50 protein-coding genes, 1 tRNA gene and 2 pseudogenes (2 of these 53 cut by a window edge) are annotated in these 57,671 nt (G+C 43.1%); 25 read left to right on the top strand and 28 right to left on the bottom strand.

All coding sequences use genetic code 11. From position 1 onward, the window contains the following. From BLP85_RS12210 to BLP85_RS12185, 6 genes are all read left to right on the top strand, one after another. Positions 1-195, top strand: partial view of a TonB-dependent receptor plug domain-containing protein gene (locus BLP85_RS12210; protein ID WP_092820350.1) — the final stretch only. It extends 1,671 nt beyond the left edge of the window; 195 of the gene's 1,866 nt are visible here — the last part of the coding sequence; the start codon falls outside the window, past its left edge; its stop codon occupies positions 193-195. Positions 196-380: 185 nt separating this feature from the next. Further along, positions 381-959, top strand: a complete 579-nt coding sequence (locus BLP85_RS12205; protein WP_092820349.1) for a cob(I)yrinic acid a,c-diamide adenosyltransferase — start codon at positions 381-383, stop codon at positions 957-959. A 224-nt stretch (positions 960-1,183) separates the two neighbouring features. Beyond that, the gene (locus BLP85_RS12200) at positions 1,184-1,894 is read left to right on the top strand and encodes a glycerophosphodiester phosphodiesterase (RefSeq protein WP_092820348.1); all 711 of its coding nucleotides are present in this window, start codon (positions 1,184-1,186) and stop codon (positions 1,892-1,894) included. A 281-nt stretch (positions 1,895-2,175) separates the two neighbouring features. Beyond that, entirely contained in the window at positions 2,176-3,342 is a 1,167-nt protein-coding gene (locus BLP85_RS12195; protein WP_092820347.1) for an acyl-CoA desaturase, read from the top strand. Between the two features lie 100 nt (positions 3,343-3,442). Then, complete coding sequence (locus tag BLP85_RS12190; protein ID WP_092820346.1) at positions 3,443-4,888, top strand: protein adenylyltransferase SelO; 1,446 nt, start codon at positions 3,443-3,445, stop codon at positions 4,886-4,888. A 76-nt stretch (positions 4,889-4,964) separates the two neighbouring features. Next, positions 4,965-5,336 carry an MmcQ/YjbR family DNA-binding protein gene (locus BLP85_RS12185; RefSeq protein ID WP_092820345.1) on the top strand — a complete coding sequence of 124 codons (372 nt, stop codon included), beginning with the start codon at positions 4,965-4,967 and terminating at the stop codon, positions 5,334-5,336. A gap of 54 nt (positions 5,337-5,390) precedes the next feature. On the opposite strand, the gene BLP85_RS12180 is transcribed toward BLP85_RS12185, so the two are convergent. Both BLP85_RS12180 and baeS read right to left on the bottom strand, forming a co-directional pair. Continuing rightward, positions 5,391-6,077, bottom strand: coding sequence for a response regulator (locus tag BLP85_RS12180; protein ID WP_092820344.1), 687 nt, complete (start codon positions 6,075-6,077; stop codon positions 5,391-5,393). A gap of 13 nt (positions 6,078-6,090) precedes the next feature. After that, positions 6,091-7,752: a sensor histidine kinase efflux regulator BaeS gene (baeS, locus tag BLP85_RS12175; protein WP_092820343.1), complete on the bottom strand. Its 1,662-nt coding sequence runs from the start codon at positions 7,750-7,752 to the stop codon at positions 6,091-6,093. A gap of 135 nt (positions 7,753-7,887) precedes the next feature. On the opposite strand from baeS, the gene BLP85_RS12170 reads away from it, so the two are divergent. From BLP85_RS12170 to BLP85_RS12160, 3 genes are all read left to right on the top strand, one after another. Next, entirely contained in the window at positions 7,888-8,538 is a 651-nt protein-coding gene (locus BLP85_RS12170; RefSeq protein ID WP_092820342.1) for a hypothetical protein, read from the top strand. Positions 8,539-8,835: 297 nt separating this feature from the next. Further along, positions 8,836-10,638 carry an acyl-CoA dehydrogenase C-terminal domain-containing protein gene (locus BLP85_RS12165; protein WP_092820341.1) on the top strand — a complete coding sequence of 601 codons (1,803 nt, stop codon included), beginning with the start codon at positions 8,836-8,838 and terminating at the stop codon, positions 10,636-10,638. A gap of 169 nt (positions 10,639-10,807) precedes the next feature. After that, complete coding sequence (locus tag BLP85_RS12160; RefSeq protein ID WP_092820340.1) at positions 10,808-12,589, top strand: acyl-CoA dehydrogenase C-terminal domain-containing protein; 1,782 nt, start codon at positions 10,808-10,810, stop codon at positions 12,587-12,589. 66 nt (positions 12,590-12,655) lie between these two features. On the opposite strand, the gene BLP85_RS12155 is transcribed toward BLP85_RS12160, so the two are convergent. Next, complete coding sequence (locus BLP85_RS12155) at positions 12,656-12,865, bottom strand: hypothetical protein (protein ID WP_092820339.1); 210 nt, start codon at positions 12,863-12,865, stop codon at positions 12,656-12,658. Positions 12,866-13,033: 168 nt separating this feature from the next. Between BLP85_RS12155 and BLP85_RS12150 the strand changes: the two genes are divergently transcribed. After that, the gene (locus BLP85_RS12150) at positions 13,034-13,531 is read left to right on the top strand and encodes a phosphate-starvation-inducible protein PsiE (protein ID WP_092820338.1); all 498 of its coding nucleotides are present in this window, start codon (positions 13,034-13,036) and stop codon (positions 13,529-13,531) included. Positions 13,532-13,594: 63 nt separating this feature from the next. On the opposite strand, the gene BLP85_RS12145 is transcribed toward BLP85_RS12150, so the two are convergent. Then, on the bottom strand, positions 13,595-14,047 hold the full coding sequence (locus BLP85_RS12145; RefSeq protein WP_092820337.1) for an RcnB family protein: 453 nt from the start codon (positions 14,045-14,047) through the stop codon (positions 13,595-13,597). Between the two features lie 184 nt (positions 14,048-14,231). On the opposite strand from BLP85_RS12145, the gene BLP85_RS12140 reads away from it, so the two are divergent. Beyond that, positions 14,232-14,684, top strand: a complete 453-nt coding sequence (locus BLP85_RS12140; protein ID WP_092820356.1) for a hypothetical protein — start codon at positions 14,232-14,234, stop codon at positions 14,682-14,684. 91 nt (positions 14,685-14,775) lie between these two features. On the opposite strand, the gene BLP85_RS12135 is transcribed toward BLP85_RS12140, so the two are convergent. The 3 genes and pseudogenes from BLP85_RS12135 to BLP85_RS12125 all read right to left on the bottom strand — a co-directional run. After that, positions 14,776-16,239 carry a phospholipase D family protein gene (locus BLP85_RS12135; protein WP_092820336.1) on the bottom strand — a complete coding sequence of 488 codons (1,464 nt, stop codon included), beginning with the start codon at positions 16,237-16,239 and terminating at the stop codon, positions 14,776-14,778. A 107-nt stretch (positions 16,240-16,346) separates the two neighbouring features. Further along, positions 16,347-18,455, bottom strand: coding sequence for a zinc piracy TonB-dependent receptor ZnuD (gene znuD / locus BLP85_RS12130; RefSeq protein ID WP_092820335.1), 2,109 nt, complete (start codon positions 18,453-18,455; stop codon positions 16,347-16,349). Positions 18,456-18,584: 129 nt separating this feature from the next. Then, a pseudogene (locus BLP85_RS12125) lies at positions 18,585-19,244 on the bottom strand (IS982 family transposase); the annotation flags it as partial. Between the two features lie 434 nt (positions 19,245-19,678). Between BLP85_RS12125 and BLP85_RS12120 the strand changes: the two are divergent. The 5 genes and pseudogenes from BLP85_RS12120 to BLP85_RS15085 all read left to right on the top strand — a co-directional run bounded on the left by BLP85_RS12120 (position 19,679) and on the right by BLP85_RS15085 (position 24,617). Continuing rightward, a complete protein-coding gene (locus tag BLP85_RS12120; RefSeq protein ID WP_092820334.1) occupies positions 19,679-21,025 on the top strand; it encodes an O-antigen ligase family protein in 1,347 nt (448 codons plus the stop codon). A 75-nt stretch (positions 21,026-21,100) separates the two neighbouring features. After that, the gene (aspS, locus tag BLP85_RS12115) at positions 21,101-22,891 is read left to right on the top strand and encodes an aspartate--tRNA ligase (RefSeq protein ID WP_092820333.1); all 1,791 of its coding nucleotides are present in this window, start codon (positions 21,101-21,103) and stop codon (positions 22,889-22,891) included. Between the two features lie 116 nt (positions 22,892-23,007). Continuing rightward, entirely contained in the window at positions 23,008-23,229 is a 222-nt protein-coding gene (locus tag BLP85_RS12110) for a hypothetical protein (RefSeq protein WP_092820332.1), read from the top strand. A 194-nt stretch (positions 23,230-23,423) separates the two neighbouring features. Next, complete coding sequence (locus tag BLP85_RS12105; RefSeq protein ID WP_092820331.1) at positions 23,424-24,287, top strand: lysophospholipid acyltransferase family protein; 864 nt, start codon at positions 23,424-23,426, stop codon at positions 24,285-24,287. Between the two features lie 104 nt (positions 24,288-24,391). Then, a pseudogene (locus tag BLP85_RS15085) lies at positions 24,392-24,617 on the top strand (hypothetical protein). Between the two features lie 96 nt (positions 24,618-24,713). Here BLP85_RS15085 and BLP85_RS12095 read toward each other — a convergent pair. After that, entirely contained in the window at positions 24,714-25,484 is a 771-nt protein-coding gene (locus BLP85_RS12095) for a glycosyltransferase family 25 protein (protein WP_092820330.1), read from the bottom strand. A 13-nt stretch (positions 25,485-25,497) separates the two neighbouring features. Then, positions 25,498-26,265: a glycosyltransferase family 25 protein gene (locus BLP85_RS12090; protein ID WP_092820329.1), complete on the bottom strand. Its 768-nt coding sequence runs from the start codon at positions 26,263-26,265 to the stop codon at positions 25,498-25,500. Between the two features lie 79 nt (positions 26,266-26,344). Here BLP85_RS12090 and BLP85_RS12085 point away from each other — a divergent pair, with 79 nt between their 5' ends. Further along, on the top strand, positions 26,345-27,229 hold the full coding sequence (locus tag BLP85_RS12085; RefSeq protein WP_409449188.1) for a glucosamine inositolphosphorylceramide transferase family protein: 885 nt from the start codon (positions 26,345-26,347) through the stop codon (positions 27,227-27,229). Here the strand turns inward: BLP85_RS12085 and BLP85_RS12080 are convergent, their stop codons facing one another. The 9 genes from BLP85_RS12080 to BLP85_RS12040 form a co-directional block, all read right to left on the bottom strand. Then, positions 27,230-28,264, bottom strand: a complete 1,035-nt coding sequence (locus BLP85_RS12080; protein WP_092820327.1) for a glycosyltransferase — start codon at positions 28,262-28,264, stop codon at positions 27,230-27,232. Next, a complete protein-coding gene (locus BLP85_RS12075) occupies positions 28,261-29,040 on the bottom strand; it encodes a glycosyltransferase family 2 protein (RefSeq protein ID WP_092820326.1) in 780 nt (259 codons plus the stop codon). Before BLP85_RS12075 ends, BLP85_RS12080 begins: the two co-directional genes overlap by 4 nt. Further along, entirely contained in the window at positions 29,034-29,789 is a 756-nt protein-coding gene (locus BLP85_RS12070; RefSeq protein WP_213031973.1) for a polysaccharide deacetylase family protein, read from the bottom strand. The genes BLP85_RS12075 and BLP85_RS12070 overlap by 7 nt, the downstream gene beginning before the upstream one ends. Continuing rightward, entirely contained in the window at positions 29,786-30,814 is a 1,029-nt protein-coding gene (locus tag BLP85_RS12065; RefSeq protein WP_092820324.1) for a glycosyltransferase family protein, read from the bottom strand. Before BLP85_RS12065 ends, BLP85_RS12070 begins: the two co-directional genes overlap by 4 nt. Before the next feature lie 12 nt (positions 30,815-30,826). Further along, entirely contained in the window at positions 30,827-31,705 is an 879-nt protein-coding gene (locus BLP85_RS12060) for a mitochondrial fission ELM1 family protein (RefSeq protein WP_092820323.1), read from the bottom strand. 40 nt (positions 31,706-31,745) lie between these two features. Next, positions 31,746-32,525 (bottom strand): GT-D fold domain-containing glycosyltransferase, encoded by a 780-nt coding sequence (locus BLP85_RS12055; RefSeq protein ID WP_171259715.1) that lies wholly within the window; start codon positions 32,523-32,525, stop codon positions 31,746-31,748. A 95-nt stretch (positions 32,526-32,620) separates the two neighbouring features. Beyond that, the gene (locus BLP85_RS12050; RefSeq protein WP_086199767.1) at positions 32,621-33,547 is read right to left on the bottom strand and encodes a branched-chain amino acid transaminase; all 927 of its coding nucleotides are present in this window, start codon (positions 33,545-33,547) and stop codon (positions 32,621-32,623) included. A gap of 18 nt (positions 33,548-33,565) precedes the next feature. Next, complete coding sequence (glnE, locus tag BLP85_RS12045; RefSeq protein ID WP_092820321.1) at positions 33,566-36,325, bottom strand: bifunctional [glutamate--ammonia ligase]-adenylyl-L-tyrosine phosphorylase/[glutamate--ammonia-ligase] adenylyltransferase; 2,760 nt, start codon at positions 36,323-36,325, stop codon at positions 33,566-33,568. A gap of 74 nt (positions 36,326-36,399) precedes the next feature. Then, complete coding sequence (locus tag BLP85_RS12040; protein ID WP_092820320.1) at positions 36,400-37,674, bottom strand: sensor histidine kinase; 1,275 nt, start codon at positions 37,672-37,674, stop codon at positions 36,400-36,402. A gap of 1,183 nt (positions 37,675-38,857) precedes the next feature. Between BLP85_RS12040 and BLP85_RS12035 the strand changes: the two genes are divergently transcribed. Continuing rightward, positions 38,858-41,089: an NADP-dependent isocitrate dehydrogenase gene (locus tag BLP85_RS12035; RefSeq protein ID WP_092820319.1), complete on the top strand. Its 2,232-nt coding sequence runs from the start codon at positions 38,858-38,860 to the stop codon at positions 41,087-41,089. A gap of 125 nt (positions 41,090-41,214) precedes the next feature. Here BLP85_RS12035 and BLP85_RS12030 read toward each other — a convergent pair whose 3' ends face one another. Further along, complete coding sequence (locus BLP85_RS12030; protein ID WP_228143300.1) at positions 41,215-41,940, bottom strand: hypothetical protein; 726 nt, start codon at positions 41,938-41,940, stop codon at positions 41,215-41,217. Positions 41,941-41,991: 51 nt separating this feature from the next. Then, positions 41,992-42,078, bottom strand: a tRNA-Leu gene (locus BLP85_RS12025). A 194-nt stretch (positions 42,079-42,272) separates the two neighbouring features. Here BLP85_RS12025 and queA point away from each other — a divergent pair. The 7 genes from queA to secF all read left to right on the top strand — a co-directional run bounded on the left by queA (position 42,273) and on the right by secF (position 49,721). Continuing rightward, entirely contained in the window at positions 42,273-43,310 is a 1,038-nt protein-coding gene (gene queA, locus BLP85_RS12020) for a tRNA preQ1(34) S-adenosylmethionine ribosyltransferase-isomerase QueA (RefSeq protein WP_092820318.1), read from the top strand. A 26-nt stretch (positions 43,311-43,336) separates the two neighbouring features. Then, positions 43,337-44,365: a hypothetical protein gene (locus BLP85_RS12015; RefSeq protein ID WP_092820317.1), complete on the top strand. Its 1,029-nt coding sequence runs from the start codon at positions 43,337-43,339 to the stop codon at positions 44,363-44,365. 27 nt (positions 44,366-44,392) lie between these two features. Beyond that, entirely contained in the window at positions 44,393-44,959 is a 567-nt protein-coding gene (locus BLP85_RS12010; protein ID WP_092820316.1) for a LemA family protein, read from the top strand. A gap of 264 nt (positions 44,960-45,223) precedes the next feature. After that, positions 45,224-46,354, top strand: coding sequence for a tRNA guanosine(34) transglycosylase Tgt (gene tgt / locus BLP85_RS12005; protein WP_092820315.1), 1,131 nt, complete (start codon positions 45,224-45,226; stop codon positions 46,352-46,354). 105 nt (positions 46,355-46,459) lie between these two features. Further along, complete coding sequence (gene yajC / locus BLP85_RS12000; RefSeq protein ID WP_086195837.1) at positions 46,460-46,789, top strand: preprotein translocase subunit YajC; 330 nt, start codon at positions 46,460-46,462, stop codon at positions 46,787-46,789. 51 nt (positions 46,790-46,840) lie between these two features. Then, a complete protein-coding gene (gene secD / locus BLP85_RS11995; RefSeq protein WP_092820314.1) occupies positions 46,841-48,742 on the top strand; it encodes a protein translocase subunit SecD in 1,902 nt (633 codons plus the stop codon). A 10-nt stretch (positions 48,743-48,752) separates the two neighbouring features. Next, positions 48,753-49,721, top strand: a complete 969-nt coding sequence (gene secF / locus BLP85_RS11990) for a protein translocase subunit SecF (RefSeq protein WP_092820313.1) — start codon at positions 48,753-48,755, stop codon at positions 49,719-49,721. A gap of 113 nt (positions 49,722-49,834) precedes the next feature. Here the strand turns inward: secF and BLP85_RS11985 are convergent, their stop codons facing one another. The 8 genes in view from BLP85_RS11985 to BLP85_RS11950 are tightly spaced (at most 20 nt apart) and all read right to left on the bottom strand, a layout consistent with a single transcriptional unit that may run on beyond the window. Further along, positions 49,835-50,269, bottom strand: coding sequence for an excinuclease (locus BLP85_RS11985; protein WP_092820312.1), 435 nt, complete (start codon positions 50,267-50,269; stop codon positions 49,835-49,837). 20 nt (positions 50,270-50,289) lie between these two features. Beyond that, positions 50,290-51,510: a beta-ketoacyl-ACP synthase gene (locus BLP85_RS11980; protein WP_092820311.1), complete on the bottom strand. Its 1,221-nt coding sequence runs from the start codon at positions 51,508-51,510 to the stop codon at positions 50,290-50,292. Further along, positions 51,510-52,235, bottom strand: a complete 726-nt coding sequence (locus BLP85_RS11975; protein ID WP_092820310.1) for a 3-ketoacyl-ACP reductase FabG2 — start codon at positions 52,233-52,235, stop codon at positions 51,510-51,512. The genes BLP85_RS11980 and BLP85_RS11975 overlap by 1 nt, the downstream gene beginning before the upstream one ends. Then, positions 52,232-52,669, bottom strand: coding sequence for an ApeP family dehydratase (locus BLP85_RS11970; RefSeq protein WP_092820309.1), 438 nt, complete (start codon positions 52,667-52,669; stop codon positions 52,232-52,234). The genes BLP85_RS11975 and BLP85_RS11970 overlap by 4 nt, the downstream gene beginning before the upstream one ends. Continuing rightward, entirely contained in the window at positions 52,666-53,865 is a 1,200-nt protein-coding gene (locus tag BLP85_RS11965) for a beta-ketoacyl-[acyl-carrier-protein] synthase family protein (RefSeq protein ID WP_092820308.1), read from the bottom strand. The genes BLP85_RS11970 and BLP85_RS11965 overlap by 4 nt, the downstream gene beginning before the upstream one ends. A gap of 11 nt (positions 53,866-53,876) precedes the next feature. Further along, entirely contained in the window at positions 53,877-54,440 is a 564-nt protein-coding gene (locus BLP85_RS11960) for a DUF3261 domain-containing protein (protein ID WP_092820307.1), read from the bottom strand. Further along, on the bottom strand, positions 54,430-55,728 hold the full coding sequence (locus tag BLP85_RS11955) for an NAD(P)/FAD-dependent oxidoreductase (RefSeq protein WP_092820306.1): 1,299 nt from the start codon (positions 55,726-55,728) through the stop codon (positions 54,430-54,432). Before BLP85_RS11955 ends, BLP85_RS11960 begins: the two co-directional genes overlap by 11 nt. Positions 55,729-55,739: 11 nt before the next feature. Further along, positions 55,740-57,671: the 3' portion of an MMPL family transporter gene (locus BLP85_RS11950; RefSeq protein ID WP_092820305.1), read on the bottom strand. 402 nt of this gene lie beyond the right edge of the window; only the last 1,932 of its 2,334 coding nucleotides appear in the window; the start codon falls outside the window, past its right edge — the gene reads right to left on this strand; it ends in the stop codon at positions 55,740-55,742.

Raw genomic sequence — 57,671 nt, 5'->3', positions numbered from 1 at the left:
TCAGGTGTTTCAGGTTATGCAACTATTGATGTGAATGCATATTGGAATATCAGCCCAAATGTAAAATTATTTACCAATATCCAAAATATTGGTGATGTTGAATATAAGACAGCCTCAGCATCTCAATGGGGTCAAGATATTTACTACATCAACGGTGGCCGTTTAGCTTCTGCCGGTGTAACCTTCAAATACTAGGCTCTCAACAACAAAAAACTTTAAAACAGCGCAGTTTATGGATAATGTTATGACCGACATTATCCTTTTTTATTAGTCTTCTTTTCATAAATTCCCTTTATTTCTTCCTATGGGAGAAAAATAAAGAGGGTTTGAACAATTATGAAAGAAGTCTATTGTATTGGTTAAAAATTCAAGGAATACATATGGGCCACCGTTTAAGTAAAATTTATACCCGTACCGGCGACTCAGGCACAACTGGACTCGGTGATGGTTCACGCGTTGCCAAAGACGACTTGCGTATTACTGCACTAGGCGATGTGGATGAGCTGAATGCCTGTATTGGCATGCTTCGCTCACAAATTGCGGTCAGTACCATTGCAGACAAGACCAGCTGGGATAAATCCTTAAGCCTGATTCAGCACTGGTTATTCGATTTAGGCGGAGAAGTCTGCATTCCAAACTTCAACCTGGTTCAAGCCGTTTCCATCGAGTTTTTGGAAAATGACATTGACCGTATGAACGAAGCTTTGCCGATGCTGAAAGACTTCATATTACCTGCCGGAACTTTAGCTTGCAGTTATGCCCATCAGGCCCGTGCCGTGTGCCGTCGTGCCGAACGCAGTGTGATGTCTGTACATAGCCGTGACCAGAACATTCAGGCCAACTCGCTACAATTGCTCAATCGCCTGTCCGACTGGCTATTTGTGGCCTCGCGTACCTTGCAACGTGCTGAAGGCGGATCTGAAGTGCTGTGGCAAAAGAATATTAATGAGACGATTTAATCCCTCTAAACCACTTATACACTTGTTCATAAATAAAACCAAGCCGTGATAGTGCTATCGCGTTAGGCGACAAGGATGTCGCCGTTGGCTACAGGTAAATGGACTTACCTTGTAGCCAACAAAAATCCTCTACGCAAATTAATTTAACTTTTCAATACACTATAAACACATGATCATCTTATACTTTTAAAATTAGATAAAAATCCCATCAAACAGAGTTCATTATGATCATCATCGGACATCGTGGCGCACGTGGTGAAGCCCCTGAAAACACACTCGGTGGCTTTCAATATATTCATGATCTGGGGATTCGGGCGGTAGAGTTCGATGTCCGTCAGCTGAAAGACGGTGAACTCATCATCATGCACGATGACAATTTTTTAAGAACGACTGGCGCAGATCAGGCACTCTATGACCTAAACAGCCACCAGCTTGCAGCTTATAACCAGGCCCATATCTGGATGGATTGGGAAAAGCAGCTCACTCCGACACTCCGCCAGACCCTGAGCATGATTCATGACTTTGAGCATATTGAAGTTGAAGTCAAAGCGGTTGCAACCATGACGGAAGCTGAGAAACTGGTTGTAGAGTTACAAAAACAATTACACGGTTATGAACAAACGGCGGTCATCACCAGTTTCGATTTAAAAATCCATCAGGCTTTAAAACAGCAGTATTCCATCTTTAAACGTGGCTTACTGGTTGAAGATGACATCAAATACCAAGCCCTTGAACAGGCTTTAGAACTCGGTTGCTGCCAAATTGGCTGGATGAACCAGCTGGCAACCGATGAGATGATTCAAGCCACCCAACACGCCCATTTAAAAGTCAGTGTCTGGACCGTCAATGACGTTGAGCGTGCGAAGCATCTGCAAAGTTTGGGAATAGACGGATTGATTACCGACTTTCCCAAAATGATGCTGGAACAACTTTAACAAAAAAATTTTATCTCTCTTTTTGTGACTCAATCAGCTATTTGTTTACTCAAAAATGACTCACATCGCTGCTATTCACGGAAGCTGCTTTGACCTTCGGTAAAATCAATCAACCCTTCTCTGTATTCTGTTACTGTTTAGTACAATACACCTGTAGAATAATGCTAGTGAAGATTTGTTCGCTCATGCTAATATTGAAGAAGTCTTAATCCCTATAATTTGTATTGAATTAAGAATTCATTTATACCTTACCTTATACGGTTCTAGGAGTGCTGTTGGAGATGAATGCTCCCTTACCCAAAGCCCCAATTAACTGGATTGCAGTGTTCGCATTGGTATTCTTACCGATTGTGGCTGTAATCGCTATCCCTTTATATGCTTATCATCATGATTTTAGCTTAGGCGCATGGATCAGCTTATTTGTACTGCTCGGCATGAGCAGTTTAGGGATTACTGCGGGTTATCATCGCTTATGGGCACACCGTGCTTATGAAGCAACCTTGCCATTAAAGATTATTTTAATGATTATGGGTACTTTTGCCGTTCAAAATAGTATTTTGTTCTGGGCTTCAGGTCACCGTACCCATCACCGTCATGTAGATGATGTCGAAAAAGACCCATATTCAATTAATAATGGCTTTTGGTATGCACATATTGGATGGATGCTACGCAACTATCCGGCAGCAGAAGCAAACTATAAAAACGCACCTGACCTGTTAAATGACAAGGTGGTGATGTTTCAGGACAAATATTACATTCCGCTGGTGATTGCCGTACACGCAGTCATTCTGACCACTGTAGGCTGGGCTGTGGGTGACATGTGGGGCGTCGTGTTATTGGGCGGTTTACTTCGTCTGATCTTGAGTCATCACGTGACTTTCTTCATTAACTCACTGTGTCACATGTGGGGCAAACGTCCTTATACTGACGAAAACACTGCTCGTGACAATTTTGTATTAGCCATTGCTACCTGGGGTGAGGGTTATCACAACTACCACCACATCTTCCAGTACGATTACCGTAACGGGGTGAAATGGTGGCAGTACGACCCTACAAAATGGTTAATCTGGTCATGTTCAAAAGTAGGCTTAGCTAAAAACTTGCGTCGTATTCCAAGCTTTAATATTAAAAAAGCAGAATTGGCGATGCGTTTTAAATACGCAGAACAGGATTTGGCAGTGTATGGCCACAATGTCAATGAAGATATGGCTACGGCTAAACTTCGTATCGCTCAGGAATATGAAGCGTTTACCCAAACCTTGAATGATTGGGCCAAGTTGAAAGAGCAAGAAATTCAGGCGAAAAAAGCGTCTGTAGCTGAAAAGATTCACCAAATCGACAGCAAGCTTAAAGTCGATTTCCAGCTGGTTGAACAACGCCTTGTTCATCATCGTGATACCTTGAAAATCTTGATGCGCAATATTAAAAAGAATCCAGTGTCTGAATAAGACCAGATTCAATATAAAGCCCCATTCTTGGGGCTTTATTCATTTTGGCCGTTTAAATTTGCTATAGTGATGTCATCTCTTCCCATTTTTAGATTGTCCCATGCAATTTAATCCTCGCTACCCTTCGCTCAATCCCAAGCTTTATCATCATCAAATGCCAGCTCCCTTAAAGGGAGCAAAAGCCGGTCATTTCAATGCAGCACTGGCTGATGAATTACAGTGGTCAGAACAAGACCAGGCTCAATGGGTGGAAATCTGTAGTGGACAAAAAACCTTTGCCAAATTTGAACCCTTGGCTATGGTCTATGCTGGACATCAGTTCGGACAATGGGCCGGACAACTGGGTGATGGTCGTGGTTTGCTGATTGGACAAATTCTGGATAAACATGGCCAAACCATCGACCTGCATTTAAAAGGCGCAGGTTCAACCCCCTACTCTCGTATGGGCGATGGTCGTGCGGTATTGCGTTCCGTCATTCGTGAATATCTGGCAGGTCATGCACTGAATGCTTTGGGCATTGCATCCAGTAATGCCGTCGGCTTTACCTCTTCCACCCAAGGCATACAGCGGGAAAAACTGGAACCAGGCGCGATGATGCTGCGTACGTCAGACTGTCATATCCGCTTGGGTCATTTTGAATGGATCAACCAATATCAGCCCGACCTTTTAGAAGATTTTGTACAGAAATGTATAGAATGGCACTACCCTGAATGTCTGGAGGCTGAACAGCCAGTTTTGGCTTTTGCAACTCAAGTCATCCAGCGTACTGCGGTGATGATTGCCAAATGGCAACTGGTGGGTTTTGCACATGGGGTGATGAATACCGATAACCTGAATATCACCGGTTCAACGCTCGACTTTGGCCCCTTTGGCTTTATGGAGCGCTTCCGTCCGAACTGGATTAACAACCACTCGGATTACCAAGGTCGTTACACCTATCAGCAGCAACCGAGTATTGGGCACTGGAATTTATGGATGTGGCTGAACAACCTGATTCGGCTTAAAAAAGATCCTGCTGAAAAAGAACAGTTCAAAGAAGATTTGGCGAAATGTTTAGAGCATTTTGAGCCGACCTTCCTCGAACATTATACGGTTGGTTTGTGCCAGAAAATGGGCTTGCCAAGTTTCCATAAAGACAGTTTTGATTGCGGTATGGCATTCTTGCGAATTTTACAAACAGAGCAACTGGACTACACCCAAAGCTTTATTCGTTTACAGAATAAGCAATATGAAACTATTAAAGATGATTGCCTCGATCGTCGCCAGTTTGAAAGTTTCCTGGCTCAATATGAAAGCATTCGGGCGAATCAGGATACCGATGCACTGGATGCCGAAATGGTGAAAGCCAATCCGCACTATATTCTGCGCAACCACATGGCGCAGAAAGCCATTGAACTGGCAGAACGGGATGATTATTCCGAAGTCGAGCGCCTGTTTAAGTTGTTGAGTCAACCTTATCTTAAACAACCCGATTTAGAGCAGCCTGAAGATTTAGGCCCCTTGCCGAGTGATGTGCCTGAAGTGATGGTGAGCTGTTCTTCTTAAAGTTATTCACAAAGCATTTAAAAACTGTGGATAATTTCAGCATTATCCACAGTTTTCTTTTGGATTATTCAAACTTATGACTTTGCACAATCTTGCTTCCCAAACTGCTTTAAAGCTACCTGAAGTGACGATTACCCAACCTTTTGGCGATGGCTGTGATGTGTTTAAAGTCATGGATAAAGTCTTTATGCTGAGCTTTCATTTAAAAGGCCAAGCAGCTATTAACTTAAAAGTTATCCCGGATGATGGTGCCATGCTACGGGATATTTATCCCTATATACGTGCAGGCTGGCACATGAATAAGCAGCACTGGATAACTGTTTATGAGGATGAAAATCTGGATGAATCCTTGGTACAGGATTTAATAAGAAATTCTTATGAACTGGTGGTGAGTAAACTCAATAAAGTGCAACGACAACGGATTACCCTATTAAAGTCAGCAATATAAAAAAGCGAGCCATTTTCATGACTCGCCTTGTTTAAATTGAATTAAAAAATCAATTCAATCTTCAGGATATTCAAAACGATAGCCCACCCCATACACCGCCTGAATCCATTCATGACGGTTGCCTGTTTCGGCAGCATCAGAAATTTTACGGCGCAGGTTTTTAATATGGCTATCAATCACTCGGTCCGCCACATCAAAACTGTCCGGGTTAATATGATCGAGTAATTGCGCACGTGAATACACCTGGCCTACATGTTCCAGGAACAACTCCAATAAACGGAATTCAGTCGGGGTCAGGTTCAAGGTTTTTTGCTGATACCAAATACGTTGCTGGGCTTTGTCCATACGGAAAAGGCTGTTCTGTTCAGGCTCAACTTGACGGTCCAGACGACGTAACACGGCTTGTACCCGCGCGACCAGTTCTTTCGGGCTAAAAGGTTTACAAATATAATCATCTGCGCCCATGTTCAAGCCCAGTACACGGTCAATTTCTTCAGTGCGGGCAGTCACCATAATAATCGGCAAATCGGACTGTTCACGCACTTTACGGCAAATGGTCAGGCCATCCATACGTGGCACCATCAGGTCCAGAATCATCAAACTGGGTTTACGTTGCAGAAAGCTGTCATAGGCTTCTTGCCCATCATGAAACATACTGACTTCAAAACCCGCAGCTTCCAGATAGTCCCGCACCAGTTGTGCAAGTTCCACTTCATCTTCTACCAGCATGATATGTTTCATGAATGTTATTCCTTTATTTGTTTAACTGTTTTGGAAAAGTCAGTTTGCAACGCAAACCACCTAATGGAGAATGATCAAAACTCAACTGTCCACCCATTGCCTGCGCAATTTTACCAGATAATGCCAGACCCAAGCCTGTTCCCCCGGTACTCCGGGTACGGGAATCATCCACACGATAGAAACGTTCGCCTAAACGTGCCAACTGTTCGTCACTCAAGCCAAGCGGACTGTCATCCACAATCACACTCCAATGGGTGGCTGATTGCTCGGTATGCACACGAACCTCGCCGCCTGCTTCAGTATAACGAATACTGTTACCCAGCAAGTTGACCATAATTTGTTTAAAACGATCTATATCTAATTGTAAATTCGCACCTTCACCCTGCACCGAAACGGATAGATCAGCCTGGGCAAATTTAGGCTTGAAGTTTTCAACTTCCTGCAGCACCACATTCCACGGATTGACGTCTGCCATGTAGCATTTCAACTGCTGTGCTTCAGCCTGAGCCAGGTCGGCCAGATCCTGAGTGAGTTTTTTCAGGCTGGTGACCTGGCGCAGCATCGATTCAAAATGTTCCGGTGTCGGTTTGCGAATACCGTCCTGCATCGCCTCAATTTGTGCTTGCAGTACCGCCAATGGTGTTTTTAATTCATGTGAAGTATCTGCCACCCACTGACGGCGTGAGGTTTCATGCTGATCCAGAATGACCGCCAGATGGTTCAACTCTGTCGATAAATCACCCAGCTCATCATTGCGGTTGACTGTGACCTGATGCTGGAAATTGCCTTTGGTCAGTTCGCGGGTTCCTTGCAGCAAACGCTGAATGGGCGTTTTAAAATAAGTGGCCAACAATAAAGCCGCGACCAAGCTGGTCAGGAACGTTAAACCGTACACCAATAATAAATAACGTTTCTGGTTACTAAAGAAGTTGATGCTAGAAGCATCATCCTGATCCAGCACCGGCTTCAAGCCTAAATAACCGACTACCTTGTTATTCACCATAATCGGACGGTATGACACTGGAATATCGGATGGCTCACCCACGACAAACTGTTTTTTGGCATCATACAGCGACAAGCGGGAACTTAAGCCCAAACGGTCTGGCAAAGAGATAAACTGCTTTTTCTTAGTTTGAGTGGGTGTTGCATCGGCAGGCTTATCTTCAGCTTTCCGGTCAGAGCGGAAGATATTCTGATTGGCACTGAGTGGAAATTTAAGCCCTTCAAAAGGCTGATACTCGGAAGGTAAATTCAACTCGATTAGGCGCAACTCTTCTGCGTCTAAAATCGGTTTGCTCGGCCCGGTTTTATTTAAACTCGGAGACACACTCAGCAAGGTATTGTCCTGAAAATAACGCTGTTGCAAGGCAATATCATATTGACGGCGTAACCACCAGCGAGACAGACGGTCATAGTCATCCGGTGCAGCAGTGCCTTCTATTTGCAGGATTTGTGCCTGAATGGCATTGCCCCAGTCATGATAAACCGAATAGACGCCAGCCAGATTACTGATTACATGATCCAGCTTCTGCATTTCCACATCCGCGACATAGCGGGCGAAGTTCTTTTGCATGGTCCAATGCAATACCCCCAGACTCACCGTCGTAATCACCAGGGTGGTGAACAGTACGGTCAGAAACAGGCGTAAGGCAATCGGAACACGGCGAATCTTCAAAAGTTAAGTCTCAATCTTTTTTCTCAATGAATTATTGTAACGAACCTTCTAAAAAAATACTCTTCATTGTTTCTTCATCATTATTGTTTAATCTTTAACATATCAAATTTCGTTTTTTCATTGGAGATAACAACAATGAATTCCATGACAAAAATGGCTTTAGTCGGTGCCAGCGTACTCAGTATGGGTGTTTTGACAGCCTGCCAATCGACCAGCACGGTTCAGGACAAAGATGGTGACCACCCGCGCATGATGCGAGACCATCATCCAAAGCATGAGCGCAACATGACACCCGAACAGCGTGAGCAGTGGCAGCAGGTCCGTGCCGAACGCCAGCAAATGATGAAAAGCATGAAAACAGCCTGTGACGGCAAAGCCGTGGGTTCTGCGGTACAAATCAAGGCAGGTGAAAGAAGCATTGCTGGGACTTGCGTGACGCATTTCACTCCCGATCGTGCAGAGATGAAGCGCATGCGTGGCGAAATGAGAGCGATGCACATGCAAGCTGATCATCGTGCCATGCAGGGTGAAATGAAAGGCATGTACAGGATGCAACACGATGAACCGCTGACTGATGCCAAACGCGCAGAATTGACCAGACAATTTGACCAGCGCCTCGCTCAGCACCAGGCACATCAGCAAGCCATGTTAAAAGCTTGCCAAGGTCAACCTCATGGTAAGGCGGTTCAAGTCAAAATGGGCACACACACCCTCAATGGTAAATGTGAAGTCCACTTTCAGCCTAAAGCCCCTATGGGTTCCACAACAGCAAAACCTGCATCATAAAATTTACCCAAAGTTAAAAAGGCGCAGCTCTGCGCCTTTTTTATTGCCTGTCAAAAATTAAACCATTTGACTATTTATGCCACTCACAAAGCCATAAAAGCATTTACACTCAAGATACTTAGCCATTTCAAATTATAAATCTTTGACTTTACAGTCACCAAGAAAAAGCCCCTAACGCTTGTACCAAGGGGGAAGATGTTGCACGATTGAGCCATACAAATACGTGTCATTGAAGATACGTTCCAATGTTTATTTAGAATTATTAACGCTGGTTAAACCAGTATTGAGGAAACCGATATGCCACAATACAAAGCGCCCTTACGTGATATGCAATTTGTTCTACATGAATTGTTAAATGCTGAACAACATTATGCAAGCTTGCCTGCATTTTCTGACACCGTAAGCCGTGAATTGGTTGATCAATATTTAGAAGCTGCGGCTGACTTCTGTGAAAATGAATTGTCTCCAATCAACCAAAGCGGTGACCGCGAAGGTTGTACCTGGAATGATGGTGTGGTAACTACACCTACAGGCTTTAAAGAAGCCTATCAAAAATATATCGAATTGGGTTTCCCGTCATTATCTGCTGAAGAGCAATACGGTGGTCAAGCCTTGCCTGTTTCTTTAGGCAACGTGATCTCTGAAATGGTGGGTACTGCAAACTGGGCATGGGGTATGTACCCTGGTCTTTCACACGGTGCTGTCCGTACCCTGGAACATCACGGCTCTCAAGAACAAAAAGATACTTACTTGCCTAAGCTGGTTTCAGGTGAGTGGACCGGTACCATGTGCTTGACAGAATCTCACGCAGGTTCAGATCTGGGAATTATCCGTACCAAAGCTGAACCGAATGCAGATGGCAGCTACGCAATTTCTGGCGAGAAAATCTTTATCTCTGCTGGTGAACACGACATGGCAGAGAACATTATTCATATCGTGTTGGCGCGTCTTCCGGGTGCACCAAAAGGTACTAAAGGTATCTCTTTATTTATCGTACCGAAATTTAACCTCAATGCTGATGGTTCACTTGGCGAACGCAATACCGTTCGCTGTGGTTCAATTGAACACAAAATGGGTATTCATGGTAACGCAACCTGTGTACTCAATTTTGATAACGCAAAAGGCTTCCTGATTGGCCCTGAAAACCGCGGCTTAAACTGCATGTTCACATTCATGAACACTGCCCGTATTGGTACTGCGGTACAAGGTCTTTCAGCTTCTGAAGGCGCGTTCCAAGGTGCATTGGCTTATGCTAAAGACCGTTTGGCAATGCGTTCACTTTCAGGCGTTAAAGCGCCAGAAAAAGAAGCAGACCCAATTATTGTTCACCCTGCTGTACGCAACATGCTATTAACGCAAAAATCTTTTGCTGAAGCTGGCCGTGCATTGGTTTACTTATTGTCTTTCTATGCAGACACGGTAGAGCAAGGTGCAACTGAAGAAGAACGTAAAGCTGCGGACAACATGTTGTCACTACTTACCCCGATCGCAAAAGCATTCTTGACTGAAACCGGTTCTGAATCTGCGAAACACGGTGTTCAAGTATTCGGTGGTCACGGTTTCATCTCTGAACACGGTATGGAACAGATTGTTCGTGATACACGTATCGCTTGCTTGTACGAAGGTACCACTGAAATTCAGGCGCTTGACTTGCTAGGTCGTAAAGTTTTGGGTACTCAAGGTGCAATGTTGAAAGACTTCACCAAAGTCATCCATAAATTCTGCGAAGCCCACAAAGACAATGCTGCAATGAAAGAATTTGTTGAACCACTTGCTGCTCTGAACAAAGAGTGGGGTGATTTGACTATGCAGATTGGTATGCGTGCAATGCAAAACCCGGATGAAGTTGGCGCTGCTGCAGTAGATTACCTGTACTTCTCTGGCTATGTAACGCTTGCTTACCTATGGGCTCGTATGGCACTTGTTGCTCAAGAAACATTGGCTGCTGGTACAACTGACGTAGATTTCTACAACGCGAAAGTGACTACTGCCCGTTTCTACTTCAAGAAAATTCTTCCACGCGTTCGCTCACACGTTGAGGTGATTGCGGGTGGCGTTGAGCCATTACTGGCTTTAGATGCTGAACACTTCGCATTCTAAGTACAGGATTTTTAAACTGAGGTGAGAAAAAGGACAGTCATGTTTTTGGCAGTCCTTTTTCTTTATCAAATAAACAAAAAAATTAACCTTTAGTCGTCTAACCACATGAATTTTCATCTATTAGACTGATCAAACCGAACTGAATCAAACAATAAACAGGTGACTCACTATGCCAATCTATAATGCACCTCTTGCAGATATGAAATTCATTCTGAATGATGTTTTCAATGCAGAACAATTCTGGCAAGCCAATGAAAATCTTGCTCATGTTGATGCAGCAACAGCTGAAGCCATTCTTGAAGAAATGGCGAAATTTGCGCAAAACGTGACTTTGCCTTTAAACCGTACGGGTGATGAAGAAGGCGCTAAAATTGAAAATGGCAATGTGACGACCCCTGCGGGCTTTAAAGAAGCTTTCAAACAATATGCAGAAGGCGGCTGGATTGGTCTGGGTGCTGACGCTGAATGGGGCGGTCAGGAAATGCCAAAAATGCTGACCGTGCTTTCTGATGAAATGCTGTTTGCAACCAACCCATCTTTTATGCTCTACCCGCTTCTGTCTGTGGGTGCAGGTATGGCATTAAACAGCTATGCTTCCCAAGAGCAAAAAGAAACTTACCTGCCTAAAATCTACTCGGGCGAATGGTCAGGTACCATGTGCTTGACCGAGCCACATGCAGGGACTGACTTGGGCATTATCAAAACCAAAGCAGAACGCAATGAAGACGGCACTTATAACATTACCGGTACCAAAATTTTCATTACCGGTGGTGACCACGACCTGGCTGAAAACATCATTCACCTGGTCCTGGCGAAAACGCCAGATGCCCCTGCCGGTTCCCGTGGTATTTCACTGTTTATCGTACCGAAATTCCTAGTAAATGAAGATGGTTCTTTGGGTGAGCGTAACCATGCAGGTCCAGGTTCAATCGAACACAAAATGGGTATTAAAGCCTCTGCGACTTGCGTAATGAACTTTGACGGTGCCAAAGGTTATCTGGTCGGTAAAGAAAACGAAGGCCTGGCTGCCATGTTCGTGATGATGAACTACGAACGTCTGTCTATGGGGATTCAAGGTCTAGGTGCTTCTGAATTTGCTTACCAGAATGCTGCGCAATATGCGACGGACCGTCTTCAAGGTCGTAGTGCTTCTGGCGTGAAATCTCCAAACAAACCTGCGGACAGCATTTTGGTCCATGGCGACGTCCGTCGTATGTTACTGAATGCGCGTGCCAACAACGAAGCATCTCGTGCTTTTGCGGTGTATGTCGGTCAACAGCTTGATATCACTAAATTCTCGACCGATGCCGAAGCGGTAAAGAAAGCCAATGACCGTGTTGCGCTATTAACGCCAATCGCAAAAGCTTACCTGACTGACACTGCATTTAACGCAACTTTAGATGCACAAATGGTTTTCGGCGGTCATGGCTTCATTCGTGAATGGGGCATGGAACAATGTATCCGTGACTTGCGTATCTCGCAGATTTACGAAGGCACCAACGGTATTCAGTCTCAGGATTTGATCGGCCGTAAGACCATTAAATGTGGTGGCGCATTCATTGCAGAATACATTCAGGAAATCCGTGATTTTACCAATGGTCTGGATGCGGATCTAAACTTCATTAAAGATGCCACTTTAGATGCAGCAGCAGAAGTTGAATCGGTTACGCAATATATTCTTGAAGCCAGCAAAGAGAATGTTGACTTCCCGAATGCAGCAGCAGTGGATTATCTGCATGCGGTGGGTCTGCTCAGCTTCTCTTACATGTTTGCAAAAATTGCCCATGCAGCGAAAGCCAAAGACGGCGAGTTCTATCAAAATAAATTGTCACTGGCACTTTATTTTGTACAACGCATTCTGCCTGAACTTGCACTGCGCATTACCAAAGTAAAAGCCGGTGCTGACGTGGTCATGAACTTCTCTGAAGACTACTTTACCAATCAGGCTTAATCCTGCACAAAGATAAGCAATAGAAAAACGCCTGCAAATGCAGGCGTTTTTTTAGCGAAAAATGAATTAGATTTTTTCCACAATAATAGAATCTGAAACTTTTTTGTCACTTTGAGCATTTTGATTAATTTTCACAATTTTAATCACGCCTTCAGCTTGTAAATTTTCACATAACGCGATCAATTTCTGCATTTCGTCCATTTTAATGCCAGAACCCAAAATAAGTTTTTTACCATTTTGTAAATTATTAATTTTTGTTTGAATTGTTTCTAACATTTTCTTTTCCCTGATCAATGAAATAACCATTCATACATTACATGAATTTAGTATAAAAAAAATACACCCCCTTAAATTATTTACAATTTTTCATTTTCTTATTTCTAATGTGCATGAAAATTGCATGATATTTCATCTAAATAACCATGTAAGATATAGGAGGAAAAGATGCCAAAGCCTGATAGCAAAGTTGAAAAAATTGAGACCCTCCTCGACCGTTTTGGAAATATCGCCGTAGAAAGCTTTCACTATATTGCACTGTTTATTATTGGCTGTATGGTGATCTGGTCTGCCGGACATACGGTATTTGAAATTTTAACCATTAAACAATTTGCGACCATTGACGATATTCTGCTGCTGTTTATTTATCTTGAACTGGGTGCCATGGTCGGTATTTACTTCAAAACCAATCATATGCCGGTGCGTTTTTTAATTTATATTGCCATTACTGCCCTGACCCGTTTACTTATTTCAGATATCCAGCATGACCATAAAGCCGATATGGATCTGGTGATTATTACCGGTTCAATCCTGATCCTGGCATTTGCGATTTTGGTGGTGCGTTTCTCGTCCTGGACCTATCCATCAGTCATTCGCGACAAACATTCAGAAAAAACGCTACCTGTAGATAAAACCCCTCGACCACAAGATGATGAATTAGCTTAATATGTTAAAAGCCCCTCTTTTTAAAGAGGGGTTTGGGGAGATTTAATCATTAAAAATGAATCTTTAACGATTCGGCACCAGCACATAACGCCCATTTTCAAAAATCCAATAAGTACCATTCGGTGGTGCAGGTAAACCTAAACGCTGCCAATCGCTGATAAAGGTATAACGCGAACTTTCAATCCTTGAAGTGTTGGGATCTCCATTGACCCAGCTGTAGCTTTGTGAATTTTGCGTGATGGTGGTCGGTGCCTGATATTGAATGCTGATGCCATTCTGAATGACCGGATAATGCTGATGATGCGGTGGACGCTGCGGATAATTCGGATAGTGCTGTGGATAGTTATGCTGAGGATAACTGTTTTGTGGGTAATGATTTTGCGGATAATGAGGACGATGTTGATACCGGGTGGTATCTACCCCGCGATAATTTGACCAGCGATTTTCCGCCTGCGTTGTTGCAGAAGCCCCCAAGAGCATCATGCCACTCAAAGCACAAAGAACTGCCAATTTCATAAGAGCCACCCCACCTACTTTATAAAGCTTATTTTAATCCCCAGTTTAGGATAAAAAATGAATAAAAAAACAGCAAATGCAAAGTTTTGTAAATGAAATATTTCACGGATTTTCTCTGCAGACACATCCCGGCTCAAATGATGAGTATGCTAAAATGCCGTTTTTTATTATGGGATCAAACAGAGTGTCTGATTTAAGTTTTGACCGCCTACATCAATTCTTTTGCAAGGTTCCAAGTATTCAAGAATCTTTAATTAATGCCTATGGTTCAGATGGTCAACATGCCTGGTGGTTCAAATTTCAAATCAATGTGGAACACCCTCTGGCATGGCAAACCGTACAGGAACTGGGTCATGTGCTGAATTACATTTCCAAGAATGAACGTTTACCGACACAGTTTTTACCGGTTTCTCCGCCACCTTATATGAATGGTGAAGCCAAAGACTTTTTGGCTTGGGTCATTCAGTGCAATCATCCCGATTTTCCGCCCGATGTGGTCTGTGACTGGCTAGAAGCACGTTTACCGCAGCCGGTTGAAGATGAAAGCCAGTGGAAAATTAAAACGGATATAAAAGAGCTGGATAAAATCTCTGACAAAGATTTGGATCAGATGGTGCCGCCTAATCCGCAACAATAAAAAAGTGTGTAATGCGCTAAAATCCCTCCTGACCTCCCTTTATAAAGGGAGGAAAGTCCCTCTTTTTCAAAGAGGGACTTAGGGAGATTATTTAAAACGTCGACAATCCGCTCCATTCCATAAAACGGTAAATTCCATATTTCAGTTTCGATTCATCTGCGTATTGACTGTAATCCACACTCATGTTTTTACCATCCAGATTCGACCAAGCCGTATCAAAATAAGCCTGAGCATCGGTAAACACCGGTGCTTGCAATGAACCGACCACGCGTAAATTGGTTTCCAGATTATAGTTTTTAATGTTTCGTACAGTAAAATTGGCTGAACCCAAAATCATTTCAGATTGCTGTGCATTTGATTTAGTAATCATCTTGCTATGACATTGTTCACCCCGAGTATTACACCAACGCACCGGCACACCGGCAGCATTTAATTCAGAAGCCACTTGCCGGTTAGGAATCCCATTTTTCTTACGCCCAAATGCGTCCTTATTCGGATCGAGCAATACACGGACTTTTACCCCACGCTCATGTGCAGCAATCAAGGCTTTGACAATATGCCGTTCAGACAAATAGAACATGGCCAAATCAATCCGCTCTTTGGACTTGGCCGTTTCAATCAGTTTGAGTGTTGCATCGTAAATCGCTTTTTCAGTCAGCACCTGAACCTGGGGTAAAGACCGATCCCCCTCAAACTCACCAATAATGACCATTGGAATGTCAGCTTTGGACATCCGGCCCACAGCTTGCTCGGTCTTCAATACATCAATGGCGGTATTGCCCGTTACCAGCAAGGCCACATTGGAATGACGAGAACTGCCATCATGCGGATTGGCTGAAGTCACCAAGGCTTTCCAGCCCTGAGCCGTATCGACCACCACGGTTTTACGGTGATTGGCTCTAAAATTAAACAAATTAAAATAACTGCGCAGGGTAATTTTCTGCTGACCAAACGGATTGGCGAGCCAGCCTTTTTCAGGATTATTGCCGGCATCCTGACAACAGAGATACCAGAAGCCAGACCATAAGGGATTGGATGCACGCAGTGGGCGTAAATCCGTTTCAATCACGTCAATGCCTGCATTGCGTAACTGACGGTAATGCTCGGGTGCAAGCCCCCCATAGACGGAATTAATCGGGTCGGTAATGACCCTGATTTCAATATTTGGCTGCACACCGCGTTTTAAAATCAAGGCATTCGTAAGTTGTTGTGCCAATGTCTGATGCGCTCGTGTCGATTCGCCCACTTCGCTATTGAACAAGAACATGTCCAGTACAATGGTGGTTTGCGCTTCATCAATCAACTTTAACATTTCATTAAAAATATGATGGTCTTGCTGCTGTTTTCCAGTTGCATCCAGATAGGTTTGATCAGCAATAAACTTCACCTCGGCATGACGTAACTTACCGGTAAAATTCAGGCCTTCAGGCAAAGGTTTATAAGTATGATAAATGGCCGATGAGAGATATCCCAAAGCCAGCAAACCGACGATCACGCTGACATAACGACGGCGTGACCAATTCAGTTTCTGATGAATTCGTTGAAAAATACGCATAACAAAAAACCTAGTCCAATGTCATCAGACTAGGTTTTATTGCTTGATTTATCAAGAGGATTTCTGTTTCACCTGCTTGAATCAACCCCTCCCGGGATCACTTTTGTCTAGAAATCGAATTCCAGACCAACAGTAAAGTTGCGTCCCACCTGCGGAATATTCGACAGGAATGAAGCGTGTGAATAGACTTGATCATCCAGCAGGTTATTGGCTTTAAAGTAGACACGGTAATCATTACGATCTTTCATCTGGCCCGCATAAGACAGCCCCAGATTCAGCATGTTGTAGCCGTTGGTTTCCTGTTCATAGCTGGCAATTTTGTCTTGCTTAAAGACATGGTAAAACTCAGCCAGACCGGACCAGTGGTCATCAAAACTTGCATCCACTTTGCTCCCTAGACGGCCTGCCGGAACACGGGGTGCATTTTCACCGTCAATTTTGCCGCGGACATAGTCGCCAAACACACTGAGCTTATACATGTCATTGATCTGATAACCGGCTTGTGCTTCTGTACCATAGAATGTGGCTTTGTCTTGGGTGTAGTTGATACCACGTAAGTTGCCTTGTTCTGCAACCGTAGCCCCATAAATATAATCATTAAACCAGTTATGATAAATATGCACGTGATAGTCGAGTTTATCGCCTTCATAATGCAGGCCCAGTTCCAGATTGTTGGAGCGCTCCTTATCCAGATCGGGATTACCGACTTCATAAGTATTCGTGGCAAAATGCATGCCATCTGCATAGAGTTCCTGAGCGAGCGGTAAACGCTGCTGATGTGAACTCACCAATGACAGTTTATAGTTTGGTGCAAATTCCCAGTTTGCAGCTGCAGAAGCCGATACACCTGTGCCTGAATAATCTTTTTGCTCAGACTCTACTGCAATTTTCTGATGTTCAACACGCGCACCTAGCTCCACATGTACATCACCCAGCTGCTTATGCTCCAAGGCAAACAGACTGTATTTTTCAGTTTTTGTGTTCGGCATCACCACACTTGAACCATGGACATGATGCTCTGCATCATTTTCATCGCCCTCTTCATGTTCGTCATGCTCGGACGCAGCAAGATCAATCTTTTGCTGACTATACTGCGTTCCAATCACGCCTTCCCAGCCAGCGACAGGCACATGTACCAGCTCCAAACGGCCATCATAACCTTTACTCTTGAAGTTACTGATGACTTCACTTTCTTCAAGTTCATCATGCTCATAATCGGTAAAGCTGGCATGGGCACGCAGTTTCTCGAAACCGGCAAAAGGCTGTTCCAGCTCGGTACGCACCTCATAACGCTCAGATTTTAAATCTACCCATGGTCCGCCATGTTCTTCTTCATGTGCTGGTGCATTTGGATCTGGCTCTGGACAACCGTGAAAATGATCGCCATGCAGTACACAACCATGATATTCATGGCTATGCCCCGGCAGACCATATTCATCCTGTCGGTTGCTATAGGATAAACCGACAAAGCCACGATCATGAATCCATGAACCACCAATATTCACGGCCTGGCTTTCAGCAAAAGTATTCGCGACTCGGCGTTCTTTTTCTAATTCCCCTTCATGTTCATGAAAATAATCCGGCGCAAAATAGTCATTGGCTTTACGTTTTGAACCTTCTACACGTAAAGCAAAATTTTCACCAATACCCGCTGTTAAACCAGCACTCGCTAATTTTTCATCACTGCCTGAGTTATAACGTAGGCCTGCTGTGCCTTCTAAGCCATCTTCAGGCATTTGTGTGGGAATCTTTTGATCCGTGACATTGACCAGTCCACCCACTGCTCCAGTGCCATAGAGCAAGGTGGATGGTCCACGAATAATCTCGACCTGTTTTGCCAGAATCGGATCAACAGTGACGGCATGGTCTGGTGAAAGCGTAGAAACATCCGCTGTTTCAGAGGCATGTTGCAAGATTTTCACTCGCGGACCGTCCTGACCACGAATCACCGGCCGGCTGGAACCTGAACCATACTGGTTTGAAGATACCCCCAGCTCACCAGCCAAAGCATCACCAATAGTCGTACCACCTTCGGCAAGCTTTTTATGATCAATCACTTGATCGGCAACTGCAAAATCTGCAGCCGACTGTACCAAGGGATGTGCCTGCAATTTGATGGTGGAGAGTTGTTGAGTTTGACGCTCTTCATCAGCAAAAACAGCAGGTGCAATGACGGCAAAAATAGAAAGTGTAATTAAATTCTTATGAAGAAGCATGGAACGGACTCAAGACTGCAATTTCTGAATATTGTTATAATATAACATTTCATTTTTTTTGCAATAAAACATTTCTTCCACATACTTAGACTAAACTGTAGTGCTTTCCTAATAAAAGCTGAATTCTGTTTAAAACGACAATTCCATAATTTGAATTGCAGGCTTATTTCGATGATTCAATTGGTATGCACATAACGAAGCATAGATTCCACTTAAGAAGCCTGAAATACTCCGGGCTTTACTCGTCACTAAATAGTATTGCCTTTCAATAGGCTAAATAACGTTCCTATTTTATTACACTGTTTTAAGTGATATTTATCTGATACAGACAGTTGAACAGACTTCATGTTCTTTCAATGATAGGTGATTAAATTAATACCTTGATTCTTTAATCTATTTTTTACGTCTTGGCTGATATAGCCATGATCTGCATAGAGTTTTGCTTGTAAACCATTAACGAGCTATTCAACCATGTTAATAGCCACTTTGTATGCCCATTCGATAAAGCTGTACGGACAATCTCGCCTGACTGACTCATGATGACATGCAGCTTACAACCAAAAAACCAGTGCATTGAGCTGTTACCTCGAGATACGATGTTGGTTAATGATCTATGGCGTTGAATCCATTGATTTTTACAGACAGGTAGTGTGGTTGACTCAATCCATAAATATTGGCTCTGTTGCACTTTTATTAAGGTGCGATGTAAAGCATGGAGTGCCAGTTGATGCATATTGATGAGGTGAATCATACGTTGGAACAAGGTACGCTTTTAAATAGATGCTTTTTACTTTATCTCTTGTGGTAGTTGTGATTGGTACAATGCTACAGATTTATAGCGATTATCTACTTAGGAAAATTCTAATATCCAACATTTATGGGAGCTCACTGACCATCCAACCTTATAGATTAGACTAGTTTTTACAGTCTACAGTATCGTCTATATCAAAAATTTATTTACTTTCCCCGTAATCCAATATGATTTAGGCATTTAAAATTTTTACTCCACTATTAAATTCTTTATAGGTATTGTACTTGCAGTACTTTTCAGCACAACCATACCTCATTTATCATAAGCTAAATCATGCTCTACCCTGTATTCCAAAATAAAAAACAACTAATTGAATTAAATAAATTTTTATTAAAAAATCCAAATAAAAAAACAAATGATTGAATTAGATTAGAAAACAGTTAAAATATTTTTTTTTAACTAAAATCATACGATGTTTCACTCTAAATTTTTTGATTCTGAAAATTTTATATATTTTTTCACTACAGCTATTTATTTAATTTTTTTCTTTAATTTAACAATAAATGATGGATCTGACAGATCTTTACTTAAATTTTTTGCATTTTTAGCAATCTTATTTTTTTTTACAAAAAAAATTAAAATTCACACCAACCTATATTTTATTTTAATTACAATTACCCCATTTTTATTTATTAGTTTAAATGAAATTATAATAAATAAAAATATTATTCCCAGCAACCAATTAGCATGGTTTTCGCACACCTCTGAGCTATATAAATTCCAATTTATATACACACTATTTTTTCTTTTTTTACCGGCCCTAATCTTAAATACAAAATTCTGCAGTGAAGTTTTCTTTAAAATAATTAATATCACTGTGCTAATATCAATTCCATTTAATATTTATATAAATTTAAGTTCTAATTTCGATAGAGATTTAATTGCCAAAGAACTTAATCCTGTCATTCTTTATGATTATTCTTTAATAGCTATCAGTTTATTAACATTCTGTTATGGATTCTATAAAAAAAATAAAACAGCGTATATTTTTATATTTTTAAGCTTGATTAATATTTTATTAATTTGTCTTCATGGCACGAGAGGTGCATGGCTAGGTATACCAATTATATTTCTTATAGTTTTTATTATTTTTTACAAGAAAAATTTTTTAAAAATTCTAACAATTTTTGGTGTAAGTTTACTATTAATAGCAATAGTCCTGATGATACCTAACAATCCAATACAAACGAGACTACAAGCACTTAAATCAGATGAGTATAATATTGTACACAATCAGAATTATAATACCAGTGTGGGTACTCGATTATCCCTTTGGGAACTTTCTCTAGAAAAATTCAAAGAAGCCCCGCTTACTGGAATCGGAATTGTACAGTTTAAAGAAGATATATGTGAATTAAACCGACAAGGAAAAATTGGAGAATGTACAATACATGCCCATAATATTTTCTTTCAAATTCTAGCGACACAGGGACTGTTAGGAATTTTAGCTTTATTAACTCTGCTGCTCCTTCCTCTTCAGTTTTTTATACAATCGCTCAGAAAAAATTCGAACAATGAAGAGATAAGACTTCTATGCTGTGCAGGGATTTCTTTTATTGTTTATATCATTATCTGTGGCTTAACTGACTTTTATTTTTATGCTCCACGTCAAACTATACTTTATTATCTTGTAATATTTACTTTAATGTCTCTAATCCTAAAAAATCTCCAACATGAATCCTCAAATCGTTTGCAGAAAGTCAGTGGGGGAGAATTTAACAATGTGAATCCTTGTGAGGAAATTGATAAAGAGGCATAATTCAACACTCGAAAAAAGCGGTACGCTGTTTACGTATACGCTGACCTTAACCCATATAGTTGGATTTTTTACGCTATGATGCGAACTCATTACTGCGGCTCATTAACTGAAGCCCAAATTGACCAAACCGTAACATTATGCGGTTGGGTTCACCGTCGCCGTGACCACGGTGGTGTTATCTTCCTGGACATGCGTGACCGTGACGGTCTGGTTCAGGTGGTTATTGACCCGGATACTCCAGAAGCATTCTCAACTGCTGACAAGGCACGTTCTGAATTCGTATTAAAAATCACAGGTCGTGTACGTCGCCGTTATGAAGGCACAGAAAATGCCAACATGGTGAGTGGTCAAATCGAAGTTTTAGCAAAAGACATCGAAGTTCTTGCTACTTCAGAAACTCCTCCTTTCCCATTGAATGACGAAAACACCAACATTTCTGAAGAAATCCGTTTGAAATATCGCTTTCTAGATATTCGCCGTCCAGAAATGTTAGATCGCCTGCGTTTCCGTTCTAAATTGACAAACCTGATTCGTAACTACTTCGAAGAAAATGGTTTCTTAGACGTTGAAACGCCGATCTTGACCCGTGCGACACCTGAAGGTGCACGTGACTATTTAGTTCCAAGTCGTGTTTCTAACGGTAGCTTCTACGCACTTCCACAATCTCCACAGCTATTCAAGCAGTTGTTGATGGTGGGTGGTATTGATCGTTACTATCAAATTGCGAAATGTTTCCGTGATGAAGACTTACGTGCGGATCGTCAGCCTGAATTCACCCAGATCGACGTTGAAACATCGTTCATGAGTGACGATGATATCATGGATTTAATGGAACGTTTAACGGTCAAGATGTTCGATGAACTTCTGGACGTAAAATTCGACAAATTCCAGCGCATGACCTATGCAGATGCAATGCGTGATTATGCATCTGACAAACCAGACTTGCGTATTCCTTTGAAACTCGTTGACGTTGCAGACATGATGCAAGACGTTGAATTCAAAGTATTCGCAGGTCCTGCCAAAGATCCTAAAGGCCGTATCGTTGCACTTCGCGTACCGGGTGCAGGTTCTCTTCCACGTAGCCAGATCGATGAATACACGAAATTCGTGGGTATCTACGGTGCCAAAGGTTTGGCTTACATTAAAGTCAACGAACTTGAAAAAGGCATTGAAGGCCTTCAATCCCCAATCGTGAAATTTATCGAGCCAATCGTACTTGATCTGTTGAAACGTGTTGGTGCTGAGAATGGCGATATCGTGTTCTTCGGTGCGGACAAAGCCAAAGTTGTAAATGATGCAATGGGCGCTTTGCGTATCAAGATTGGTCATGACATGAACATGGCGACTTGCGAGTGGGCTCCGCTTTGGGTTGTTGACTTCCCGATGTTCGAAGAAACTGATGATGGCAAATGGACTTCTGTTCACCACCCGTTCACACTACCAAAATCAAGTGTAGAAGAAGTGAAGAACAATCCAGGTCAAGCATTGTCTGTGGCTTATGATATGGTATTGAACGGTACTGAAATTGGTGGTGGTTCACTTCGTATCTATACGCTCGAAATGCAAAAAGCGATCTTTGAAGCGCTTGGCATTTCTGAAGAAGAAGCAGAAGAGAAATTCAGCTTCTTGCTCAATGCATTGAAATTCGGTGCACCTCCGCATGGTGGTTTGGCATTCGGTCTGGACCGTCTTGTCATGCTGATGACAGGTTCATCTTCAATCCGTGACGTGATTGCATTCCCGAAAACCAAGACTGCTGAATGTCCGTTGACTCAAGCTCCTGCTCCAGTTGAAGGCAATCAATTACGTGATTTGGGTATTCGCTTACGTGAAAAACCAAAAGCTGAAACTAAACAAGAAGTTTAATGTTTTTCTAGTACAGTGACCAAAACCCTGCTCAGGCAGGGTTTTTTATTAAATTGAGATTGGTTTCTGGTAATGGCATAATAATGCTGTTTTTCTATTATTGAGTTAAGCAAGCTATGGCTATGCGTCCCGCTATTCGTAATCGTGGCATTATGTTGATTGTGTTTTCTGTTGTGCAGTGGCTATTTATGCGTTATATCCTGGCCAATGGCTTATTTAACATGGATACCAATGAACGCATTCTTTATTTTTGTGTAAGTAGTCTAGGTGGGGCCTTGCTTATTTTTGTCGGCTTGATTTATATGGTTTTAAAAGGCAATGCCGATAAACCTCAATAACTTATTTTATTAATCCACTGAATACCACCATGAACTTCAGTGGTTTCTGTAATTTGTGTTTTCTTTATTTTGTTCTCAAGACTTTTAACTCCTACTCTGTAGTTTAGAAACGGCGCAGCATCATTGATGCGATAAAACTCTTTCCAAAATTTTCTTTTCATTCTCTATTTTTGGTTTTTTAGAGTTGCGCTGTCATGTATTTTCTATTTAAAGTTGTTGCCCTGCTGCCACTTTCGGTTTTGCAATTCATTGCTTTTTGGATCGCCCTTCTCCTTAATAGTCATAATTCCTCTATGAAGCGGATTACGCGGATCAATCTACAATTGGCTTATCCAGAATTGAACGCATCACAACAAAAAACTCTGATCAGAAAAAGCTTAATTAGCCAATGTATGACTTATGTGGAATCCATTAAATGCTGGGGTATGTCGCCTGAATATAGTTTGAATCAGCTAAAAAATATTTATGGTGAACAGCACCTTACTCAAGCCTTAGCCAATAGCAAAGGCGTAATTGTGGTGGTTGCCCATTTTGGCTGTTGGGAACTTTTAAATGCATGGCTGAATCTGCATACTTCTCCCATGATTATGTATAAACCCAACAAAAACAAAGCTGTGAATCGTTTTATGTGGGAAGCAAGACAACGATTAAATGCAACTCTCGTCCCGACAGATGAAAATGGTGTGCGTGCAATCTTTAAGCACCTCAAGCAAGGTGGACTGACAGTCATTTTGCCAGATCATCTTCCTAAAGCATCCGGTGGTATCTATTCAAACTTCTTTAGGCAAAATACCTTATCGACGACACTGGTGTCAAAACTGGCCAATAAAACTCAATGCAATATCATTGGGCTTAGTTGTATACGGGATGAAATTTCCGGTTTCAGTGTCCACTGTTCAGTTTTGACAGATGACATCTTGTCGAATGATTTACAGACTTCAGTTGATAGCCTTAATCAAAATCTTGAAAGCATGATTAATGTTGCGCCTGAGCAATATGTTTGGTCTTATAAACGGTTTAGAAACTGTTATGGAAACGTCAATCCTTATAAAATTTAAACGTGTATTTCTCTTTACATTAAATTAGATGATTAGACCACTATAATGGAATAAATTGAGATTAGTAATCACTAATAACATTCTAGGATTGAGTTAAGCAAGCTATGACTATGCATCCCGCTGTTCGTAATCGTGGTATTATGTTGATTGCATTTTCTATCGTAAAATAGCTTTTCATGCGGTACATTTTGGCGAATAATTTTTTTTGCGCTCGCCAAAGAGCGTATTCTATATTTTTGCGTAAGTAGCATTGCTGGTGCTTTCGTAATTTTTGTTGGCTTGATTTATATGATCTTGAAAGCTATTAAAAAGCGGAAAACTGAACCTTGATTAAATTTTAAAAACCAATCAATTTTCTAATTTTGATCAGTTTTTTGCAACTACTTTTACTTTATAAAACATTAAATTTAATTCATTACTAACTACTTAATAATATGTAGAATTAGTTTTTTTTAATATAAATTTTATTAATGAATCAAGAAATTTATTTAATTTATTCTTTTTAAATTTTGGTTTAAAACCTTTAAACAATCGTTCAGACTCTAAAGAGCTTTGATACAAATAATTTCCGGTTATTTCTGGATGCTCAAATAAATGTGTTGCATAAAAATTATAATTTTTACTTAAATACCTTAACCCTCCCCAGTGATCATAGATATGAGGAATTTCATGATAATCAACTAATAACTTTGCCATTGACTTATCAACAATATAAGCGCAAGCATATGAAAATTTTGAGATATAATAAGGATGCAATTTCAAAATGTGTTTTCCACATATTAATTTTTCTAATTTAATCCCTCTAACTTGATTGTTTATTTTCAATTGAATACCACAAAGACTGAATAAGAAGCATTCGGATAGATTTAGTTTTTCTATCTGTTCTTCCAAAGAATTCAAATCAAAATGATTTATTTGAATTATGTCATCTTCAATTATCAATGCATATTTTTCGTTCGAATTTATAAAATCTCTCAAGGATTTAACATGTGATAAAGTACATCCAAGCTCGCCAGGACTTAAAGGTTCTATTTGCCTTGCAACACCCATCTTGTAATATTCTAATATTGGTAAATCAATTCCGCGTACTCCTACTTTTGTAAATTCATCTTTATAGCTTTTAAAAATACTTTGTTCAAAAAGATTATTTAAACGCTGGCTATCAACAGTTTCAATACTAATTAAATACTTTTTCATTTATTTACAAATTTTATTTAGGGTATTTTTTATAGAAAAATTTTAATAAATTATATCTTAGACTAGTTCCATAACGACTTACCAACACATCCGAGCTGTTCATCCTTACCCTTTCCTGTTCAATTGAGCTAAGCTGTGAGTTCTGCTCCCCTGCAGTAATGATTGGGTGATCGACAATTGCTGTCATCCAAATTGAGGCTGATTCATTGAAATCAGTTAAATATCGCCAGTCATCTGCAGCTCGTAAAGGACGATGATAATCAATCAATGTCTGTGCAATTTCCCGATCAACAATATAGGCAACAGCATAACAAATTCGCTGATAAAAATCTGGCGATACTTTTAAAATTTTCTGAGATAAAAACTCTTGATCTAAAATATCTCCGCGAACTTTTTGACATTCTTTCATACGAATGCCCCCTATACTGAACAAAGTATTTTTAGGTAAGTTCAGCGAAGTTAATTCTGCTGATAATTTTTCAATCGTTAAATCATACGGAAGAATAGCATCATCTTCCATTACTAAAGCATATTGATCATCTGTTGTTAAAAATTCTTTTAATGCTGCTAAATGTGAAAGGGTACAGCCCACCATACTCGGTGAAAGAGGTTTAGATCGACCTTTAACACCCAACTCAAAATATTCTTTTGCAGAAAGATCCCCGCCCTTAATCCCAATTTTAGTCACACGTACTTGACCCTTTTCAAAAAAATCTTGAGCTAAAAATTTCTTTAACCGGGGTGATTTTTCATCTTCAATACTTATGACAAAAATTTTCATTGCAGCCTACCTTTTCGCACTCATTGAATGATATCTAATGTAGAATTGGATAGATAGTCTTATATATTCTCTTGCTTTGATGATGCGTACAATATTAAAAAAATGGTATAAATTTCAACAAAACCAACAACTCAAAAAGTTTGATTCTCATTGGTACATGCGCTTTGGCTGGCTTGATCAACCCTTAAAAAGCCAAGAGCAGTTACATGGTTTATTTGAAATCCATTCACCTGAAAAATTCACCTTTGCAGACTGTTTTTATGTACAGGAAAATAATCGTCATTATATCTTCTTTGAAGAAGTGAATGATATCCATCCTGTTGGTTTTCTATCCGTATTGGAAATTTTCAAAGATGGATGCTATACAGAACCACAGACCATTTTAAAACTGGATTATCACCTGTCTTATCCATGCGTATTTAAGGTCGAAAATGACTGGTATATGATTCCTGAAACCAGTGCCAATAAAACCATCGAACTGTGGAAATGTACCGAGTTTCCTTTGAAATGGGAAAAACATTCCAATATTTTAGAAGGGATTGATGCCGTCGATAGCACACCTTTTTACCATGAAGGCATGTGGTACCTGTTTACCTCAACACGCAGAAACTGTAAAAAGTTTGGGGACCGTTTAGACCTGTTCTTTACCGAAAATATTCTCAACCCAGACTGGCAAGAACACCCGCAAAACCCGGTGTGCAAAGGCCAGCAACAGTTTCGCATGGCAGGCAAGCCTTTTATTTACAACGCCAAACTGGTTCGCCCAAGCCAGGATTCGCTCAAACGCTATGGTGGCAACATTGAACTGAAAGAAATTATTCAACTGAGCCCGACGGTTTATCAAGAGCAACTTTTAGAAGTGGTTTTGCCAGACTGGAAGAGCGAGGATGATGGCTGCCACACCATTAATGTCGAAAATAACTTTGTGGTCCTGGATGCCATTCGTTTATCCGCTAAACAATAATCAAGCCTTCAGCAAATGCTCATAAATATTGAGCGTTTGCTGTGTCATTGCAGCCACCGTCAATTCTGCTTTGGCTTTGGCAAATAAAGGCTGAAAATCATGTTGGGCATGTGCATTTAACGCATTTTGAATGGCCTGTTGTAATCCCTGTACGTCGCCAATGTCAGCCAGATAGGCTTCAGGCAACCATTCAATCACCCCATTGACCTTCGTTGCAGCCATGGCTTTATCGGCTTGCAAGGCTTCTACCATGACCAAGGGAAAGCCTTCCCTGTCGGATGAAAGCACCACGACATCGGCCAACTGCACCAGGTCACGTGCATCGGTTCGAAAGCCTAAAAATGCAACCCGGTTTTGCATATTCAAGTCTATAACTTGCTGTTCAAGTGTCTGCCGTAATGAACCATCGCCAACGATATACACGTTGGCATCAACATCCTGCATGGCCTGAATCAATAATGCAATATTTTTGACGGGTTCTAAACGGCCAATGCACATCACATTTTTTTTACCCGCATCCAAGCCAGGAAACTGCTGATCAATGTCTGTTTTTAATGCCTGCTTTTGTGCATCTGTCAGGCTGGGCTGCACATATACGCCATTATAAACAATATGCGCTTTTTCTGGAGGAATGCCTTTGGTCAGCGCTTTGCTGACTGCAATCACTGCATCTCCCACCAGATAAGCAGATTTATTCTTTTTCGTACCGTGAACCGTCGTTACCACTTTGACTGGTTTCAGCCAGCTCTTAATTTTAGAAACCAGTTCAGCCGCCTTGCCTGCCTGGGCATGCACAATGTCCGGCTGAAGTTGATTGATTAAGCTTTTCAACTGCCAGAGCAGGAAAATATTCCAGCGGCTACGGGCAAAATCTAGCGGATGAAAATGCACATGCTCATTAAACTTTTCTGCATAACACGGATGCGCAATCATATGCACCTCATGCTGCAATGACATTTCATTGACCAGGTTAAACGTATGCTGTTCTAAGCCACCGACACCGCCACTGGTCGCCAGAACCTGAACAATCTTCATGTCTTGTCCTGTTTATTCTTGGACGCATTTTGATACTGTTCAAACAGCTTGGCTTCTTTCAAAAAAGCATAAAATGCATTGATCATGCTATTCACAAAACCGCGCCAGCCATTCAGGCAACTCCGGCGGATAAAATAGGATTTTAAAAAAGTCACAGGCATGACCAGACTCAATTTTAACAAGCTTGGCTTTTTGCCTTTTTGAAATTTTTCAGCAGCTTTCAAATTGGAATACTGGTTGTTTTTTTCAACTTTAACAAAGATGCTAGATTCGCCATAATGGTAAATATCGCCTTCAGCACGGACACTCTGACCATCCACAATCACATTTTCATGGACTTTATTTTCCAGGTCGTAATGTCCTTTGCTTTTGCGAAAAAAGCGCACTTTGGCATGCTTTTTCGTGTGCTTGCTGTTCGGCACGCCCAAGAAGACATCATTAATAGGTGTAATTAAGGCATCAATCTGACTGGCCTGAATGGACTGTTCAATTTCTTTTTTCAACTCGGGTGACAAAACTTCATCGCCATCCAGGTTCAGCACCCAATCATATTGACACTGTGCCAGAGCCAGGCTTTTTTGTCCGGCATAACCCTGCCAGTCTTGGTGCGAAATACGCACATTAGGAAATGACTGGGCAATAGCATAAGTAGTATCGGTACTGCCCGAATCCAGAATAATCACTTCAGCAAAATCACGCACACTGTTTAAAGTAGCTTCAAGCCATGCGCCGCAATTTAAAGTGACGATATAAACACTACATGGAATACTCATAATTTATAACGTCCTTTGGCTAAGGCAATACGCATTTGCAAGGCATTCATGGCCCCGTGTGTACTGACACGAGGAATATTAAATTGATTTTCTGCGGTATAGGCTTCGATTTTTTTACGGGTAGATACTGCATTTTTAAAGCCAATTTCTTTGGCCATTTGCTGATGCTTTTCATTAAAACGGCCAAAGGGATAAGCAAAACTTGGACAGCGCCCCACCAGCTTTTCGACATCCTGTTTGGAAGCCTGCATTTCTGCAAAAGCTTGTTCATCGGACAGTTTCAGCAAATTGACATGATGCTGTGTATGCGCACCAAACTCGATAACACCCGAATCAGACATTTCTCGAATCTGTTCTGGACTGAGCTTTTCAATGCCTTCAATTTGTGTCGCCAGGAAAATGGTCGCCTTGGCATGATATTTTTTCAGCAAAGGATAGGCATATTGATAATTATCTAAAAAACCATCATCAAAGGATAATGCCACGATATTCTTTTGCCCTTGAAACTGGTCCAGTTCCGAAACAAAACAGAAGGTAGACTGCTTTTTCGTTAGATATTGCAGCAGTTGCTCAAACTTGGCCGGTGGCATATTCATGCCAGAAGCTTCTGCATGTGGCGTCACCTGGTGCAGCATGACTATTCTTGGCAAACTGGCACGACGAAATGGCAGCCAAAAGGTATAATTTCCCAATAGATATAAAACCGCCGCAAAGGCGACGAGACCCAGAACCACATACAGTAACCACATTATGCATATACCTCATGCGACCATTCATAAGCTTCAGTCAAAGGCTGATCAAAAGTCACTTCCAGCATAAACTGGGTAATTCGTTGCGCATTAAAACTATTGCGTGTTTTTTGCCAACCCGCTTCCGCTATACGTTTTGCCTGAGCAGGATGCTCTGCATAAAACTTGATTTTTTCAGCCAGATCAAACTGGTCATCAAAGTAAACGATTTCTTGATCAGTATAAAGTTTGTCGAAGCCCGGAATTCGTGGGCTAAATGTTAACAAACCATTGCCTGTGAGCTGCACAATCCGGTCCGAACTATAAAGCGTGACATCATTTTTACGTGAATAATTCAGTCCCATACGCGATTCAGACAATACTTTGTAATAGCCTTTCCCATACACGCCCGGCTGTTCAAAACAGCCATAATACTGATATTGAATATGATTATTCTTTAAAGTGTCAGCCAAATCTTTAAGGAATTTTTCACGTTCCGGCTCTTTATACACCACGCCACAGAAAATAAATTCCTTATCAATATTGCTTGATTCAAACTGTTTTAATTGTTCTACATTACGATGTCCCACATTGGGCATATAAACCACTTTTAAATGCGGCTGCTTGAGTTTTTTCAGATACTCACCACCCGTGGTGCAGAAAATAGCATCTAGATAGGGTGAAAATTCACGTACAAAACTGAGTTTCTGTTCCAGATACAGGGGGTCAACATACCAGAAAGCTATTTTGGTTTGAGGATAACGCTGCTTGATTTCTTTGAGCACATTTGGACTCATCAAGTCACTATGTCCCACCAAAACCAGGTCCGGTTCAATATTATCCACAATTTTTAGAATTTCTTTATTGGCCCAGTTCGCACCGAGTTTTTTGGTTTTGAACACTGTCCCCATACGCGCCATATCGCGAAAACTGAAATCATAAACAAAATGACCATTTTCAATTAATCCCGCTGAAATTTTGCGGTCTGTACAGTAAAAATGCGCGCCTTGTTTATTAAAGCCAAAATTCGCAATATGTAAAATTTTCATGAAGAAACAACTCTATGTTTTCAATAATATATCAGCAACTCGGGTTGCTTCATTCAGTTTTAAATTCAATAGATTGTGATGTGGTTTATCTGACGATGTCGATAAAAGCTGATCCAACAACGTGGTAATTCTATCAGATTTCAAACGGTCTATCGTAATTATCCCTACCTTACAACCGGCTGTTAAAGCCTCGAAAATCATGGAAACACTGTCTTCCGTGACCCAAACTGCTTCTGCTTGTTGCATCTGTTCAAAGATCCAGCCTTGCGGCGTGTCTTCCACCGGGAAAATCTGTAGCTGGCTTGCATAAGGCTGAGCTGATAAATGTCCAAGAAATTCTTTGGGGGTACGACGTGAAGTGGTTAAAATAATTTCAGCTTGTGGATGGTGCTGCACAATATTCTGAATCGCCTCTAGTACCTTCTTCTCATTCCACTGATGACGTTTGGATGAGCCACCTAAAGCAACCAAGGTCCGATTGGCTTGATGGCGCTGTTCATTGACAATCGGGTTTAAAGCGCCTTGGGTGGTAATGACATGCGTGGATTCAGGTACGCCATCATGTTCAGGAATGATGGCATGGTCAAACCAGGCAAACGGAAAATTCGGCTTCATTAAAATAACCGTTTTCGCCTGCGGATATACTTTCCCCAGCAGCAAAACCCGTGATTGGGTATGACTGCCCACGCCAAAAATATAATCCGGCTTTTTTTCAAACAGTGCCAATTCACGGCTCAACATGCCTTTTAACAGCGTGAAAACTGGCAATTGCTGAATGGAGATTTCCTGAAAGGTCACTTCGATATTGCTTATGCGTTGCATGGCTTTATATAAACCGACTGCTTGCGAACGGTGTCCCGCTTTACCATCACTGACGTAGACAATATGCATAGAGAAAAATCCTCATAAATGCTGCTTGAATGGCTGGCAATCAGCCTGCTTTCTGCTGAAAAGCCGCATCGTATGAACTAGTGATGTGACCAATATCCAATGCTTGATAGCCAAGATCGGAAAAACGTTTGGCTAAAACCGTTCCAGTAGGGCCTAAAGCAATCAAAATCAAGCAGTTCTGCTCAGCAGTATTTTTTTGCACCTCTGCAATAATCCGCTCTGCATCAGCATAAGCATTGGTTGCTTTCGAATAAATTATTTGACGGGCTGAAACATTATTAAACAGCGTATGCTCTAAATTTAGTTTAGAACCCTCACCTGTAATCAAAACAGTTTTACGATTCTGCCAAATTGATTTCCATGCCTGTACTGCCTGTTCGGGATACATGATGAAAAAATCAGGACGTGTCACCATAGAGTGTCCGTATGAATGTTCAAAGCTCAGCTTTTGTTTTAAGTCTTTCCAGCGTACATACCAAAATTTTAACCACCAATTGGCTTCATCATCGTCGCAAGCTGTCAGCATGGTCGGCAAACATACCAACAGTTTTTCATCTTGGTTTTTTAAGATATTTTCCAATTCTAATGCAAGTTCAGGACTACTTTTCTGAAAATCAATATCATCTCCATCCATTAAGGTAATTTCACCATCTCCAAAACGCGCCAGTGATTTTCCTTGAGCAACCAGCTGTAAAGTTTCCGGCATTGAATACAGCAATTTTTCTTCAAAATATTGCAAATCTGACTGATTTTCAGCAAGCCAGCGCTTTTTATTAAGTTTATACATTCTTTTTTTCATGCGTAGTTTAAATCTACGCATAGCCGACTCAAATGTCATTCAACACCTGTACAATATCTATTAAATACAAAAAAAGGCGAAACTTTCGTTCCGCCTCCTCATCTTAACCGATCAACTTATTTTACGTAAGTTAACCAGTGTGCATATTTAGGATCTTTACCCTGAACTGCATCGAAGAATGCTTTCTGGATTTTTGTCGTAATTGGACCACGACAGCCTTCACCAATGATACGGTCATCATATTCACGGATTGGAGTCACTTCAGCGGCAGTACCGGTGAAGAAGGCTTCATCACCAATATAGAATTCGTCACGTGTAATACGGCGTTCAACCACTTCATAACCCAAGTCTTTGGCAATGGTAATGATGGTTTGACGGGTAATACCGTCTAAAGCACCGCCAGCGATATCAGGGGTATGCAATACGCCATCTTTCACCAGGAATACGTTTTCGCCAGAACCCTGACATACATAACCTTGCGGGTCCATCAACATCGCTTCGTCATAACCCGAATGTGCCACTTCCTGATGCGCAAGAATAGACAAGGTATAGTTACCAGACGCTTTTGCCTTACACATGGTCACGTTTGGATGGTGGTGGGTGAAGGATGAAGTTTTCACGCGAATGCCTTTCGCCATTGCTTCTTCACCCAGGTAAGCCCCCCAGCCCCATGCCGCTACAGTGGCATGAATGGTATTATTGGTTGCAGCAATACCGAGTTTTTCCGAACCGATAAAGATAATTGGGCGCAAATAGCATGAAGCTAATTTATTTTCACGTACTACATCAATTTGAGCCTGCTCAAGTGCTGCCTGATCAAATGGAACTTTCATTTGATAGATTTTTGCAGAGTTAAGCAAACGTTTTGTATGATCTTGGAGACGGAAAATCGCGGTACCATTTGGTGTTTCATAAGCACGGACACCCTCAAAGACACCCATACTGTAGTGCAATGTATGAGTTAGGACGTGGATTTTCGCCTCACGCCAGTCAACCATTTGTCCATCTTGCCAGATAAAACCATCACGATCAGCCAAATTCATGGCACACACTCCAAATTTTTATACACAGTCATTTCTATCCAACGCAAAAGTTGCAGTTGGATCAATTAATCTTTGCCATAACTTGCAAACGGCCTCTCGGGTATCGTACCAGTCGTCAGCTGAAACTTGCATGGATTGATTTGCAAGGGCTAAACGGTGGCTCTCGGCTCGTTCACGGAGATAAGCTTGAATCAATGCTGTCGCATCGGCGCTGGATAAGCGATCCGTTTTTGCGGCATCCTCAAGGATTCGTACGTTGTCGGAGTAATGGGCGAGATCAGGATTCGACCCACTCCATGCTAATACCGCATACTGTGCCATAAATTCGATATCAACGATACCACCTGCATCCTGTTTTAAATGAAAAATCCCATCTTTTTGCTGCTCTTTGGAAGAACCCAGATGATCTTTCATCTTCTGGCGCATTTTCAGTACTTCTGCACGAACATTCGCCTCATCCCGCGGTTGAGTCAAAATACGGCAGCGTAAATCTTCAAATTTTTCTCGCAGTGAAACTTCACCTGCAATGGATCTAGCCCGGACCAGAGCCTGATGTTCCCACACCCACGCACTTTTTAATTGATATTGTTCAAAGGCTTTCAGGCTAGTCACCAACAGTCCCGCCTCACCTGATGGACGTAAGCGGGTATCAATTTCATAGACGCGCCCATCTAGGGTTTGGGTGGTCATCAGCGACATGAATTTCTGTGCCACGCGCATGGCAAACTCAAAACCGCTAATCGGTTTGATCCCATCGGTATCGCCCTGTTCACTGATATAGTGAATAAAGACCAGATCCAGATCTGAACCATAACCCAGTTCAATTCCGCCCACTTTCCCATAACCAATCACGGTAAAAGCAGTATGATCCAGCGTACAGCGCTGACCTTCGGCATCCAAGGGAAAACCATGCTTTTTCGCCACAATCTGATAAGCCAGATTGAGCGTGGCATTCACTGAAACTTCTGCAATATCGGTTAAGGCATCGGAGACTTTCATCAGTGGACTTTCCGCCAGAACATCACTGGCCGCCACAGCCAATACATTGGATTTCTTGAATAAACGCAGCACGCGCATCTGATCTTCCACCTGATCAATCTCGATGCGTAACAGTTGCTGACGCAGTGAATCTTCCAGATCCTGACGTTTCGGCAATTCAAAATCCATCGATAAAAACTCATCCAGCAGTACCGGATAATGCGTCAGCTCCTCGCAAATCCATGGACTCACCGTGGCCATCTTCACAAGACGCTGCAACGCACCTTTGCTTTCAATCAGCATCACCAGATATACGGTACGGCGCAGGACCGATTCGACCAAAGGCATCAAGCGCAACAGCGCCACTTGCGGTTTATCAGACTGCAAAATCGCTTCAATCAGGTGTGGCCAAAAAGTTTTCAGGCGCTGTACCGCTTTGGCTGGCAATTTTTTCAGCGCATGTCCATACCAGAACTCATGTACCAGATTTTTGGCATCTTCATCCAGCACCTCATTCAGCTGTTTTTCTAGCTGGGTAAAACTTTCCACCAGTGGATCAGGCTCTTTTTCTTTAATTAAATGCTCAAACTGGTAGATGACCTTGGCACGTTTTTGATTCAGTACTTCTAAAAATTGCTCCCAACTGTCAAAACCCAGCGTTTCAATCATGCGATTTCTTAAATCAGGCTCAACCGGTAAAGATTGGGTTTGCTGATCATTTAAAGCCTGAATGGCATGTTCAATGCGGCGCAGGAACAAATAGGCATCTTCCAGTTCAAGTACGGCATTTTGCTCTAGAAGCCCGACTTCTCCCAGATGATGCAGGCTGACCAGACACTGGCGGTCCTGCAGTTCAAGTTTTGAGCCGCCATAAATCAATTGAAAGACTTGAACGATGAATTCGACTTCACGAATACCGCCTGCACCGAGCTTGATATCATCTTCAATATTGCGGCGCTGTACTTCGCGTTCAATCATGGCCTTCATTTCACGCATGGCTTCAAAGGCGGTGTAATCGACATATTTGCGAAATACAAAAGGACGGGTCATTTCCAATAACTCATCCCCTTCTTTTCCACCCGTTACAATGCGGGCTTTAATCCAGGCATAACGTTCCCATTCACGGCCATGCTGGCTTAAATATTTTTCCAGGGCCACATGACTAATCGCCAAAGCTGAACCATCACCCCAGGGACGCAGGCGCATATCAACACGGAATACAAAACCGTCTGCGGTAATATGATCAAGCAGATAAATCAGTTTCTGCCCCCACAGAATACAGAACTGCTGTACATCAATACATTTGCGACCATTGGTTTCGCCCTGTTCATCAAAGGCAAAAATAAGATCAATATCACTTGAAAGGTTAAGTTCTTGCGCCCCAAGTTTGCCCATGGCCACCACAATTAAATCCTGCACGGCACCACCGTAGCCAATCGGCTCACCATGCTTGGCCAGCAAAGGTGCAAGGGCAAAATCTTTAGCAGCACAAATGGCAGCATCGGCAAAATCGGAAAGCTCGCGTGTCAGGGTAACCACATCCGTCAATCGATTGGCATCCTGCCAGATCCAGCGGAACATCAAGCGCGCGCGCAGCACACGAAGAGCATGCATCCAAGTGCTTTCATCTGTAATCTGCTCTAGCGTGTCATGAACAAAATTCTGGATTTGCAGGGGGGTTAAAGGAAGGAGAAATTGATCAATTGCATAATCTTGTTCTAGTAAAGCGCTGTGTTTTCCCAACACCTGTTCTGCATATTGGCTCGCACGCAATGTGTTCTGCAATTGTTCCGCATTCATTTTAAAACCTTCAGCCTAGTTTTTTCCTAGTTATAACAGCTGAACACAAATACAGGAAAAGAAAAATTGATTTTCTATACTTTTACCTGTTCAATTTTAAGCTGTTCCTGGGCTAAAGCCTGATGGGCACTGGTGGCTGTAGGTAAAGTCACATTGAATGTGGTCCCTTCACCTTCTGTAGAATCTACAAAAATTTGACCATGGTTCAAATCAATAAAGCGCTTACACAAGACCAGACCCAGACCGGTCCCTTTTTCTCCTGCGGTCCCTTTAATACTGGCCGTAACCGATTGCTGGAACAGCTGATCCATTTGTGCTTGACTCATGCCCAGACCGGTATCCCGTACAGAAATATGCACCCCATCTTCGCACTCACTTGCCTGAATGATGACGCGCCCCGTACCATCGGTCGGGGTGAATTTTAAAGCGTTGGAAACCAGGTTTTGTATCACCGAAGTGATCATGTTGATATCGGCATAGACCTTGATGCCTTCTTCAATCTGGTCAATTAGCTGAATATTTTTCTTTATGGCCAGGCTATTCAATACATCACAAACAATCTTGCTGGACTGTTTTAATTCAAAATTAATAGGATGATAAATAAAACGTCCACCTTCAGCCATTGCCCAATTCAGCAGGCTTTCCAGCAGGTTATACGTCGATTGTGCAGTATCGTACAAATATTCGGCAATACTCTGTACGCTGGAATCATCCAGTGTTTCACGCTCTTGCGCCAGCACTTCTGAAAAGCCGAGTAAACCATGAAATGGAGCTCTCAAGTCATGGGCAATAATCTGGAAAAACTTGGTTTTGCTGAAATTGAGCGCCACTTGTTGCTCGTGCATTTCTTTAAGTTCAGCATGTTCTGCTTTAAGTTCAATAACATGGATTAGACTGTTGGTGAAGTCACTGACCGTTGCAATATCTTCAGGATTAAACAATTTTTGCTGCTGATCGAAAAAGAGTGCATGACCAATTGAAGTTCCGTCATTTAAGCGCAGATCAAAAGCCAGATAACGCTTGGCCTCTACCCCAAATTGACTCACATGCTGCACCAGGTTCGAATATTGGCTATGCTGATGATCAATAAAATTAAGCGCTTCAAAATAGGGACTTAAACAGGTTTCACCAGGCGAGCAGAAAGCCTTAAAACCATGCGCGGAGGAATACCAGATATAAGGCTCATGATGAAAAACCAGCACCGCCTGTTCAGCGCCAAGCATGTTCCGGGAAAATCTTAAAAAACGCTCTACCTGATTCATTGGTGTAAAAACGCCTAATAATAGTGAAATTTTACATGCACTAAGCTGCTCGGTTTCCGAGCCTATTTCCAGCAACTGCACTTTCATATTTGGTTCATCCAATCACTATTACTTGTTGTTTTAAAAAAAATTAATTATCACCTTTTTATCTTATTAACAAAGTTTCATATCGAAGACAATAAACAAAGACAAACAGTGACAATTTAAGCCCATATGTACCCATAATTTTCACCCCAACATCGGCAGCAAATTTCAACGCTATCTAGACAATAAAAAAACCGCGCTATTATTAGCCACTTAATTAGTCACTTAGATTTTTTACATGTATATCCCGAGGGTTGGACTCGAACCGGAACTTCAAAGCCTTTACCGGTCAACGTTTGACTACAATTGCATAATACCCGATTTCTACTGGGACCGTGAGCGGATTAAATAGCTGCCTCATCATCTATTTGTTTAAACATGGGATAATTACTCCGCTCATCATTCCACTGTTCAAGCCCACTCTCTGTTACAAAAATCCTATATAGCAAATCGCCATATTTCTTTAGAAAGATTGAAAAATCACTATTTTATCCAGCCAGTTTTTTTTAAGCCTCCCTCTCAATGCGTTCGCTGTCCCTTCAGAATGTTCTTTTTAAGTAATGTTACTCAAGGCAATAGCACATACTTCATATCTTCTCTTACATCAGGCCTGTAACATGCTCATTTTCGATGCCAGTGATGATCATGATAATTGCCAGGACATTTTTCAGCTGAGTCATGAATAGCATTAATAAATGCATCTTTTCCCCTCATCATTTTCCAGCCGATCTGAAAAGGAATTTGCCGCTTGCTCCCCTGTGGATAATTTATTTCCATGATACCCAACATGTTTTAAGTAATTACTTTATAAATCGGCAAAAAATGGCTCGCCGATTTTTTCAAGCAGAAGGCAAAAAATAAAATTAAGTTATTGATAATAATAGATTACATAGCTATTAAACTCAAAACCACTACTTGTCTGAGCAAGTGGGCGTAACCGCCACATGAGAGACTGGCAGCCCTATCCCGATTCGAAAAATACCTAAATTTCGCGTAGAATAGAGGGATTGGTGAACAACACTGATGTATACAAATTTTCAGCCAAAGACCAATATGCAAGATATTGCTGTTCGGCTGAGGTGCAATAAGCACCGATATTTTTAATGTTTTATTTAAGCAAACCGGTTCGCAGGACTGAGCCAAAAGCTCGGTGCCTAAAAACTCAATCCAAAGCAAGGGGCTATATATGGCTGGTGGAAAGTCAACAATCATTTACACATTGACCGATGAGGCGCCATTATTGGCGACCTACTCACTGCTGCCGATCATTGAGACCTTTACTAAGCCAGCTGGCGTTGAGATTGTCAAAAAAGACATCTCTGTGGCCGTACGCGTGCTTGCAGAATTTACGGACTTCCTAAGCGATGAGCAGAAGGTACCGAATAACCTAGCAGAGCTTGGCCGTCTCACACAGGATCCAGACACTAATATCATTAAACTTCCTAATATTAGTGCTTCAGTTGGCCAGCTGACAGCTTGTATCAAGGAACTTCAATCGAAAGGTTATGCTCTTCCTGACTATCCGGAAAACCCGGCGACTGAAGAAGAGAAGTCAATCAAAGCTCGTTACAGCAAATGCCTCGGCTCAGCTGTAAACCCAGTACTGCGTGAAGGCAACTCTGACCGCCGTGCACCTGCCGCAGTAAAAAATTACGCGAAAAAACACCCGCACTCAATGAGCGAGTGGAAACAGTGGTCACAAACTCACGTTTCACACATGGATGAAGGCGACTTCTACCACGGTGAGAAATCGATGACTTTAGACCGCGCTCGCAACGTGAAAATGGAGCTTATCACCAAGAGCGGCGAAACCATCGTTCTTAAGCCAAAAGTTGCACTTCTTGAAGGCGAAATCATTGACTCAATGTTCATGAGCAAGAAAGCGCTTTGCGACTTCTATGAAAAAGAACTTGAAGATTGTCGCGAAGCTGGAATTTTGTTCTCTCTTCACGTTAAAGCGACCATGATGAAAGTTTCACACCCGATCGTATTCGGTCACTGTGTGAAGATTTACTACAAAGAAGCATTCGAAAAACACGGCAAACTGTTTGATGAGTTAGGTATTAACATCAACAACGGTATGGCGGGTCTTTACGAAAAAATTGAAACACTTCCAACTTCTGTTCGTGAAGAAATCATTGCTGACCTGCATGCTTGCCAAGAACACCGCCCTGCACTTGCAATGGTTGACTCTGCTAAAGGCATCACCAACTTCCATTCACCTAACGACATCATCGTAGATGCGTCTATGCCGGCAATGATCCGTGCCGGTGGTAAAATGTGGGGTGCTGATGGTAAACAGTATGATGCTAAAGCAGTCATGCCTGAATCTACATTCGCACGTATCTATCAGGAAATGATCAATTTCTGTAAATGGAACGGTAACTTCGACCCACGCACTATGGGTACTGTGCCAAACGTTGGTTTGATGGCGCAAAAAGCTGAAGAATACGGTTCACACGACAAGACTTTTGAAATTCCTGAAGCAGGTATTGCGAACATCACCGACCTTGAAACAGGCGAAGTGTTGATGTCTCAAAACGTGGAAGAAGGCGACATCTGGCGTATGTGTCAGGTGAAAGATGCTCCAATCCGTGACTGGGTGAAACTTGCAGTAACTCGTGCACGTAACTCTGGCATGCCTGCAATCTTCTGGCTTGACCCGTACCGTCCACACGAAAACGAATTGATCAAGAAAGTTCAAACTTACCTGAAAGATCACGACACTACCGGTTTAGACATTCAGATCATGTCTCAAGTACGTGCAATGCGTTATACGCTTGAACGTGTTGCTCGTGGCCTGGATACAATTTCAGTTACTGGTAACATCCTGCGTGACTATCTGACTGACTTGTTCCCAATTATGGAGCTTGGTACTTCTGCGAAAATGTTGTCTATCGTGCCGTTAATGGCTGGTGGCGGCATGTACGAAACTGGTGCTGGTGGTTCTGCACCTAAACACGTACAACAACTTGTAGAAGAAAACCACTTACGTTGGGATTCTTTAGGCGAGTTCTTGGCGCTTGCAGTGTCACTAGAAGAAATGGGCATTAAAGAAAACAATGCTCAAGCAAAATTGCTGGCTAAAACCTTAGACCAGGCAACAGGCAAACTTCTTGACAACGACAAGTCTCCATCACGCCGTACTGGTGAGCTGGATAACCGTGGTAGCCACTTCTACCTGGCTAAATTCTGGGCTGAAGCGCTTGCTGCACAAGACGAAGATGCTGAACTGAAAGCGAAGTTTGCTCCGCTTGCGAAAGCATTGGCTGAAAACGAAGACAAGATCGTTGCCGAGCTTGCAGAAGTACAAGGTAAGGCAGTAGATATCGGCGGTTACTACGCTCCTGATCAAGAGAAAGTAAATGCTGTAATGCGTCCAAGCGCTACATTAAATGCTGCACTTGCTTCAATCTAAGCTTTTGCAGACCTGACGGAAGTCTGTGATGTAAAAAAACCGGCGTTTAGGCGCCGGTTTTTTCTATGTCTGTCTATAAGACTCTAATTTTCATTCAAGACTATGAACTAGAATTCAGACCAAATTTAGCTTTCTTGCTTTTTAGGAATGCACCCTACTTTTAAATCATCATAAATTTCTATAGCCGCATCAATCGCACGAAATAGAAGACCAGAAATAATGGCGATAATCGTACCAATAACAAGAGTACAAATTCCTCCTGCTACTAATACCCATTCTGATACCTCTACTAGAGGAAACCAGTCTATTTTTTTGATAAGGAAGACCAAAATATTATTTAGAGGGATAATAATAATTGAAGAAAAATAGCTCCCAACCAAAATCATTCTTTTCTTTTTGTAACTTTCTTTAGAGGATTGTGCCGTAAGAATAATTTTATCATCTGCAATCAATGCCGTTATAAAATGACGCGCCGTGATTAATTTTCTTATCATAATGAAAAAACGTTGCGGAAATACTTTAATTATATAATCCACTTCCAAATGACTGGTTTTTTCAGAACATACCAATGCTTGTGCAGCGCAATCCTTCTCCAATTTATTTTTGTCCGAATTATAATAATTATCCAAGTATTCTTTAACCGCTTCCAAGCGATTCAAATAAAATTTTCGCCGATGCGTAAAACGCTTAGCTTTATCAAGCCAGACTAAAAAAGGGACAATAGCTAGAAATACAGGCAAAATTTTAATTAATAAATCAATCGTTATCATTTTCATAAAAATAAAGAATATTTTTAATAATAATAACATAAACTCCATCAATGCTTTAAATGCGACTACCACACTTTTCATCAGGCAATAAAAAACCCCAAGACTTAATATGCTTGGGGTTCTTCAAAATCTTGGTCCCGAGGGTCGGACTCGAACCGACACGTCATCTCTGACAGCGGATTTTGAGTCCGCCGCGTCTACCAATTTCACCACCTCGGGAAAGGTGCTGCAAGCTAATCAGCTTGTGGTGGCTATATTACTATCAAACTTGAAATTGTCAATTATCTAATTTATCCGATCGCTCAATTTTAAATCAAAATCAAAAACTTTGTTTTAAAAAACATCAGATATCATCTGTTTTACCCTTTTCCAGCCTATAATGCGGATGTTTTTCTTATTTCAATACATTGAAGATGCAACTTTCCGACTTTAACTTTGATCTCCCTGACGAGCTGATTGCCCGTTACCCGCTTGAAACCCGTAGTGCTTCACGCCTTTTGCATCTTGATGCTCAAGGTCAATATCATGACCATCAATTTACAGATATTCTAAACTTATTGAATGAAGGTGATTTGCTGGTTTTAAATGACACCAAGGTCATGAAAGCGCGCCTTAAAGGTAAACGTGCTACTGGCGGTGCGGTTGAAGTTTTGGTGGAACGCATGCTGGACAAGTTCATTGCGCATTGCCACATTAAAGCCAGCAATTCGCCAAAAGAAGCTGCAGAACTGTTCATTGGTCCAGATGAAGTCAAAGTCACGGTAAAAGGTCGCCATGAAAACCTGTTCATTGTCGAGTTTTCACAGCCCATTTTAAATGTTCTGGATTTATATGGTGCTTTGCCGATTCCGCCTTATTTCAACCGTGAAGCAGAAAGCATTGATACTGAGCGCTATCAGACTGTCTTTAATGACCCGACTAAACTGGCCAGTGTCGCGGCCCCGACTGCCAGCCTGCATTTTGACGAAGCTTTGTTGAAAAAACTTGAAGAAAAAGGCATCCAGAAAACCTTTGTGACCCTGCATGTCGGTGCGGGTACCTTCCTGCCAGTTCGTACCAACGATATTGAAAACCATATCATGCATAGTGAATGGTGTGATGTGTCTGAGGAGTCTATGGCACTGATCCGCGAAACCAAAGCGCGTGGCAATAAAGTCATTGCGGTCGGCACCACCGCAACCCGTGCCACCGAAAGCGCTGCACAGGCCAATGGCGGTGAATTGAAAGGCTGGACTGGGGATACGCAAATCTTCATTTACCCGGGTTATGAATTTAAGGTGGTCGATCGCCTGATTACCAACTTCCATCTTCCCGAATCTACTTTATTGATGCTGGTTTCGGCATTGTCGAATCGTGATAATATTTTAAATGCCTATCATCATGCTGTAGAAGCCAAATACCGTTTCTTTAGTTATGGCGATGCCATGCTGGTTGATAAAATCACACCTTAATCATTGTCAATAATAAGAAGTACGCCATGCCGCTCGATACTGTTAAACATTCGATTCATATTCGACGTAAAAAAAATGAACGGGTCTTTAACAATGTTGCGCGGCTTTGGGACATTGCCCGCAAGGCACAAACGCATCAGGATATTTTAGATGCCCTGCATCCCTGGAATGCCCCGATCGTGCTCAAATTTGAAAATGTCCTCCCGCTGCTTCTGGCAGCAGCAGGACTTTTTTTTATCCTGCTGATTTTTATCCATCCCGGCAATATCTGGGTTCAGATCAGCCTGATCAGCGGTTTTTTTATGATTTTCTGGGCCTACATTAGCTATGAAGAAAGCAAGCCCGTTGATGAAGTCATTGAATATCTGGAACAGCAAAGCATTGCAAAAAAATACCATCTTGCCTTTCAGCAACAGCCGCAGCATATTTCCGTTCCCCTGCAACCGGTTCTGTTTATTGCGCATTTAAAGCGCCTGTTTCCGGTTTTTAACCAGGGCAGCATTGCCAATGACTTTCCTTATTATGCCAGCACTCAATGGACCGATGATGAAGGCAAACAGCATCAGGTGATGGTCTTTCAATATCACTATGTCAATGAAATCCGGATTCGAAATAAAGACGGTAGCGAAGTTCAAGTCAAAGAAGTCCACAAAGATTTATGGGGCGTTTTTGTTTTTGATGTCGAGACACAGGGACTGGCGGTCACCACGGCCAACAAGGAATTTGATTATCCTTACAGTTTTCCGTGGCATACCAGCGATATTCAGGTCAACCAGAAACTGAATATTTTTGGCAGCGATGAAATGCAGATGGCAAAACTGCTCACACCTGCATTTGTGTTGAGGCTGGATGAATTTTTTGCCCAGCGTCAAGGCGATTTAATTTTCCATCCTGATAGCCATATCTTATGTTTTTTAGGACCGGCCGATTTATTTCACATTTCTAGCCGGGCAAAAAACATTCACGATATTTCTGCATTACGTGGACACTTGCGTACTTTTAAACTACCGTATCTGGAAAGTTTACAGCGTGATTTAACGCAGTTTTTAAAATAACAATCTTTAATGTTTGGGGACAAATAAATGGGGCTATTGATTTTTTTATTATTGATTATTGCCGTGATTGTAGCCTGTATCATGATTCGCAATAATATTGTGCGCCATCACAATGCTTCTATTCGTGCCTGGTCGGATGTGGCAACTTATGAGCGTCAGAAGATTAAAATTCTGGATGGCTTGCAACCTTTGGTTGAACAATATGCCAATTTTGAACAAGGTACTTTGGAAAAAGTGACCAAACTGCGCCAGAATATTTTAAATCTCAATTTAAACAATGCCGATGTTGCCCAGTTGCAACGTATTGAAAGCCTCAACAAAGAGTTGATGCATAGCCTCAATGTTGTGGTAGAAAACTATCCTGAACTGAAAGCCAATGAAATTTATCTAAAAATGATGAATGAAATTGAAGAACAGAATGAAAATGTCGGTGCAGCCATCAGTATTTTTAACCGGAATGTCGAGCTGTTTAACAACCATATTCAAATCTTTCCGAATAATATTGTGAACACCATGACGCTGAGTAAAAAGGCCATTCGCCCCTTTCGTGATCTAGCTGCTACGCAGAATTTTGACTATCGACCGAATTTTTAACATTTAGGACTTTTTGTACTCGTTATCCATCTCTCATTGCAAGAAGTCCGATAACCTAGAACAATTCTATCATAGCAACCACAGCCTGACTTTACTCAACCAGGATCACTTTTCCCCTCTACCGTGAAAAGGAAAGTAGCGAGTTAAAATTCGACAACACTGGCGTTTATCTTCGTAATCAAGGAAAATAGCGAACTTTTAGCGGCGAACTGTTTTTTCGCTCTTGCACTGCACGCAGTGCTTTGCTCTCGTCCAGGATATTTTATGAAGTTTGAAAAATTAGGTCAGTCGGGCCGTGCCCGCCGTGGTCGTTTAACGCTGGAACACGGCGTGGTGGAAACCCCGGTGTTTATGCCTGTCGGCACCTACGGTACAGTCAAGGGCATGCTCCCACGTGATGTAGAAGATATTAAAGCCCAGATTATTTTAGGTAACACTTTCCATCTTTATTTGCGTCCCGGCCTGGACGTAATTCGTGAACATGGCGGCCTGCACGAGTTCATGAAATGGAACAAACCGATTTTAACCGATTCAGGCGGCTTCCAGGTTTTTAGCCTCGGTGCCATGCGTAAAATTAAAGAAGAAGGTGTAACCTTCCGTTCGCCAATTGATGGTTCAAAAGTCTTTTTATCTCCTGAAATTTCAATGGATATTCAACATACCTTGAATTCAGACATCGTGATGATTTTTGACGAATGCACGCCTTATCCGGCTACGCGTGAAGAAGCACAAAAATCTTTGCAGCTGTCACTGCGCTGGGCAAAACGCTGTAAAACCCATCACCATGACGTGTTAAAAAATAAAAATGCCCTGTTCGGTATTATTCAGGGCGGCATGTATGAAGACCTGCGTGATGAATCACTGGCAGGCTTAAAAGAAATCGACTTTGATGGCTTTGCCATTGGCGGTCTTTCTGTCGGTGAACCGAAAGAAGAAATGATCAAGATTCTGGATCATCTTCCACCGAAAATGCCGGAAAACAAGCCACGTTACCTGATGGGTGTCGGCAAGCCGGAAGACATCGTGGAAGGCATCCGCCGTGGCGTGGATATGTTCGACTGCGTCATGCCAACCCGTAATGCACGTAACGGTCATTATTTTGTGACAGACGGTCTGGTCCGCATCCGCAATGCCAAATATCGCCATGACCAGCGTCCGCTCGATCCAGACTGCGACTGCTATACCTGTCAAAATTTCACCCGCGCTTACCTGTTCCATCTGGAAAAATGTGGTGAAATGCTAGGTTCCATGCTGGGTACCATTCATAACCTGCGTTATTACCAAAGGTTTACACAAGACATCCGTGATGCGTTAGATAATGGTACTTTTGATGAATATGTACAGGATTTTTATGCGCGTCGTGGCCTGGAAGTACCCCCTTGTCCTGAAGATTAATCCATCAGCATTTGCGCTGAGGAAAAAGACAAGGTAAATTGCTGAACAAGTTATCTTATTTATCATCATATTGTTGATATACATTTTTTAGTTTAGGAAATTGAAATGAGCCTTTTTATTTCTACTGCTCACGCAGCAGGCGAAGCTGCACAACAACCAAGTTTGGTAACCAACCTTTTGATGATTGCGGTATTTGTCGCAATTTTCTATTTCCTGATCTGGCGCCCTCAAGCAAAACGCGCCAAAGAACACCGCACTTTGGTTGAAAGCCTGGGTGTAGGAAGCGAAGTAGTATTTGCGGGTGGCCTGATGGGCAAAATCACTAAAATTGAAGGCGATTTTGCAGTGGTTGAACTCAGCCGTGGCGTAGAAGTAAAAATTCAGCGCGCAAGTGTAATTTCAGTTCTTCCTGAAGGTACATTAAATAACCTCTAATCAAAATTAGTCGTGCCCTTGCACGACTTTTTCATTTTAAGAAGAAAACAGATGCGTTACCCAGCATGGAAATATCTGCTGATCCTCGTGGTTTTGGTGGTCAGCACATTATACGCCCTGCCTAGTTTGTACCCCGATGAACCTGCTGTTCAAATTTCCGGTGCCAAAGCTGGTACCCAAATTGACCAGAGCATCGTGCAAAAAGCAGAGCAATTATTACAAAGTGAAAAAATTTCAAGCCATGACAACAGCTTTAGCAATAATGCTGCCCTTTTACGTCTCGACTCATCTGAAGCACAGTTAAAAGCCAAAGAAGTATTGCGTCGCGGATTGGGTGATGATTACGTTGTTGCATTGAACCTTGCGCCAACCACACCTGAATGGCTACAAAAAATTGGTGCCAAACCCATGAAACTGGGTCTGGATTTACGTGGTGGTGTTCACTTCCTGCTAGAAGTGGACATGGACAAGGCCATCAGTCAGCGTATGGAAACATCGGCGACTGATTTGCGCCGTCAATTGCGCGACAACAAGCTGAAATTCAACAGCCTGTCATTGAACAACAACACCATTACCGTTCAATTCGCCAATAACGGCGACCGTGAAGCAGTGATGGATTTCTTGCGTCGTAACGGCAATGAATTCAACCAGCAAGCGATTGCCTCTGAGTCCGGTTCAACTTTACGTCTGAACTATACTGACGTACGCAAGCAGGAAATTCAGTCCTATGCCGTGAACCAGAACTTAACCACCTTACGTAACCGTATTAACGAGTTAGGTGTGGCAGAAGCACTGGTGCAAACCCAAGGCAGCAACCGCATTGTGGTTGAACTTCCGGGTGTTCAGGACACTGCTGAAGCGAAACGTGTCTTAGGCCGTACAGCCAACCTGGAATTCCGTCTGGTTTCCGATTTGAATGACCAGTACATCGACCCGTATACCGGCAAATCAACCGGTCAGGCTTTGCCTCCTGGCACTGAAGCTTTTGCTTATGAATCGCTGGATAGCGGTCGTGAATTACTGCTCAACCGTAACCGTATTCTGACCGGTGAGCGTGTTCAGAATGCCTCTAGCGGCTTTAGCCAGGATACTGGCGGTGCTGAAGTAAACATTACCCTGGACAGCGCTGGCGGCAAGTTGATGGCAGATGCCACCCGTAATGCGGTAGGTAAACGCATGGCGGTATTGTTCATCGAGAACAAGCAGAAGATCAGCTATGTTCCAGATCCTGTGACGGGTGCACAAACGGAAGTTCGTACGCCTTATGCTGAATCGGTGATCATTAATGCTGCGACCATTCAGGCAGTACTGGGTTCACAGTTCCGTATTACCGGTCTGGATTCACCGCAGGAAGCGGCTGAACTTGCCTTGATGCTTCGTGCCGGTGCTTTGGCTGCGCCAATGTACTTCGTTGAAGAACGTGTGGTTGGTCCGAGCCTGGGTCAGGAAAATATCGACAAAGGTGTGTTATCGACTCAAATCGGTTTCCTTCTGGTTGCAATCTGGATGGTGGTGTTCTTCCGCCTGTTTGGTCTGATTGCCAACTTTGCACTGGTCTTTAACCTGGCGATGATCCTGACTGTGATGTCATGGATTGGCGCTTCCCTTACCCTTCCGGGTATTGCCGGTATCGTAATTACCATTGGTATGGCAGTCGATGCCAACGTACTGATCTGTGAACGGATACGGGAAGAAATGAAATGGGGTGCCTCGCCCAAACAGGCAATTGTCGCCGGTTATGATCGGGCCTATAACACCATTTTTGACTCGAACCTCACCACCTTCCTGGTTGCATTCATTCTGTTTGCCATCGGTACTGGTCCGATCAAGGGCTTCGCGGTGACATTAATGATCGGTATTGTCTGCTCGATGTTTACAGCCATTACTGTAACACGTGCCATCGTACAGATTATTTATGGCAAAAAACGTAACTTGAAAAAGTTGAGCATTTAGGAGATCGAAGATGACTGATATGACTCAACCGAAAAAGAAATACGGTCGCCCGGATGATGAGCGCATCATTGACTTTATGAAGATTGCCAAACCGGCGGCAATCATCTCTATTCTTTTAACCTTGGCCAGTATTTTCTTTATTGCCACCAAAGGTCTAAACCTCGGTCTGGACTTTACTGGCGGTGTCTCTGCCGAGCTGAACTATAAACAGCCTGCCAATCAGGTCGAAGTTGTTCAGGCGTTGAACCAGGCCGGTTTTAAAGATGCCGTGGTGCAAACCCTGGGCAGCAACAAAGACCTTCTGGTTCGTATGCCTGTTCAGGACATTGAAGTAGAAGATCTGAATAACGCCATCACCAAAGCGGCGCAATTACCGAACAACCCTGCAGTAGTTCACAAAGTGGATTCTGTCGGTGGACAGGTCGGTAATGAGCTTTATATTCGTTCGGCAGGTGCCGTTGCCCTGGCCTTACTGCTCATGCTGGTTTACGTGACCATTCGTTTTGAGTTCAAGCTGGCGGTCGGTGCGGTGCTTTCGTTATTCCATGACGTGATTGTCACCATTGGTATTTTTGCCATGATGCAATGGCCGTTTGATTTAACTGTCTTGGCCGCAATTCTTGCGCTGTTAGGTTTCTCGTTAAACGATAACATCGTGGTATCCGACCGTATCCGTGAAAATTTCCGCAAGATCCGTGGTGCAACCCCGCGTGAAATTGTCAATATTTCCTTAACGGAAACTTTACGTCGTACCATCCATACCTCCATGACTTTATTGCTGGTCGTTGTAGCGATGATGTTCCTGGGCGGTGAAGGTCTGCACTGGTTCTCGATTGCGATGTTTATTGGTGTATTTGTCGGTACCTATTCTTCAATTTATATTGGTACTGCATTTGCATTATGGCGTGGCCTGAACCGTCAGGACTTTATTGTACAGGTGAAACCTGAATTTGATGAAGAACAGGAAATTCCAAAGTAATTTCTTTAAATTCGATAAAAAAGCCCATCATCTGATGGGCTTTTTTATCTGAGCTAAAAATACAAAAAGCTATCGCTTCAACTCGATATTTAAAAATCAGATGCCAATCAAGCTTATAGCTTTGCAAGATCGCCTTTTAAAGCTACGCCTGCAACAGCCATGCCTTTGGCACATTTGTACGTCGTGGTGCTCTTGGTTTCGTTAGACTTATAGAAACTCACAATATTGGTGACTGCATTGGCACCGTTGGCTTTTGCCGTATTCTGGAACTGGATTAAAGCTGAACGCAAGACATGATCACATGAGCTTTCAGCAGATTTGGCAAAACCGTTGGTTTTCTTGTTAGTGACCAAACCTTTTTTAATCACTTTGCCGCCCGCTTTGGTTCCAGCCAAATAAAATTTAACCGAACCGTCCAGTGTACCGTCAGCAACCGCACGACTGACCGCCTCCTGAAAATTGAAGTCATGCATTTGATCTGCAGCCTGAGCTGAAACGACCCCACCCAAACACAATGCAGCTGTAAGTGCTAATTTTTTGATGAACATGATGTACCCTCTAGTTGTTGTTAGACACGTTTAAAAATCAGGGAGGTATTGATTCCTCCAAAAGCAAAGTTATTACTCATAATAATGTCGGCATGCATATTTCTTGACTGTTTGACGATGTAATCCAGATCGCCGCAGGCCGCATCAATTTCATCCAGGTTTAATGTCGGGATAAACTGGCTACGCTGCATCATTTCAATACTGAGCCATGCTTCAATTGCTCCGCATGCGCCCAGCGTATGCCCGAAATAGCTTTTTAATGAGCTGATCGGTTTTTTACCCACTACGCGAGCGGTGGCTTGCGTTTCTGCAATATCGCCCTGATCAGTGGATGTACCGTGTGCATTGACATAGTCAATCCGGTCTGCTGCAATTTGCGCATCTGACAGAGCCAGCTCCATACAGCGCCCCATCATTTCCGAGTCTGGACGTGTCACATGCTGACCGTCTGTATTGCTACCATAACCAATAATTTCTGCATAAATTTTGGCACCGCGCGCTTTGGCATGTTCATATTCTTCTAAAATTAAACAGCCAGCCCCTTCACCGACCACCAGGCCATCACGCTTGCTATCGAATGGACGCGGTGTTTTTTCCGGATGTTCATTTTGGCTGCTGGTGGCCATCAGCACATCAAACACCGCAGAACCTGCAGCGCTGAGTTCCTCCGCCCCACCGGCCAGCATCACGGTCTGCTTGCCATATTTAATCGCTTCATAAGCCTGACCAATTGCCATGGAACCTGAAGTACAGGCACTGGATGTCGGTAAGGTTAAACCTTTCAAGCCAAAATAAACGGTCATGTTGACGGCACTGGTATGCGACATCATACGGATATAAGTCGTGGCATTCAGCTTGTTCATGTTGTTATCAATCAACATGCTGCCAAACTCGCCAATCGCATCGATGCTGCCTGCAGAGGAACCGAAGGCCACACCAGTCTGACCACTGCTTAAAATCGGGTCATTTAACAGGCCGGCATCTTCCAGGGCTTTTTCGGCACAGACCGTGGACATTAAGGCCACCCGTCCCATGCCGCGGGTCACCTTACGGTTAAAATGCTTGGGAATGGTATAGGCTTCGACCGGACCGCCCAGCTTGCTGCGCAAGTCCGTGTACACTTCCCAGTCCGGCATATAGCGAATGCCGCTTTTGCCCTGCTCAAATTGACTAAAAACCTGATCGGCCGTTTCACCCAAAGAGGTAATCCCGGCCATGCCCGTGACCACAACACGTTTCATCAAATCAAGCCCCCATTCACTGAAATCACCTGTCGGGTGATATAGCTGGCATCATCACTGCATAAAAATTTTACGACCTTGGCGACTTCATCGACCTGCCCCATACGTTGTAAAGGAATCATCTTCAAGGCATGTTCTTTGACTTCTTCAGTGACCATTTCGGTTTCGATCAGACCCGGTGCTACACAGTTTACGGTAATCTTGCGTTTCGCCAGTTCCAGTGCCAAGGCCTTGGTCGCGCCAATTAAGCCTGCTTTGGCGGCGCTGTAATTGACCTGTCCCCGGTTACCCATTAAACCTGAAACCGAAGATAAAGTCACAATGCGGCCGCCCTGTTTCAGACGAATCATTGGCATCACCAAAGGTTTGAGCACATTATAAAAACCGTCCAGTGAGGTTGAGACCACTTCATCCCAGTCGCTGTCGGTTAAGGCCGGAAATGCCGCATCCCGGGTTAAGCCTGCGTTCAATACCACGCCATAAAATGCGCCATGTTCTGCAATATCCTGTTCCAGCAATTGCAGCACTTTTTCACGATCATTTACATCAAATAACAACGCATGACTGGCTTGTCCCAATTCCTGAATTTCCTGCACCACCTGTTCGGCTTCCTGTTGTCTGGAGCGTGCATGGACAGTGACATCAAATCCTGCCTGTGCCAGTTGCAAGGCAATGGCTTTACCAATTCCGCGGCTTGAACCTGTTACTAAAATTCGTCTACTCACACTGACTTCCTGATCTCTTCTTTCATTTCTGGCGGCTCAAATACACTCAACATGGCACTAAAACAATGTTCCCGGTATTCAATTTCACATTGAAACTGCCCCAGCCCCTCATGTAAATAACCTTGTTCCGCTTTAATCCGTACGGTTTCCCCCAAAGCAAAATAAGGCACGGGCAACTGCATTTTACGCGTACCCAATAAAAATCCGATTTTAGGCGGCAAGCCTGACATTCGCCCTTTATGTCCTGCATAAGCGCTAATGGTCTGTGCCATCAGTTCAATACTGGTCCAGGTCGGTAAACCTTCCGCCTCACAAAACATCAGTTCAGGCCGAATGACCAGTTCGGCAATGGCAAACACATCATTGGCTTCAATCAGATGATCGACAAACACCATCGGCTGTTCATGCGGGATAAACTGTACTGCATCCATCATTTCAGTTTTGTTCCAAAAATCAAACTAATATTGCTGCCGCCAAACGCGAATGAATTGCTCATTACGTAATGGACCGGTTGTTGTAATGCTGCATCCAGCACATAGTTGGCTTCATCCAGTTCCGGGTCAATGCTTCCCGGATGATGCAGTGGCAACCAGGATTGATCAGCCAAAACCTGCTGGCAGATCACTGCTTCAATGGCACCGGCCGCACCCAGGCAGTGCCCGGTTTTATGTTTGCTGCTGCTGATGGGCACATCATAATGCTGGAACACCGTCTGTACGGCTTTGATTTCCATGGCATCATTTTGTGGCGTTGCCGTACCATGCATATTCAAGTAGCCGATATCATGAGCTGTAACACCCGCCATATCCAGCGCCTTTTGCATGGCTTCGGCTGCACCTTTGCCTTCCGGATGCGGTGCGGAAATATGCCAGGCATCCATCGACTCACCGGCTGACATCAGCATGACTGGTGCCGTTTCTTTGGACAATAAAAACAGCCCGGCCGCTTCACCAATATTGATGCCGTCACGCTGTGCGCCAAAGGGCTGACACAGGTCATTGGACAGGCTTTCCAGACTGTGAAAACCATTTAAGGTCAACCGGCACAAGGTATCGACACCGCCGACCAGCACCGCATCGGCCAGACCGGCATTAATCAGGCGCTGTCCTGCCGCCATAGCTTTGGCACTGGAAGAACAAGCCGTGGAAATGGTGTATGCCGGACCTTCCCAGCCCAGATACATCTGCAGGCCTTTGGCCAGACTACCCATTTCCTGTTTATAGTGATTAATTTCAATTTTGCTGTGATGGTTGAAATACTGTTTCAACAGTATTTCATTGTCAGCAATGCCGGAGGTCGATGTGCCCAGAATAATTGCCAGACGTTTGCGATCAAACTGCGCAGTATAATCTCGGATTTCGCTTTCAATCGAGCTTAACGCCGTTAAGGCAAAACGAAGATTGCGCGAGTCTACATCCTGTAAACATGCCGGAACAGTTTCGATTAAGGGCTGCTGATAAGCCCCTACCCAAACCTGTTTCTCTGGAATGAATTCTTTGCTTAAACTCAAACTATTCTGCTGTGTGGTCAGTGCCTGCCTGATCTGTTCAGCGGTATTTCCGAGTACGGATAAGCCGACGCTCAACTGAATACCCACTGCTGGATGTTGTGTCGTGATTTTATCGCCCATGATCATGCCTCTTATTCAGTGCTGTCCGCATCAGTATCTGCTAAGCCATCGTTGATGCGAGTAATGACCATTTGATACGGCACCTGTAGATTATCCAGCTCAACCACATCATCCTGCTGCTGAATATTGAGCACATGCTGCTGATTGATCCATACTTTTCGGGTCTGAGCCGAAGTTTCAGTGCGGACCTTCTGCGGCTGTAAGCGGGCAAAATCCGGATAGGTGGCATACAGAATATCGCGCACCACAAATTCAAACGGCAACAATTTCATTTGCTCGATGCGCTGTTCGACATGCACTTTCTGTCCATCAAAACTGAGCTTGAACAATTGCTGCCCGGTCAGGGTCAAAGCCAGCATTTCCAGCTTTTGGCCTTTTTGTTGCTGATACAGCAAAAAGCTGAAACTGTGCGCTTTCCACTGAATTTCTAACTGATCCTGACGCTGGTAGTTTTGTGCAGCCCATGTAGTCGTTGCCAAGCCTTGTGCTTTAGGCAGCATGGACTGGCAGCCGCCACACAGCAGTACTGCGCCGATGAACATCCCCGTCCATTTCAGTTTCATCTTAAGCACCATTCATTTCTGTTTGCTGTAATTGCGGATCACGGCAATATTCCGCCAAAGTGCTTAAACGCTTTTTGGCATTTTTATGAATTGGATTGCTGCTGTCCCAGGCATAACCGGCCAGTAAGGAAGAAACCATACGGCGGATTTTGTCCTCCTGATTTTTCGAGAACACCACATCCTGAAATTCACCGCTATACCACGACTCCACATAGGCACGGAATACCTGAATGCCTGCACGTAGCGGTTTTTCATATTGCTCCGTCCAGTTGACTGGTTGCCCTTGCAGCAGCTGATCGACCAGCGGAATGGCCAGGCTGGAAGATTTCAGGGCAATGGTCACACCGGAAGAAAACACCGGATCAAGGAATTCACCGGCATTGCCCAGTAAGGCATAGTTACGCTGGGCCAGATGTTTGACATCGGCAGAGTAGCCCACCAGGGTACGCACCGGCATGTCAAATTTGACCTTGCGCAGCACATGCGACAGGCTTTCTTCATCTGCCAGAATACGCTTCAGCAAGGTTTCCAGATCTTCATCGGCACTGCCCTTAAAGCCATAGCGCTCAAAGAAATCCTGTTCGGCCACCACCCCGAAAGAGGAACGGCCATCGGCAAACGGAATCAGCCAGTACCAGGCACGTGGGTCTTTGGCATGTACCGTAATCAGGATTTTTTCCCGGTCAAATTCCGGGTCATTTAAAATGCCATCTTCAATATGGGTAAACACGGCACGGCGTACCGGAAAATCGGACGGGCTTTCCAGATTCAGAAATTTTGGCAAGATCCGGCCAAAACCACTGGCATCGAGTAAAAATTTACCCTGAATCTGATAGACCTGCTGCTGTTCGTCTTTGACAGTTAAAATTGGATGTTCTGGCGCCACATCAACATCAATCACTTCATGACCGAAACGGATGTCGGCACCGTATTTTTCTGCCTGCTGTGCCAGCAAATGGTCAAAATTGGCACGGCGCACCTGCCAGGTGGTACCCGGACCGTCGCTAAATTTCTCGCGGAAATCATAAAAACTGCGCTGCGCGCCCTTTAAAAAAGCTGCACCATTTTTAAACTGGAAAGCAAACTGCTCGACATGCTCACGTACCGTATCCAGCAAGCCGGCTTCCTCTAAAAAAACCATAGATTGCGGCAGCAATGATTCGCCAATAGAAAAGCGTGGAAAATGCTGTTTTTCAATGATCGTGACCTGATAGCCTTTCTGGCGCAGTAATGCTGCTGCCGAACTCCCCGATGGCCCTGCGCCGATAATCAATACATCTGTGTGTTGCATGGTGCTCATTGCACTGTACCTTATTCTCTCAGCTCTTTTGGCTGATACTGTTGAAGCACAACATGTCCGGCATCGGAAGATGTAAACAATGTTGCGTAGATAAATGAAAAAATAACCCCAAGTAATACCGTCAAACCAAAGCAGTGAATGGCATAGGTATGGCTAAAGGATAATAACCCGAAACCCAGCAAGGTCGACATCATACATAGGAATAAGGCCATACCAACCACTTGCGGATGATCATGCCCGTGCCGGTAGAAAATGGCATAGTCCACGCCAATCCCGATAATCAGGAAAGTGCCCATAATACTGAACAGATTGATTTCGACGCCCAGCCAGGCCTGAATCGCAAAGGTGGTCATTAAGGCCAAACTGACCGGGAGCACCAAAGGCAAAATCGACTTGATGCCATAAATGATGCCCAAGCCAATCATCAGGCAGATTAAGGCTGAAACCAGTAACCACTGTGCCTGAATACGGTGCTGCTGGAACAGTTCGGACAACAGGTTCACCGGACGCAATAGCTGTGCCTGCGGACTATTCAGCTGCTGCAAGGCAGCTACATCATGCACATTTTGCAGCAGCACCAGACGCTCGGTTGGGCTCATTTGTAAAAAGGCCAAAGGATGCTGACTCATTTCGGCTGGACTGAGTAAAGGCTGCTGAGAAAGCTGCTTTTGCCAGGCCACCACCTCGGCCGGATTCAGCTGCAATGCCGTAGCGTAGTCCTGTAAAGCACTGGCTGGAATGGCTTGCAGCAATGCAATATTGTGTTGCTGCTCTGCTTTGGAGGGTAGCCATTGGCCTAAGGCCTGAACACCCTCCAGCTTGTTCTGGTTCTGCAAAACCTGCAATTTCTGTAGCAGTTGCTGTTCATTCTGTTCCAGCTGCTGCACCGTATCGCCATGCACCACAAAGTATTCGCTGCTTTGCTGCTGCATAAAGCGTTCACGGACATACTGATCTTCCTGCTGGAGCGTCTTATCTATACTTTGCAGGTTACGGATATCATCATTGCTTTGCAGCAACAGCAGACTGCTGCCTGTAATCATGGCAATGATCAAGATAATACCATAACGTAGGCCCTTGCTGGCCTGTACCCAGGAGCGTGCCTTGCCAATAAAACTCAAACGGCGAATCGCCGGTTCGGCATTTAAAGGCGGCAATCTTGGCAACAATAAAACGCTGGTGATCCATGCCGCAGCCAGTCCCACCATGGAAAATACGGCAATCTGCCTAAAGCCAGGAAATGGGGTAAAACTCAAGAAAATATACGCGACCAGAGTGGTCATCAGGCCCATAAACAGGCTGGGCAACAGCGGTTTGAGTACGGCAAAACCGTCAATCTGCCGATGCTGTGACTGCATGGCCATAAAGTAAAATGAAAAATCGACACAGACCCCGACCAGACTGGCCCCAAACACCAGGGTCATCAGGTGAATTTCACCAAAGACCCAATGGGTGATGGCAAAGGCCACCAGACAGCCGGTACCGACGGCAACCATTTCAGTCAGCATCGGACGAACCGAGCGGAAACCGAACAGCACCAACAGAAAAATCCCGATGGTCGAACCGACTCCAATGGTGGAAATTTCTTTTTCCGCCGAGGTGGTGCCGAACTGGGCAAACAGCAAGGTCCCGGTCCAGTGCGGCTGTACCTGCATCTGTTTCAGCTTTAAACTTAACTGCTCAATCCATGCAGCAGTTTTTTCCTGGTAATCAATATTGTAAGGGCTATTTTTGAGCTCCAGAACGATAAGGCGGGAAATACCCTGCTCATCGCGAATGGTGGCAAAGCCATCTTCAAGTTCAATATCCTGATTGCCCTGTAAACTGGACAAGCCCACGGCATAGCGTGGAAATAATAAGAGCGGGTCTTGCTGTAACAGCTCAGCAGTCACCGGCATGCCCGGGCTCATGATCTGCAACAGGCCCTGTTCGCTCAGCGCGGC

Source organism: Acinetobacter kookii (assembly GCF_900096895.1).
Taxonomy (GTDB): Bacteria; Pseudomonadota; Gammaproteobacteria; order Pseudomonadales; family Moraxellaceae; genus Acinetobacter; species Acinetobacter kookii.
Note: the sequence above shows the minus strand (reverse complement) of the source record. Positions and strands in the feature narration are given on the sequence as shown.

Bases quoted from the DNA above. Each gene is read 5' to 3' on its own strand.
- BLP85_RS12205 (WP_092820349.1), top strand. From the start codon at position 381: ATGGGCCACCGTTTAAGTAAAATTTATACCCGTACCGGCGACTCAGGC.
- BLP85_RS12200 (WP_092820348.1), top strand. From the start codon at position 1,184: ATGATCATCATCGGACATCGTGGCGCACGTGGTGAAGCCCCTGAAAAC.
- BLP85_RS12195 (WP_092820347.1), top strand. From the start codon at position 2,176: ATGAATGCTCCCTTACCCAAAGCCCCAATTAACTGGATTGCAGTGTTC.
- BLP85_RS12190 (WP_092820346.1), top strand. From the start codon at position 3,443: ATGCAATTTAATCCTCGCTACCCTTCGCTCAATCCCAAGCTTTATCAT.
- BLP85_RS12185 (WP_092820345.1), top strand. From the start codon at position 4,965: ATGACTTTGCACAATCTTGCTTCCCAAACTGCTTTAAAGCTACCTGAA.
- BLP85_RS12180 (WP_092820344.1), bottom strand. From the start codon at position 6,077: ATGAAACATATCATGCTGGTAGAAGATGAAGTGGAACTTGCACAACTG.
- BLP85_RS12170 (WP_092820342.1), top strand. From the start codon at position 7,888: ATGAATTCCATGACAAAAATGGCTTTAGTCGGTGCCAGCGTACTCAGT.
- BLP85_RS12165 (WP_092820341.1), top strand. From the start codon at position 8,836: ATGCCACAATACAAAGCGCCCTTACGTGATATGCAATTTGTTCTACAT.
- BLP85_RS12160 (WP_092820340.1), top strand. From the start codon at position 10,808: ATGCCAATCTATAATGCACCTCTTGCAGATATGAAATTCATTCTGAAT.
- BLP85_RS12155 (WP_092820339.1), bottom strand. From the start codon at position 12,865: ATGTTAGAAACAATTCAAACAAAAATTAATAATTTACAAAATGGTAAA.
- BLP85_RS12150 (WP_092820338.1), top strand. From the start codon at position 13,034: ATGCCAAAGCCTGATAGCAAAGTTGAAAAAATTGAGACCCTCCTCGAC.
- BLP85_RS12145 (WP_092820337.1), bottom strand. From the start codon at position 14,047: ATGAAATTGGCAGTTCTTTGTGCTTTGAGTGGCATGATGCTCTTGGGG.
- BLP85_RS12135 (WP_092820336.1), bottom strand. From the start codon at position 16,239: ATGCGTATTTTTCAACGAATTCATCAGAAACTGAATTGGTCACGCCGT.
- znuD (WP_092820335.1), bottom strand. From the start codon at position 18,455: ATGCTTCTTCATAAGAATTTAATTACACTTTCTATTTTTGCCGTCATT.
- BLP85_RS12120 (WP_092820334.1), top strand. From the start codon at position 19,679: ATGTTTCACTCTAAATTTTTTGATTCTGAAAATTTTATATATTTTTTC.
- aspS (WP_092820333.1), top strand. From the start codon at position 21,101: ATGATGCGAACTCATTACTGCGGCTCATTAACTGAAGCCCAAATTGAC.
- BLP85_RS12110 (WP_092820332.1), top strand. From the start codon at position 23,008: ATGGCTATGCGTCCCGCTATTCGTAATCGTGGCATTATGTTGATTGTG.
- BLP85_RS12105 (WP_092820331.1), top strand. From the start codon at position 23,424: ATGTATTTTCTATTTAAAGTTGTTGCCCTGCTGCCACTTTCGGTTTTG.
- BLP85_RS12095 (WP_092820330.1), bottom strand. From the start codon at position 25,484: ATGAAAAAGTATTTAATTAGTATTGAAACTGTTGATAGCCAGCGTTTA.
- BLP85_RS12090 (WP_092820329.1), bottom strand. From the start codon at position 26,265: ATGAAAATTTTTGTCATAAGTATTGAAGATGAAAAATCACCCCGGTTA.
- BLP85_RS12085 (WP_409449188.1), top strand. From the start codon at position 26,345: ATGATGCGTACAATATTAAAAAAATGGTATAAATTTCAACAAAACCAA.
- BLP85_RS12080 (WP_092820327.1), bottom strand. From the start codon at position 28,264: ATGAAGATTGTTCAGGTTCTGGCGACCAGTGGCGGTGTCGGTGGCTTA.
- BLP85_RS12065 (WP_092820324.1), bottom strand. From the start codon at position 30,814: ATGAAAATTTTACATATTGCGAATTTTGGCTTTAATAAACAAGGCGCG.
- BLP85_RS12060 (WP_092820323.1), bottom strand. From the start codon at position 31,705: ATGCATATTGTCTACGTCAGTGATGGTAAAGCGGGACACCGTTCGCAA.
- BLP85_RS12055 (WP_171259715.1), bottom strand. From the start codon at position 32,525: ATGCGTAGATTTAAACTACGCATGAAAAAAAGAATGTATAAACTTAAT.
- BLP85_RS12050 (WP_086199767.1), bottom strand. From the start codon at position 33,547: ATGAATTTGGCTGATCGTGATGGTTTTATCTGGCAAGATGGACAAATG.
- glnE (WP_092820321.1), bottom strand. From the start codon at position 36,325: ATGAATGCGGAACAATTGCAGAACACATTGCGTGCGAGCCAATATGCA.
- BLP85_RS12040 (WP_092820320.1), bottom strand. From the start codon at position 37,674: ATGAAAGTGCAGTTGCTGGAAATAGGCTCGGAAACCGAGCAGCTTAGT.
- BLP85_RS12035 (WP_092820319.1), top strand. From the start codon at position 38,858: ATGGCTGGTGGAAAGTCAACAATCATTTACACATTGACCGATGAGGCG.
- BLP85_RS12030 (WP_228143300.1), bottom strand. From the start codon at position 41,940: ATGAAAAGTGTGGTAGTCGCATTTAAAGCATTGATGGAGTTTATGTTA.
- queA (WP_092820318.1), top strand. From the start codon at position 42,273: ATGCAACTTTCCGACTTTAACTTTGATCTCCCTGACGAGCTGATTGCC.
- BLP85_RS12015 (WP_092820317.1), top strand. From the start codon at position 43,337: ATGCCGCTCGATACTGTTAAACATTCGATTCATATTCGACGTAAAAAA.
- BLP85_RS12010 (WP_092820316.1), top strand. From the start codon at position 44,393: ATGGGGCTATTGATTTTTTTATTATTGATTATTGCCGTGATTGTAGCC.
- tgt (WP_092820315.1), top strand. From the start codon at position 45,224: ATGAAGTTTGAAAAATTAGGTCAGTCGGGCCGTGCCCGCCGTGGTCGT.
- yajC (WP_086195837.1), top strand. From the start codon at position 46,460: ATGAGCCTTTTTATTTCTACTGCTCACGCAGCAGGCGAAGCTGCACAA.
- secD (WP_092820314.1), top strand. From the start codon at position 46,841: ATGCGTTACCCAGCATGGAAATATCTGCTGATCCTCGTGGTTTTGGTG.
- secF (WP_092820313.1), top strand. From the start codon at position 48,753: ATGACTGATATGACTCAACCGAAAAAGAAATACGGTCGCCCGGATGAT.
- BLP85_RS11985 (WP_092820312.1), bottom strand. From the start codon at position 50,269: ATGTTCATCAAAAAATTAGCACTTACAGCTGCATTGTGTTTGGGTGGG.
- BLP85_RS11980 (WP_092820311.1), bottom strand. From the start codon at position 51,510: ATGAAACGTGTTGTGGTCACGGGCATGGCCGGGATTACCTCTTTGGGT.
- BLP85_RS11970 (WP_092820309.1), bottom strand. From the start codon at position 52,669: ATGATGGATGCAGTACAGTTTATCCCGCATGAACAGCCGATGGTGTTT.
- BLP85_RS11965 (WP_092820308.1), bottom strand. From the start codon at position 53,865: ATGGGCGATAAAATCACGACACAACATCCAGCAGTGGGTATTCAGTTG.
- BLP85_RS11960 (WP_092820307.1), bottom strand. From the start codon at position 54,440: ATGGTGCTTAAGATGAAACTGAAATGGACGGGGATGTTCATCGGCGCA.
- BLP85_RS11955 (WP_092820306.1), bottom strand. From the start codon at position 55,728: ATGAGCACCATGCAACACACAGATGTATTGATTATCGGCGCAGGGCCA.